59 protein-coding genes and 5 tRNA genes (1 of these 64 running past the window's edge) are annotated in these 55,088 nt (G+C 60.0%); 15 read left to right on the top strand and 49 right to left on the bottom strand.

Annotated features, from left to right (window positions below):
- Positions 1-111: 111 nt before the first annotated feature.
- The 5 genes from EDE09_RS23650 to EDE09_RS23670 form a co-directional block, all read right to left on the bottom strand.
- Positions 112-188, bottom strand: a tRNA-Arg gene (locus tag EDE09_RS23650).
- Positions 189-232: 44 nt separating this feature from the next.
- Entirely contained in the window at positions 233-538 is a 306-nt protein-coding gene (locus tag EDE09_RS23655; protein ID WP_105372486.1) for an ETC complex I subunit, read from the bottom strand.
- A 51-nt stretch (positions 539-589) separates the two neighbouring features.
- A tRNA-Pro gene (locus EDE09_RS23660) sits at positions 590-666 on the bottom strand.
- A gap of 97 nt (positions 667-763) precedes the next feature.
- Positions 764-1,240 carry a DUF192 domain-containing protein gene (locus tag EDE09_RS23665; protein ID WP_112800304.1) on the bottom strand — a complete coding sequence of 159 codons (477 nt, stop codon included), beginning with the start codon at positions 1,238-1,240 and terminating at the stop codon, positions 764-766.
- Complete coding sequence (locus EDE09_RS23670) at positions 1,240-1,818, bottom strand: cold-shock protein (RefSeq protein WP_105372484.1); 579 nt, start codon at positions 1,816-1,818, stop codon at positions 1,240-1,242. The genes EDE09_RS23665 and EDE09_RS23670 overlap by 1 nt, the downstream gene beginning before the upstream one ends.
- Positions 1,819-2,016: 198 nt before the next feature.
- On the opposite strand from EDE09_RS23670, the gene gloA reads away from it, so the two are divergent.
- The 4 genes from gloA (at position 2,017) to EDE09_RS23690 (ending at position 3,615) form a co-directional block, all read left to right on the top strand.
- Positions 2,017-2,457 (top strand): lactoylglutathione lyase, encoded by a 441-nt coding sequence (gene gloA / locus EDE09_RS23675; RefSeq protein WP_112800301.1) that lies wholly within the window; start codon positions 2,017-2,019, stop codon positions 2,455-2,457.
- 139 nt (positions 2,458-2,596) lie between these two features.
- Positions 2,597-3,181, top strand: a complete 585-nt coding sequence (locus tag EDE09_RS23680) for a hypothetical protein (RefSeq protein WP_132413057.1) — start codon at positions 2,597-2,599, stop codon at positions 3,179-3,181.
- A gap of 124 nt (positions 3,182-3,305) precedes the next feature.
- Positions 3,306-3,380 (top strand) — tRNA-Glu (locus tag EDE09_RS23685).
- 160 nt (positions 3,381-3,540) lie between these two features.
- Positions 3,541-3,615 (top strand) — tRNA-Glu (locus EDE09_RS23690).
- Between the two features lie 33 nt (positions 3,616-3,648).
- On the opposite strand, the gene recJ is transcribed toward EDE09_RS23690, so the two are convergent.
- The 4 genes from recJ to EDE09_RS23710 form a co-directional block, all read right to left on the bottom strand.
- The gene (recJ, locus tag EDE09_RS23695) at positions 3,649-5,481 is read right to left on the bottom strand and encodes a single-stranded-DNA-specific exonuclease RecJ (protein WP_112800296.1); all 1,833 of its coding nucleotides are present in this window, start codon (positions 5,479-5,481) and stop codon (positions 3,649-3,651) included.
- A 180-nt stretch (positions 5,482-5,661) separates the two neighbouring features.
- Entirely contained in the window at positions 5,662-6,984 is a 1,323-nt protein-coding gene (locus tag EDE09_RS23700) for a homoserine dehydrogenase (RefSeq protein ID WP_105372480.1), read from the bottom strand.
- A gap of 63 nt (positions 6,985-7,047) precedes the next feature.
- Positions 7,048-8,265, bottom strand: coding sequence for an LL-diaminopimelate aminotransferase (locus tag EDE09_RS23705; protein ID WP_105372479.1), 1,218 nt, complete (start codon positions 8,263-8,265; stop codon positions 7,048-7,050).
- Positions 8,266-8,366: 101 nt separating this feature from the next.
- Positions 8,367-8,771 carry a hypothetical protein gene (locus EDE09_RS23710; protein ID WP_112800294.1) on the bottom strand — a complete coding sequence of 135 codons (405 nt, stop codon included), beginning with the start codon at positions 8,769-8,771 and terminating at the stop codon, positions 8,367-8,369.
- 79 nt (positions 8,772-8,850) lie between these two features.
- On the opposite strand from EDE09_RS23710, the gene phaC reads away from it, so the two are divergent.
- From phaC to radC, 4 genes are read left to right on the top strand one after another with little or no spacing between them, the layout of a single operon-like run.
- Positions 8,851-10,734 carry a class I poly(R)-hydroxyalkanoic acid synthase gene (gene phaC / locus EDE09_RS23715; protein WP_105372477.1) on the top strand — a complete coding sequence of 628 codons (1,884 nt, stop codon included), beginning with the start codon at positions 8,851-8,853 and terminating at the stop codon, positions 10,732-10,734.
- Between the two features lie 12 nt (positions 10,735-10,746).
- A complete protein-coding gene (gene sfsA / locus EDE09_RS23720) occupies positions 10,747-11,466 on the top strand; it encodes a DNA/RNA nuclease SfsA (RefSeq protein WP_112800292.1) in 720 nt (239 codons plus the stop codon).
- A 25-nt stretch (positions 11,467-11,491) separates the two neighbouring features.
- Positions 11,492-12,328, top strand: coding sequence for a type I methionyl aminopeptidase (gene map / locus EDE09_RS23725; RefSeq protein WP_105372475.1), 837 nt, complete (start codon positions 11,492-11,494; stop codon positions 12,326-12,328).
- Between the two features lie 2 nt (positions 12,329-12,330).
- Complete coding sequence (gene radC, locus EDE09_RS23730) at positions 12,331-13,131, top strand: DNA repair protein RadC (protein WP_112800290.1); 801 nt, start codon at positions 12,331-12,333, stop codon at positions 13,129-13,131.
- Positions 13,132-13,142: 11 nt separating this feature from the next.
- On the opposite strand, the gene EDE09_RS23735 is transcribed toward radC, so the two are convergent.
- From EDE09_RS23735 to EDE09_RS23765, 7 genes are all read right to left on the bottom strand, one after another.
- The gene (locus tag EDE09_RS23735) at positions 13,143-14,954 is read right to left on the bottom strand and encodes an ABC transporter ATP-binding protein (RefSeq protein ID WP_112800361.1); all 1,812 of its coding nucleotides are present in this window, start codon (positions 14,952-14,954) and stop codon (positions 13,143-13,145) included.
- An 11-nt stretch (positions 14,955-14,965) separates the two neighbouring features.
- The gene (locus EDE09_RS23740; protein ID WP_132413060.1) at positions 14,966-15,730 is read right to left on the bottom strand and encodes a DUF1028 domain-containing protein; all 765 of its coding nucleotides are present in this window, start codon (positions 15,728-15,730) and stop codon (positions 14,966-14,968) included.
- A 4-nt stretch (positions 15,731-15,734) separates the two neighbouring features.
- Entirely contained in the window at positions 15,735-17,519 is a 1,785-nt protein-coding gene (locus tag EDE09_RS23745) for a gamma-glutamyltransferase family protein (protein WP_112800286.1), read from the bottom strand.
- 19 nt (positions 17,520-17,538) lie between these two features.
- A complete protein-coding gene (locus tag EDE09_RS23750) occupies positions 17,539-18,414 on the bottom strand; it encodes an ABC transporter permease (protein WP_112800283.1) in 876 nt (291 codons plus the stop codon).
- Positions 18,411-19,358 carry an ABC transporter permease gene (locus EDE09_RS23755; protein WP_112800281.1) on the bottom strand — a complete coding sequence of 316 codons (948 nt, stop codon included), beginning with the start codon at positions 19,356-19,358 and terminating at the stop codon, positions 18,411-18,413. The genes EDE09_RS23750 and EDE09_RS23755 overlap by 4 nt, the downstream gene beginning before the upstream one ends.
- 72 nt (positions 19,359-19,430) lie before the next feature.
- Positions 19,431-20,939: an ABC transporter substrate-binding protein gene (locus EDE09_RS23760; protein WP_132413062.1), complete on the bottom strand. Its 1,509-nt coding sequence runs from the start codon at positions 20,937-20,939 to the stop codon at positions 19,431-19,433.
- Positions 20,940-21,034: 95 nt separating this feature from the next.
- On the bottom strand, positions 21,035-21,766 hold the full coding sequence (locus tag EDE09_RS23765) for a FadR/GntR family transcriptional regulator (protein ID WP_112800277.1): 732 nt from the start codon (positions 21,764-21,766) through the stop codon (positions 21,035-21,037).
- A 217-nt stretch (positions 21,767-21,983) separates the two neighbouring features.
- Between EDE09_RS23765 and sthA the strand changes: the two genes are divergently transcribed.
- Positions 21,984-23,477: a Si-specific NAD(P)(+) transhydrogenase gene (sthA, locus tag EDE09_RS23770; protein ID WP_105372467.1), complete on the top strand. Its 1,494-nt coding sequence runs from the start codon at positions 21,984-21,986 to the stop codon at positions 23,475-23,477.
- Positions 23,478-23,536: 59 nt separating this feature from the next.
- On the opposite strand, the gene rpsD is transcribed toward sthA, so the two are convergent.
- Entirely contained in the window at positions 23,537-24,154 is a 618-nt protein-coding gene (gene rpsD / locus EDE09_RS23775) for a 30S ribosomal protein S4 (RefSeq protein ID WP_105372466.1), read from the bottom strand.
- A gap of 299 nt (positions 24,155-24,453) precedes the next feature.
- Between rpsD and EDE09_RS23780 the strand changes: the two genes are divergently transcribed.
- Positions 24,454-24,699: a DUF982 domain-containing protein gene (locus tag EDE09_RS23780; RefSeq protein WP_105372465.1), complete on the top strand. Its 246-nt coding sequence runs from the start codon at positions 24,454-24,456 to the stop codon at positions 24,697-24,699.
- Between the two features lie 4 nt (positions 24,700-24,703).
- On the opposite strand, the gene EDE09_RS23785 is transcribed toward EDE09_RS23780, so the two are convergent.
- The 9 genes from EDE09_RS23785 to EDE09_RS23825 form a co-directional block, all read right to left on the bottom strand.
- Positions 24,704-26,218, bottom strand: a complete 1,515-nt coding sequence (locus EDE09_RS23785; RefSeq protein WP_112800275.1) for an ATP-binding protein — start codon at positions 26,216-26,218, stop codon at positions 24,704-24,706.
- 111 nt (positions 26,219-26,329) lie between these two features.
- Positions 26,330-26,962 (bottom strand): LysE family translocator, encoded by a 633-nt coding sequence (locus EDE09_RS23790; RefSeq protein WP_112800273.1) that lies wholly within the window; start codon positions 26,960-26,962, stop codon positions 26,330-26,332.
- A gap of 9 nt (positions 26,963-26,971) precedes the next feature.
- On the bottom strand, positions 26,972-27,343 hold the full coding sequence (locus EDE09_RS23795; protein WP_105372462.1) for a GFA family protein: 372 nt from the start codon (positions 27,341-27,343) through the stop codon (positions 26,972-26,974).
- Positions 27,344-27,367: 24 nt separating this feature from the next.
- A complete protein-coding gene (locus tag EDE09_RS23800; protein WP_112800271.1) occupies positions 27,368-28,003 on the bottom strand; it encodes a LysE family translocator in 636 nt (211 codons plus the stop codon).
- A 62-nt stretch (positions 28,004-28,065) separates the two neighbouring features.
- On the bottom strand, positions 28,066-28,518 hold the full coding sequence (locus tag EDE09_RS23805; RefSeq protein ID WP_112800359.1) for a GNAT family N-acetyltransferase: 453 nt from the start codon (positions 28,516-28,518) through the stop codon (positions 28,066-28,068).
- Between the two features lie 80 nt (positions 28,519-28,598).
- Entirely contained in the window at positions 28,599-28,835 is a 237-nt protein-coding gene (locus tag EDE09_RS23810) for a DUF1127 domain-containing protein (RefSeq protein ID WP_112800269.1), read from the bottom strand.
- 384 nt (positions 28,836-29,219) lie between these two features.
- Entirely contained in the window at positions 29,220-30,017 is a 798-nt protein-coding gene (gene murI / locus EDE09_RS23815) for a glutamate racemase (protein WP_112800267.1), read from the bottom strand.
- Positions 30,001-30,837 (bottom strand): RNA methyltransferase, encoded by an 837-nt coding sequence (locus EDE09_RS23820; protein WP_112800265.1) that lies wholly within the window; start codon positions 30,835-30,837, stop codon positions 30,001-30,003. The genes murI and EDE09_RS23820 overlap by 17 nt, the downstream gene beginning before the upstream one ends.
- 166 nt (positions 30,838-31,003) lie before the next feature.
- Positions 31,004-31,534, bottom strand: coding sequence for a hypothetical protein (locus EDE09_RS23825; RefSeq protein ID WP_112800263.1), 531 nt, complete (start codon positions 31,532-31,534; stop codon positions 31,004-31,006).
- Between the two features lie 226 nt (positions 31,535-31,760).
- On the opposite strand from EDE09_RS23825, the gene EDE09_RS23830 reads away from it, so the two are divergent.
- The 3 genes from EDE09_RS23830 to EDE09_RS23840 all read left to right on the top strand — a co-directional run bounded on the left by EDE09_RS23830 (position 31,761) and on the right by EDE09_RS23840 (position 34,175).
- Entirely contained in the window at positions 31,761-32,975 is a 1,215-nt protein-coding gene (locus EDE09_RS23830) for an NADP-dependent isocitrate dehydrogenase (RefSeq protein ID WP_112800260.1), read from the top strand.
- 68 nt (positions 32,976-33,043) lie between these two features.
- Complete coding sequence (locus EDE09_RS23835; RefSeq protein WP_105372455.1) at positions 33,044-33,490, top strand: GNAT family N-acetyltransferase; 447 nt, start codon at positions 33,044-33,046, stop codon at positions 33,488-33,490.
- Between the two features lie 55 nt (positions 33,491-33,545).
- Positions 33,546-34,175, top strand: coding sequence for a glutathione S-transferase family protein (locus EDE09_RS23840; RefSeq protein ID WP_112800258.1), 630 nt, complete (start codon positions 33,546-33,548; stop codon positions 34,173-34,175).
- Positions 34,176-34,207: 32 nt separating this feature from the next.
- On the opposite strand, the gene EDE09_RS23845 is transcribed toward EDE09_RS23840, so the two are convergent.
- Together EDE09_RS23845 and EDE09_RS23850 are read right to left on the bottom strand one after the other, a co-directional pair.
- Positions 34,208-34,426 (bottom strand): hypothetical protein, encoded by a 219-nt coding sequence (locus tag EDE09_RS23845; RefSeq protein ID WP_105372453.1) that lies wholly within the window; start codon positions 34,424-34,426, stop codon positions 34,208-34,210.
- Between the two features lie 197 nt (positions 34,427-34,623).
- Positions 34,624-35,031 (bottom strand): OsmC family protein, encoded by a 408-nt coding sequence (locus EDE09_RS23850; RefSeq protein WP_112800256.1) that lies wholly within the window; start codon positions 35,029-35,031, stop codon positions 34,624-34,626.
- Positions 35,032-35,250: 219 nt separating this feature from the next.
- Here EDE09_RS23850 and EDE09_RS23855 point away from each other — a divergent pair, with 219 nt between their 5' ends.
- On the top strand, positions 35,251-35,430 hold the full coding sequence (locus tag EDE09_RS23855; RefSeq protein ID WP_105372451.1) for a hypothetical protein: 180 nt from the start codon (positions 35,251-35,253) through the stop codon (positions 35,428-35,430).
- Between the two features lie 45 nt (positions 35,431-35,475).
- On the opposite strand, the gene EDE09_RS23860 is transcribed toward EDE09_RS23855, so the two are convergent.
- The 14 genes from EDE09_RS23860 to EDE09_RS23915 all read right to left on the bottom strand — a co-directional run bounded on the left by EDE09_RS23860 (position 35,476) and on the right by EDE09_RS23915 (position 44,236).
- Positions 35,476-37,098 carry an ABC-F family ATP-binding cassette domain-containing protein gene (locus EDE09_RS23860; protein ID WP_112800254.1) on the bottom strand — a complete coding sequence of 541 codons (1,623 nt, stop codon included), beginning with the start codon at positions 37,096-37,098 and terminating at the stop codon, positions 35,476-35,478.
- A gap of 80 nt (positions 37,099-37,178) precedes the next feature.
- Positions 37,179-38,669 carry a trigger factor gene (gene tig / locus EDE09_RS23865; protein WP_112800252.1) on the bottom strand — a complete coding sequence of 497 codons (1,491 nt, stop codon included), beginning with the start codon at positions 38,667-38,669 and terminating at the stop codon, positions 37,179-37,181.
- A 230-nt stretch (positions 38,670-38,899) separates the two neighbouring features.
- A tRNA-Leu gene (locus tag EDE09_RS23870) sits at positions 38,900-38,984 on the bottom strand.
- 40 nt (positions 38,985-39,024) lie between these two features.
- Positions 39,025-40,068: a site-specific integrase gene (locus EDE09_RS23875; protein WP_132413064.1), complete on the bottom strand. Its 1,044-nt coding sequence runs from the start codon at positions 40,066-40,068 to the stop codon at positions 39,025-39,027.
- A gap of 1 nt (position 40,069) precedes the next feature.
- Positions 40,070-40,417 carry a MarR family winged helix-turn-helix transcriptional regulator gene (locus EDE09_RS23880; protein WP_132413066.1) on the bottom strand — a complete coding sequence of 116 codons (348 nt, stop codon included), beginning with the start codon at positions 40,415-40,417 and terminating at the stop codon, positions 40,070-40,072.
- Positions 40,418-40,496: 79 nt separating this feature from the next.
- Positions 40,497-40,895: a hypothetical protein gene (locus tag EDE09_RS23885; protein ID WP_132413068.1), complete on the bottom strand. Its 399-nt coding sequence runs from the start codon at positions 40,893-40,895 to the stop codon at positions 40,497-40,499.
- 210 nt (positions 40,896-41,105) lie between these two features.
- On the bottom strand, positions 41,106-41,843 hold the full coding sequence (locus tag EDE09_RS23890) for a helix-turn-helix domain-containing protein (protein ID WP_132413070.1): 738 nt from the start codon (positions 41,841-41,843) through the stop codon (positions 41,106-41,108).
- Positions 41,844-41,865: 22 nt separating this feature from the next.
- Entirely contained in the window at positions 41,866-42,048 is a 183-nt protein-coding gene (locus EDE09_RS23895) for a hypothetical protein (protein WP_132413072.1), read from the bottom strand.
- A 112-nt stretch (positions 42,049-42,160) separates the two neighbouring features.
- A complete protein-coding gene (locus tag EDE09_RS28885) occupies positions 42,161-42,292 on the bottom strand; it encodes a hypothetical protein (RefSeq protein WP_281033680.1) in 132 nt (43 codons plus the stop codon).
- A gap of 99 nt (positions 42,293-42,391) precedes the next feature.
- Positions 42,392-42,625, bottom strand: coding sequence for a hypothetical protein (locus tag EDE09_RS23900; protein WP_132413074.1), 234 nt, complete (start codon positions 42,623-42,625; stop codon positions 42,392-42,394).
- Complete coding sequence (locus EDE09_RS28340; RefSeq protein ID WP_165924261.1) at positions 42,622-42,792, bottom strand: hypothetical protein; 171 nt, start codon at positions 42,790-42,792, stop codon at positions 42,622-42,624. The genes EDE09_RS23900 and EDE09_RS28340 overlap by 4 nt, the downstream gene beginning before the upstream one ends.
- 198 nt (positions 42,793-42,990) lie before the next feature.
- Positions 42,991-43,371, bottom strand: coding sequence for a hypothetical protein (locus tag EDE09_RS23905; protein ID WP_132413076.1), 381 nt, complete (start codon positions 43,369-43,371; stop codon positions 42,991-42,993).
- An 89-nt stretch (positions 43,372-43,460) separates the two neighbouring features.
- Positions 43,461-43,961: a hypothetical protein gene (locus EDE09_RS23910; RefSeq protein ID WP_132413078.1), complete on the bottom strand. Its 501-nt coding sequence runs from the start codon at positions 43,959-43,961 to the stop codon at positions 43,461-43,463.
- Positions 43,961-44,236: a hypothetical protein gene (locus EDE09_RS23915; RefSeq protein ID WP_132413080.1), complete on the bottom strand. Its 276-nt coding sequence runs from the start codon at positions 44,234-44,236 to the stop codon at positions 43,961-43,963. The genes EDE09_RS23910 and EDE09_RS23915 overlap by 1 nt, the downstream gene beginning before the upstream one ends.
- A 1,686-nt stretch (positions 44,237-45,922) precedes the next feature.
- Here EDE09_RS23915 and EDE09_RS23920 point away from each other — a divergent pair.
- The gene (locus EDE09_RS23920) at positions 45,923-46,111 is read left to right on the top strand and encodes a hypothetical protein (RefSeq protein ID WP_245505225.1); all 189 of its coding nucleotides are present in this window, start codon (positions 45,923-45,925) and stop codon (positions 46,109-46,111) included.
- Between the two features lie 233 nt (positions 46,112-46,344).
- On the opposite strand, the gene terL is transcribed toward EDE09_RS23920, so the two are convergent.
- From terL to EDE09_RS23955, 7 genes are all read right to left on the bottom strand, one after another.
- Positions 46,345-48,054, bottom strand: a complete 1,710-nt coding sequence (gene terL / locus EDE09_RS23925) for a phage terminase large subunit (protein WP_132413084.1) — start codon at positions 48,052-48,054, stop codon at positions 46,345-46,347.
- A gap of 125 nt (positions 48,055-48,179) precedes the next feature.
- Entirely contained in the window at positions 48,180-48,452 is a 273-nt protein-coding gene (locus EDE09_RS23930; RefSeq protein WP_132413086.1) for a hypothetical protein, read from the bottom strand.
- Positions 48,449-48,631 carry a hypothetical protein gene (locus tag EDE09_RS23935; protein WP_132413088.1) on the bottom strand — a complete coding sequence of 61 codons (183 nt, stop codon included), beginning with the start codon at positions 48,629-48,631 and terminating at the stop codon, positions 48,449-48,451. The genes EDE09_RS23930 and EDE09_RS23935 overlap by 4 nt, the downstream gene beginning before the upstream one ends.
- Positions 48,632-48,692: 61 nt before the next feature.
- Positions 48,693-49,154: a hypothetical protein gene (locus EDE09_RS23940; RefSeq protein WP_132413090.1), complete on the bottom strand. Its 462-nt coding sequence runs from the start codon at positions 49,152-49,154 to the stop codon at positions 48,693-48,695.
- Positions 49,155-49,164: 10 nt separating this feature from the next.
- Positions 49,165-50,805, bottom strand: a complete 1,641-nt coding sequence (locus tag EDE09_RS28890; protein ID WP_132413092.1) for a phage tail fiber protein — start codon at positions 50,803-50,805, stop codon at positions 49,165-49,167.
- Between the two features lie 46 nt (positions 50,806-50,851).
- Positions 50,852-54,673 carry a D-alanyl-D-alanine carboxypeptidase family protein gene (locus EDE09_RS23950; protein ID WP_132413094.1) on the bottom strand — a complete coding sequence of 1,274 codons (3,822 nt, stop codon included), beginning with the start codon at positions 54,671-54,673 and terminating at the stop codon, positions 50,852-50,854.
- 52 nt (positions 54,674-54,725) lie between these two features.
- Positions 54,726-55,088 carry the 3' end of a hypothetical protein gene (locus EDE09_RS23955; RefSeq protein WP_132413096.1) on the bottom strand. Its footprint extends 1,986 nt past the window's final position, so 363 of the gene's 2,349 nt are visible here — the last part of the coding sequence; its start codon lies off the right edge, out of view — the gene reads right to left on this strand; the stop codon is at positions 54,726-54,728.

Raw genomic sequence — 55,088 nt, forward strand, 5'->3', positions numbered from 1 at the left:
TTTGGACAGACCACGTTTTATCATCAGCTCGAAGCGCAGCACCTCCTGCATCACCGTGGAAGATGAGGCGAAAGCCGAATACCCCATCTCCGGTATGGAAAAAAAGATAGGTGGCGACCCCTGCAGGACTCGAACCTGCGACCTACTGCTTAGAAGGCAGTTGCTCTATCCAGTTGAGCTAAGGGGCCAATCGATGTCCTGGCTGCCGGCACTGGATCGACCAGCGGCAGGATCAATGGGTCCAGGGCTGGAGACGGTTGAAGCGGAAATTGTCCGTGTAGGAGACGATCTGCCTGGCGGCTTCCTTCGGCTTGATGATGCGGTAAGGAATGCCTTCACGCTTTGCATAAGCCTCAGCCTGTTCCTGGCTCTCGAAGGTCAGGCGCACCTGCTGCTTCATATCTCCGGAAGAGGTATAGCCCAGAATGGGGTCGATTCGGCGCGGCTGTTCCTGGTCGAATTCCAACACCCAGAGATGGGTCTTGGCCTTGCCGGATTGCATGGCGGTTTTTGCCGGGCGATAAATCTTGGCAGACATTCCTGAAACGCTCCATGGACCGGACCGGATGTGGAGCCTCGCCTGAAAGCGTGGTCGGAGTGGAGAGATTCGAACTCCCGACCCTCTGGTCCCAAACCAGATGCGCTACCAGACTGCGCTACACTCCGTTCTACGTTGGTTGCGAGATACACGGTTCCCATTTGTGCCGCAACACCAAAAATAGATAAGTTCGCCTAGCCAAACAGAAAAGATGCGGAGAAATCGCTAACGGTTGCCGATGCGCCGGCTGATGACCTTATCGCCGGCCTTGATGCCGAGAGATCGCGCACGGCCGCCATTCAGTTCCAGCACGAATTTTACCGAACCGCGCGAATCGATGACGTCCCGAGAATAGGGAACAGCGTTCTCCCGGATGTGAGAAATGGTGCCGTCGCCCTGAATGAACAGCATGTCGAGCGGCAGGATGGTATTCTCCATCCACATCGCAACCGGGCGGGCCTCGCCGAAATCGAACAACATGCCGTGGTCCGGAGGCATGGTCTTGCGGAACATCAGGCCCTGCGCGCGCTGTGCATCCGTTACGGCAAGCTCCACCGAGAATTCATGGGTCTTACCGGCGGCCGTTCTGATCGACAGTTCATCGCGAGAAAACGAGACTTCCTGCGCCATAACCATGGTCGCCAGGAGCAGAAAAAGCGCCCCAAGGGCGCTTTTGAACAGGATCGGCAACGGCGAACGCATCAGTGCGACCGGCTCACGGGATTAGGATTGTCGGGGTGGATCTCGGCCGCCATCAACCCCTTGTCGCCAGGTCCGAAGCGCACCAGCACCACCTGGCCTGGGCGCAGCTCCGTCAGGCCGAAGCGGCGGAGCGTTTCCATGTGCACGAAAATATCCTCTGTCCCCTCGCCCCGCGTCAAAAAGCCGAAACCCTTGGTGCGGTTGAACCATTTGACCAGTGCGCGTTCAAGGCCGCTGGTGGGCGTCACCTGCACATGGGTTCGGACCGGCGGAAGCTGGGAAGGGTGGACGGCCGTCGACTGATCCATGGAAAGGATACGGAAGGCCTGGTAGCCGCGATCCCGCTTCTGGATCATCGCCACAATCCGTGTACCCTCCAGGATCGTCTGGTATCCGTCACGCCTCAGGCACGTGACATGCAAGAGAACGTCCTGCATGCCATTGTCCGGAACGATGAAGCCGAACCCCTTGGCCACGTCGAACCATTTGACGACACCGGTGATCTCGATCAGCTCAACCGGCTCACCCGAAAGCTCCTCGAAACCGGCAACGCCCTTCGATGACATCCTGTCTGCCATATCCTTCCGGCCCCTCAGATTACGCGTTACGACATGACGGTTTTAACTGATTCTTAGCGAGTAGATTAACATCCCGCTAACCCTACAGCGCAAGCCCCCGTCTCGGCTTTATCCACCCTGATGTCTATTGAAGGTGGCTTGCTCCAGGCTGGCGTCTGCGCCATATCCCTTCGGTGTTTACCCGAGGGAGACGTCTTAATGCGCTATCTTCATACCATGGTTCGGGTCAAAGACCTGGATGCTTCGCTTCATTTCTACAAAACCGTATTCGGACTGGATGAAATCCGCCGCATCGAAAACGAGAAGGGCCGCTTCACGCTGGTCTTCCTCGCAGCCCGCGACGACGTTGACGCCGCCAAACAGAACCAGGCCCCTTGTCTCGAGCTCACCTACAACTGGGACACGGAGGATTATACAGGCGGACGCAATTTCGGTCACCTTGCCTATGAGGTCGACAATATCTACGACCTCTGCAAACATCTGCAGGACAGCGGCATCACCATCAACCGTCCCCCGCGTGAAGGCCGCATGGCCTTTATCCGTTCGCCCGACGGCATATCGATCGAACTTCTTCAGAAGGGCGAGAGCCTGCCCGTCGCCGAACCCTGGGCATCGATGCCGAATACCGGCGCCTGGTAACAATCGTGGCGCGGCGCTCATGCCGCCGCGCCAGCCGAAATGCAAGCTTGTCCCAAGCTGACCTCGCGACGGCAACATGCCGTCGCGCCGCTTGCCCCCGTCCTGATTCGCAGAGATGCTCGAACATATGATTCGCGGCATGATGCGCGCGAAAGAGCCGATGGGGCAACCTTTGCCGACAACCAAATTTGCTTCAAACATCCGCTGGGCGATGCTGGCGGCAGCCACGTGCCTGGGTGCGCTGACGCTGGCCGGCTGCAACACGATGAAGAAAACCGCCGATGCCGATGGGCCGCAGGTTCAACCTGCCAGCCCGGCCAGCGCCAAGGGAATTCTTGCCAAGGGCGGCGCCACGGCCTCGAACCTTTATGTCGATCCGGCGATCTCCAAGGCCGCCGGTCAAGAGGCGCAAGCCGCCCAATCCGCGCCAGAGGCTGCCACGGTCCTCCCCGGGGCCGAGGGCGCCTTTCCGCCGGCGCCCAGTCAACCAACCTCCATAGCAGGCCTCGTCACGCAGCCGACCGGGGTACGCGCCGGCAGCGGCACGATCTTTTCCACCAATCCGCCGGCACCCTCGACCGAACCATCTGCAAGCGGTCCCGTCCCAGCAGAACTGCCAAGGCGCAACTTCAACGCCGTGGCTTCCAGCGTCTACAGCCTGCAGCAGACGGCACCGGCGGCAGCTTGCAGCGCCGACGAACAAGGAAATTCGGTAAGCTGCTGATTCTTACGGTTTTTCGGAGAAGGACCGAATCCACAAGCAGCTGTCATTTTTTTGCAAAAAAGATGATTTTGGCGCTTGCGGGAAAGAAATCCCCTCTCTATAAGGGCGCCACCACGAAGCGCAGGCGCCCTTCGTCTATCGGTTAGGACACCAGATTTTCATTCTGGGAAGAGGGGTTCGACTCCCCTAGGGCGTGCCATTTCTTTTTCCCTAAGTCATTGTTCTTTATGTATTCTGACCCATCTCGCGGGTGCATTTTGCACACCATGGTTTTTCGCGTTTGCGATGTGCAAAAACATGAAATTTGCGCTTGCGGGAAAGAAAACACCTCTCTATAAGGGCGCCACCACGAAGCGCAGGCGCCCTTCGTCTATCGGTTAGGACACCAGATTTTCATTCTGGGAAGAGGGGTTCGACTCCCCTAGGGCGTGCCACTTCCTTCTCTCCACAATCCGGAAGAGTGCCTCTCAAGCAGCCTTCACTGCATCGAGAAGACGGAGCTGGATTCGACGATTGCCCTGCCAGTGATCCGCGCTAAGGCAACCGGCGGCGTGTATCTGCGATCCGCGGGAATTGAGGAGCATATTGCCAAGCGGCGTTTCGGCCGCGCGGAAGGCGATACCCTCCAGACGCGTCCCATCCGCCGCTTCCAGCGTCACCTTGATATGCGCCGTACCAACGAGACGCGCGTCCTTCAGTCTATGCGCCGGGATTGCGAAGATCGGCTGGGGATGGCCTGATCCATAGGGGCCTGCCTGTTCGAGAAGATCGAAGAGCTCCAATGTCGCCCCTGAGGCCGACAAGGCCCCGTCGATCTTCAGCACATGATTGGCAACCAACGAAGGCACGGCTTCACCGGCCGTCTCCTCGAAGAACGCCCGCAGGCGGCCGAGATTGACCCGCTCGACCGTCAGGCCTGCGGCCATGGCGTGACCGCCGCCCTTCATCAAGAGCCCGGCTTCGACTGCGGCCCGCACCATCCGGCCCATGTCGAAACCGTTGATCGAGCGGCCGGAACCCGTACCCTTGCCGGAGGGATCAAAGGCAATCGCGAAGGCTGGCCGCTTGAACTTTTCCTTCAGCCGCGCGGCGATCAGGCCGACGATACCGGGATGCCAGTTCTCACGCGCGGTGACGATGACGCAGGCGCCCTCGCCTGTCCCGTATTCCGCTAGTACCTCCGCTTCCGCTTCGGCCAGCATGGCCGCTTCCATGGCTTGCCGCTCGCGGTTCAGGTCGTCCAGCCTACCGGCGATCTCTTCTGCCTCGATCGCATCGTCGAGCGTCAGAAGCCGGCTTCCAAGCGCTGCATCGCCGATGCGTCCGCCGGCATTGATGCGCGGGCCGATCAGGAAGCCAAAATGATAGGGCGTCACCGGCCCGCCGAGCCCCGCCTTGCGAAAAAGTGCGGCAAGCCCTGCATTGTCCATGTGGCGCGCTGCAATCAGGCCCTTGACCACATAGGCGCGATTGAGTCCCTTCAGCGGCACCACATCGCAGACAGTGGCAAGTGCCACGATGTCCAGCCAGCCGAGCAGATCAAGCGATTTGGCACGAGAATCACCCAGTTGCCGCAAATGCCGAGCCGCCGCGACAAGCACCATGAAGACGACGCCCGCGGCGCAGAGATGCCCTTGGCCCGACAGGTCATCCTCGCGATTGGGATTAACGAGCGCCAGACAGGGCGGCAACTCATGGCCGAGTTGATGGTGGTCGATGACGACCACGTCGCAGCCCTCTTCGCGCGCCGCGGCCAGTGCGTCGAAACTGGTGGATCCGCAATCGACCGTGACGATCAGTCCCGCGCCATTGGCGATCAGTTGGCGGATCGCTGCCGGATTCGGTCCGTAGCCCTCGAAAATACGATCAGGAATATAGATCTCGGCCTCGACGCCGAAATGCCGCAGAAAGCGGTAAAGCAGCGCGGAGGACGCCGCACCGTCGACGTCGTAGTCTCCGAAGATCGCGACCTTCTGGCGCTTCGCGATCGCCTCGGCAATACGGCCAACCGCCTTTTCGCAATCAGTCAGCGTGTAGGGCTCGGGCATCAGCGAGCGGATCGTCGGGTCCAGGAACGCCGGTGCATCGTCGAGGGAAACGCCGCGTCCCGCCAGTACGCGAGCGACGAGGTCGGGAATGCCGTGGATCTGTGCGATGGCGAGGGCGCGGTTTTGCGCTGCCTGGTCGAGACGCGACATCCAGCGCTGGTCGCTTGCGGAGCGTTCGACGCCAAGGAATGCGCGCGGCACGGGATCAACCGTTTCCGCCGCCGAGGAAAGCGCGGAGATAAATCTGGTCATTGACCGTTTCTACCGCATTCCAACCGAAATCGGAATCGATTTGCGAGGAGCGTGAACGGATTGCTGTTCGTGCGGGCGTCCCGGTCCTTCAGAACCGGGACAAGAGCGCCGCCGCTGTCGTGATCCCTGGCATGCGCCCGATCAGGCTACGCGACGCTTTGCTCCCGTCGTGCATCCATCTCAGAACGCTTTCGGCCGTTCGATCCGAATCACCTGCGGTTCCCCGGCCAGATAACTCTCGGCCTTGATCGCATCGACGGCCTTCCGGACAGAATCCTCCGTGGTCGCATGCGTGACGAGGATAATGGTCTTGGACGTGTCGTCGGACGCATCCGGCTTGGCGCGCTGCATGATCGATTCGAGCGAAATGTTGTTCTCCGCCATGCGTGCTGCGATGCTTGCAAAGACTCCAGTACGATCCGCAACGGTTAGGCGGATGAAATAGCCGCCTTCGTGGCTGCGCATCTGGGCGCGACGGTAGGGCGCCAATGCGGCCGCCGGCGTGCCAAGGACGGGAACCCGCTGGGCGCCCGGCTGGCTTTTGGCGATATCGGCAATATCGCCAAGGACTGAAGAGGCCGTTGCGTTGCCGCCAGCGCCGGGGCCGACCATCAGCAATTCGCCGAGAATGTCGGACTCGATCGCCACCGCGTTGGTTACGCCGTCCACCTGGGCAATCACGGTATCATACGGCACCATGGTGGGATGCACCCGCTGCTCAATGCCGCTATCGGTTTTCTGGGCGACGCCGAGAAGCTTGATCCGGTATCCAAGATCGGCCGCAGCGTGAATGTCCTCGGTCGAGATATTGGTGATACCCTCCAGATAGATCTCATCGGCTGCGATCTTCGTCCCGAAGGCGAGCGTCGTCAGGATCGCCAGCTTGTGAGCGGTATCGTTGCCTTCAATGTCGAAGGAAGGATCGGCCTCCGCATATCCCAGCCGCTGCGCCTCCTTCAGGCAATCGGCAAAAGAAAGCCCCTCCTTCTCCATCCGGGTGAGGATGTAGTTGCAGGTGCCGTTCATGATGCCGTAGACGCGCGAGACGGTGTTGCCCGTCAAGGACTCGCGAAGCGCCTTGATAACCGGGATGCCGCCGGCGACAGCCGCCTCGAAATTCAGGAGAACGCTCTTTTCCTCCGCAATCGCCGCGAGCTCGACACCGGAGGCCGCCAAAAGCGCCTTGTTGGCCGTCACCACATGGAGACCCCGCTCCAGCGCCGTGCGAACCGAATTTGCGGCTGCACCTTGCGCCCCACCTATCAGTTCTACAAAGACGTCGATATCCGCTTCGGCGGCCAGCATTTCCGGCGTATCGAACCAGGCGATGCCCGAGATGTCGATGCCGCGATCCCGCGACCTGTCGCGAGCCGTTACCGCTGTGATCTCAATTGCACGGCCGCACGTGACGGCGAGTTCGTTCGCACGGTTCTGGATGATCCGGACGAGCGAGGCACCCACGGTGCCGAGGCCCGCAATGCCGACTTTAAGGGCATCTGCCATGGCTTTTCTTCCTGACTGCTTGGGAATAAGTGGCCCGCCTGGGCCACTGGAAATTCAATTGGATCAGCGGCGCGTGTTGAGCGAAATCACGTTATGCATCGTGTCGTCGGCCGTCGAAAGGAATTTCTTGATGCTACGCGCCGCCTGTCGAATGCGGTGCTCGTTTTCGACGAGCGCCAGGCGGACGTAATCATCGCCCTGCTCGCCGAAACCAATTCCCGGCGCTACGGCCACGTCCGCCTTTTCGACGAGAAGCTTCGAAAACTCCAGCGAACCGAGATGGCGGAACTTCTCCGGGATCTTCGCCCAGGCAAACATGGTCGCCGCAGGCGGCGGCACTTCGAAACCGGCCTTGCCGAAGCTGTCGACCATGACGTCGCGGCGCCGCTTGTAGATATTGCGGACCTCTGCGATATCCGAGCCGTCGCCATTCAGCGCATGGGTCGCGGCCACCTGGATCGGCGTGAAGGCACCGTAGTCGAGATAGGACTTCACGCGGGTCAGCGCAGCGATCAGGCGCTCGTTGCCGACGGCGAAGCCCATGCGCCAGCCCGGCATCGAGAACGTCTTCGACATCGACGTGAATTCGACGGCGATATCGATTGCACCTGGCACCTGCAGCACGGACGGCGGCGGTTCACCTTCGAAATAGATTTCCGAATAGGCAAGATCGGAAAGCACGATGATATCGTGCTTCTTCGCAAAGCTGATCACATCCTTGTAGAAATCCAGGGAAGCGACATGAGCCGTCGGATTGGACGGATAATTGAGGATCAGCGCCAGCGGCTTCGGGATCGAATGCCGTACTGCACGTTCGAGCGGCGGAAAAAATGTCTCGTCCGGTTCCACCGACATCGAGCGGATCACGCCGCCGGCCATCAGGAAGCCGAAGGCGTGGATCGGATAAGTCGGGTTCGGGCAGAGAATCACGTCGCCGGGCGCGGTGATCGCCTGCGCCATGTTGGCAAAGCCTTCCTTCGAGCCGAGCGTCGCCACGACCTGCGTATCCGGGTTCAGCTTGACCCCGAAACGGCGCGCATAATAGGCGGCCTGTGCGCGGCGCAGACCGGGAATACCCTTGGACGACGAATACCGATGGGTGCGAGGGTCCTGGACCACTTCGCAGAGCTTGTCGACGATCGCCTTCGGCGTCGGGAGGTCGGGGTTGCCCATGCCGAGATCGATAATGTCCGCCCCGCCCGCTCGCGCGCTCGCCTTCAAACGGTTGACCTGTTCGAAAACGTATGGCGGCAGGCGCCGGACTTTATGAAACTCTTCCATGTGTCTCCCCAAGGTAGATGCGAAACAGGCGTCTTTATCCCGCTTCATGGCGCATCTTAGGCGATTTGTGCTTTGCGGCCAAACGGCCCGAAACGCAAGCGCTAATTGGCGATATTTGCCAGCGCGTCCTTGCCGTGCTCGGCAGCCAGCTTGCGGTATTCGGCAACACGCCGCTGATACTCGGCCTCGGAAATCGCGCCTGCCTTGCGGGCGCGGGCAAGGGCGGCCAGACGGGGCTCCGCCTTCTGATAGTCCTCATCTTCGATCTGCTCGGCCGCGGCCGTCAGCGTCGGGTCGAAGGTCGGATAGGTGCCGGTATTCCTCTTGGTCAAGGGACCGGGCGGCGGCGACGTCTTTGATTGCGCTATGACGGCTGGCGGCGGAGTATTCGGAATGCCGTCGTCAAGAGCAAAGGTGTTGCTGTTGCAGCCGGCAAGCACGAAAGGCAACGCGCCAAGACCCAGAAAAAGCGGTAAGCCTATAACCCGATGCCTCAGTTTTTCCATTTCCCTAACCCAGTTTCCGCGCCGGCAACATCTGCCCGATAGCAGCGATCGCTGGCACTTGTATTCGCTTTCAGGCACAATGTACAAACGAAAACAAACGACAACCAGTGGGAGGCCGCACGTGGGGGAGAAGATCGAGGACAAGGCCGAGACCAGCCGCGATTTCCCGGGTTTCGATCCCAAATCGGTCGAGGCCTACATGGTCAAGGATCCGCAGGCGCTCGCAATGAATGTTGCCCGCGCGTTGGAAAATCTCGGCAAGGCGGCTTCCGAATGGCTCGCTCCCCGCGAACGGGGAGAAATCGTCGATTCGGTCGCCGATCCGATGACCGACCTCGTGAAGACGCTCTCCAAGGTGATCGAGTACTGGATCTCAGACCCGAAGCGGACGCTGGAGGCCCAGACGCTTCTTTTCTCCAGTTACATGGGCATATGGATGCGCACCCTGAGCCAGTTTTCAGGCCAGCCGATGGAACCGGAGACGCTGCCGAAAGACAAGCGCTTCTCCGACCCGGACTGGGTGAAAAACCCCTTTTTCGCTTTCCTTCGGCAGGTCTATCTCCTCACTGCGTCCTGGGCGGAAAAACTGGTCGATGAGGCGGATGGGCTGGACGACTTCACCAGACACAAGGCTGCCTTTTATGTGAAGCAGATCACGGCTGCGCTTTCGCCCGTCAATTTCGCTCTCACCAATCCGGAAGTCTACCGGGAGACCGTGGCAACCAGCGGCGCCAATCTGGTCGCCGGCATGAAGATGCTTGCCGAAGATATCGCCGCCGGGCGTGGCGAACTGCGGCTACGCCACACCGACGCCACCCAGTTTGCGATCGGTCGCAATCTTGCGCTCACACCCGGCAAGGTGATCGCCCAGAGCGAGGTCTGTGAGATCATTCAGTACGAGCCGACCACAGACACGGTGTTAAAGCGGCCGCTGCTCATCTGCCCGCCGTGGATCAACAAGTTCTACATCCTCGACCTCAATCCGCAGAAGAGCTTCATCAAGTGGTGCGTCGAGCAAGGGCACACCGTCTTCGTGATCTCCTGGGTCAACCCGGACGAGCGGCACGCCACGAAGGACTGGGAGTCCTATATGCGCGAAGGGATCGATTTCGCGCTTGAAACGGTCGAGAAAGCGACGGGCGAACGCCAGGTCAACGCGATCGGCTATTGCGTCGGCGGCACCCTGCTTGCGGCGACCCTCGCCTACCACGCCAAGGAAAAGAACCGCCGGATTGCCTCGGCGACCTTCCTCACCACCCAGGTCGACTTCACCCATGCGGGCGACCTCAAAGTATTCGTGGACGAAGAGCAGCTTGCGGCGATCGAAAAGCAGATGAAGGCCGACGGCTACCTCGAAGGGTCGAGGATGGCGAGCGCCTTCAACATGCTGCGCGCTTCGGAACTCATCTGGCCCTATGTCGTCAACAATTACCTCAAGGGCCAGGAACCGGCGCCTTTCGACCTGCTCTACTGGAACTCCGACTCCACCCGCATGGCGGCGGCCAATCACGCCTATTATCTGCGAAACTGCTACCTGAACAACACTCTCAGCAAAGGCGAAATGACGCTTGGCGGCAAGGTGATCTCGCTGAAGGATGTCAAGGTTCCGGTCTATAATCTGGCTACCCGCGAGGATCATATCGCACCGCCGAAATCCGTTTTCCTGGGCTCATCGCTGTTCGGCGGGCCTGTTGATTTCGTGTTGAGCGGTTCCGGTCATATCGCCGGTGTCGTGAACCCGCCGGACAAACAGAAGTATCAGTATTGGACGGGCGGCAAGGCGAAGGGAAATTACGAGGACTGGGCCGCCGAGGCCAAAGAGACCAAGGGCTCCTGGTGGCCGCACTGGCACGCATGGATCGAGGCCAAGGACGACAAACGGGTTCCGGCACGCAAGCCCGGCGGCTCTGCCCTGAATGCGATCGCCGATGCTCCCGGCACCTACGTGCTCGCCCGCGTCTGAACAATCCTGGCGATGCGTTTTGATCCCCCGCTTGTTCCCGCGACGCTGTCGCAGCGCTACAAACGCTTCCTCTTCGACGCCATTTCCGAGGACGGCATCCCCTTCACCGGCTCCTGCCCGAATACGGGCTCAATGAGGGGACTGACGGCGCCCGGCTCGACGATCTGGGTCTCTTTGCACGACAGCCCGACGCGCAAATACCGCCACATGTTCGAGATGATCGAGGTGGAAGGCGAAATGGTCGGCATCAATACCGGACTGCCGAACCGGCTCGCCGAGGAAGCGATCCGCGGCGGCCTGGTGCCAAGCCTTTTGCCTTACGAGACGATCCAGCGCGAACAGCGCTACGGGCGAAACTCGCGCATCGATTTCCTGCTTTCCGGCTCTGGCCTTCCGAATGCCTACGTCGAGGTAAAGAACGTTCATTTCAGTCGCGTGGCCGGACTGGCCGAGTTTCCGGATACCGTCACGCAACGCGGCGCCAAGCATCTCGAAGAGCTCGGCGACATGGCGGAAGCCGGTCACCGGGCGGTGATGATCTACCTTATCCAGCGAAACGACTGCCTGCGTTTTCGCATCTGCTCAGATCTCGACCCGCTTTATGCGCTTGCCTTCGAACGCGCCAAAGCCCGGGGTGTCGAGGCCTATGCCCTCCGATGCAGCGTTTCGCCCGAAGAAATCGTGCCTGTTGGGCTGGTTCCGATAGACGAACCGGGTGCGGCTGCTTTATGAACGGAGAAATTGCGAGAGAAGAACAATGGTCAACTACATCGAGGCGGTTTCCGCCCCTTTGAAGAATACGGGCGCGATCCGGCTCTACTCACCGGAAGACTTTGCCGGCATGCGCAAAGCCTGCCTGCTCACGGCGCGCTGCCTGGACGAGCTTGCGGCGATTGTCCAACCCGGCGTCACCACCCAGGCGATCGACCGCTTCGTCTTCGAGTTCGGCATGGATCACGGCGCGCTTCCGGCGACCCTGAATTATCGCGGCTATAAATATTCCGTCTGTACCTCGATCAACCATGTCGTCTGCCACGGCATGCCGGACGACAAGCCGCTGCGGGAAGGCGACATCGTCAATATCGACGTCACCTATATCCTTGACGGCTGGCACGGGGATTCGAGCCGCATGTATCCGGTGGGCCAGATCAAACGCGCTGCGGAACGGCTCTTGGAAGTCACCTACGAATGCCTGTTGCGCGGCATCGCGGCCGTCCGCCCCGGCGCCCGCACCGGCGCCATCGGCGAAGCGATCCAGACCTATGCGGAAGCGGAGCGCTGCTCGGTGGTGCGCGATTTCTGCGGCCATGGTGTCGGCCGGCTTTTCCATGACTCGCCGAATATCCTTCATTATGGACGGGCCGATGAAGGTCCGGAGATGAAGGAAGGGATGATCTTCACCATCGAACCGATGATCAACCTCGGGAAGCCGCATGTGAAGGTGCTTTCCGACGGCTGGACGGCGGTCACGCGGGACCGGTCGCTGTCAGCGCAATACGAACACGCCGTCGGCGTGACGGCGACGGGATGCGAGATATTCACCCTCTCGCCCGGCGGGCTGGACCGACCGGGCCTGCCACCACTATCGAGGTAGTCATGGCAAACCGCTCGGCTCCTCCGGACGATCAGCAGTCCCTTCTTGAAGACGAGCGTGGTTTTTTTGCCGAGCAGCTTTCCAAACCAAAGGCGCTTAAGAAATCCTCACCCGCCCTGAAGGACGAGCCGGCTGCCCATTACCATGGCCATCGCGAGCGGCTCCGAACAAAATACCGGGACCATGGCGACACGGCGCTGGCCGACTACGAAATCCTTGAACTGCTGCTCTTCCGGCTGATCCCCCGGCGCGACACCAAGCCGATCGCCAAGGCTCTGCTCGACCGCTTCGGCACCCTCGCAGGCGTCTTCGGCGCTCCGGCGGCGCTGCTGCAGGAGGTCAAAGGCGTCGGCGAAGCGGTGGCGCTCGACCTCAAGCTCGTCGCGACCGTCGGCCAGCGCATGCTGAAAAGCGAGTTGCGCGGAAAGCAGGTGCTTTCCTCCTGGTCATCGGTCATCGACTATTGCCACGCCGCGATGGCCTACGAGTCCCGCGAGCAGTTCCGCATCCTGTTCCTCGACAAGCGCAATGCGCTGATTGCAGACGAGGTGCAGGGCCAGGGGACGGTCGACCATACGCCGGTCTATCCACGTGAGGTGGTGCGGCGTGCGCTGGAGCTTTCCGCCACCGCAATCATCCTCGTCCACAACCATCCGAGCGGCGACCCGACGCCGTCGCGCGCCGATATCGACATGACGAAAACGATCATCGATACCGCAAAACCACTCGGCATCACGGTGCATGACCACATCATCGTCGGCAAGGACGGGCATGTCAGCCTCAAGGGCCTCAGGCTGATCTAGCTCTGCAGCCGTCACGCAACCTGCACGAGATGCCCATCGGAAACCTCGCGATACTGCCTTTTCGGTGGTTGATAACCGATCGACCTGACGGGGCTTTTCAGCTCGTCGTTTGAAATTCCGCGCCGGATGCCACGGCGTGAAGGATCGGGCACCGGCACCGCCGCCATCAGCTTTTTCGTATAGGGATGCTGCGGGTTGTCGAAGACAGCAGCACGCGGGCCGATCTCGACGATCTCGCCAAGATACATGACCGCCACCCGGTGGCTTACACGCTCGACCACCGCCATGTCGTGGCTGATGAAGAGGAAAGCCAGGTTCAGGCTCTGCTGCAGGTCGAGGAGCAGGTTGCAGACCTGCGCCTTGATCGACACGTCGAGCGCCGAAACGCTCTCGTCGGCGACGATCACCTTCGGGTCGAGCGACAGAGCACGAGCGATGGCAATACGTTGCCGCTGGCCACCGGAGAACTCATGCGGGTAGCGGCCTGCCATATCGGGCGACAGGCCGACCTTCCGCAACAGGTCGGCGGTCTTTTCCTTGGCCTCCTTTGCATTGCCGAGCTTGTGCTTGACGAAGGGCTCGGAAATTGCGGCGCCGACCGTCATGCGCGGGTTGAGCGACGAGAACGGATCCTGGAAGATCATCTGGATGGTCTTGCGCATATTGCGCAGGCCGGTCTGATCGAGGCGCAGGACGTCATAACCGTCGAGTGCCACGTCGCCGCCGGTCGGCTCGATCAACCGCATGATCGAACGGCCGGTCGTCGACTTACCGCAGCCGGATTCACCGACCAGTGACAAGGTCTCACCCTGAAACAGATCGAAAGAAATGTTCTCGACCGCATGCACCGCGCCAGTCTGGCGGGCGAACAGTCCTGAACGGACGGGGAAGCGTGTGACGAGATTCTTCACCGCAAGAACCGGCGTCCTGCCCTTGGCGACCGTGCCGGCAATTTCTGAAGGCTCTGCCACCTCGCCTGTCTTCACATCCACAACCGGAAACCGTGTCGGCCACCTGCGGTTCTGCATGGAACCGAGCCGGGGCACGGCGGAGAGAAGCGCTCGCGTATAGGGATGATTGCCGCGATGGAAGATCTCTTCCGTCGGGCCGCTCTCGACCGCCTCCCCGCGATACATGACGATGGTGCGATCGGCGATCTCGGCGACCACACCCATGTCATGGGTCACGAAGAGCACCGACATGCCCTCCTCCTCCTGCAACAGCTTGATCAGATCCAGGATCTGTCCCTGGATGGTGACATCGAGCGCGGTGGTCGGTTCGTCGGCGATCAGCAGCTTCGGCTTCGACGCCAGCGCCATGGCGATCATGACGCGCTGGCGCATGCCCCCGGAGAACTGGTGCGGATAGTCGTCGAACCGGGCGCCGGCATTCGGGATGCGGACTTTTTCAAGCAGCCGCACGGTTTCAGCACGCGCTTGCGCTTTCGACAATCCCTTGTGGCGGGTCAGCACCTCGGAGATTTGCCTTCCGATTGTGAAGATCGGGTTGAGCGAGGTCATTGGCTCCTGAAAGATCATCGATGCATCGTTACCGCGTATACCGCGCATCTCCTTTTCCGATATCGACAGGAGGTTTCTGCCGGAGAGCATGATCCTGCCTTCGATATGGCTGGTGTTGGCAGCCAACAGACGCATGATCGACAGCGATGTGACGCTCTTGCCGGAGCCGCTCTCGCCGACAATTGCGACCGTCTCGCCGGGATATACGTCGAAGGAGACGTCGCGCACGACGTTCTTCCATTCGCCATCGACCAGGAAGGACGTGTTGAGATTCTTGACTGAAAGGACTGGTGCTTCGCTCATGACCGCCTCCCTCATTGGGGTTTCCAGGGTGTTGCAAAGGAGGCGGATGGACGGCCTTCCGCCTCACGGGCGGCTTCCAGCGCGGCTATCTTCTGATCGATGACACGCCGGTCGATCATGCCATGCGGGTTTTCGCGGGTCGGCATCGTTTCGGCGACATGCAGGAACCGCTCCTGCGCGACGGCATAAAGCCGGCGCAATTCTTTGAGCGGATCGGAATGGTCATCGGCGTTGATGCGCAGCCAGGGATAATCCTGGTCGCGGTAGATCACCATGGCGGCGGACTGCCTGCCGCGCTTGTCGCCGCCGGCGGCCTCTCCGGCATCCATGGCCGCGAGCAGACGTTCGGTAAGCGGCGCGCTCTCGGCCGACTTTTCCTTGTAGACGCGCAACGTCTCGGCGATTACCTCTGGCCCGGTCAGCATGTTGCCGGCAACGGAGACGTTGTCCTCCACCAGGTGGCCGGCCCAGTCGATGCAGAACTCGCCGGTATAGGCCGCGTTACGACCGGCGGCGTCGATCAGGTGGAACTGGCGCTGACGGCGACCATCATCTCGGGCAGTCAGCGTCTCGATGATTTCCTGCGGGCTTCTGCCCTCTTCCAGAAGTTTCAAGCCATCCGTGCCGTAGAGCGGGCTGACGAAGGCCTGGGTTGCGACGGCACCCACTCTGCCCTTGATATGCGGCACCGCGCAGCCGACAGCAAAGAAGCGGCTGGCGACGGCTATTCCCAGATGACCGGTTTGCGTGTCACGCGCGACGATCGACCATGTCATAGACCTATCTCCCCACCGCATAAGCCTGCATGAGGCGCGGTGTTGCCGCCGCCCGCATGAGGCCGCCCGCATCGCGGCGCGCCGCCGTCAGGCGACCGACGCTCCACGGATCGGCAACGGCGACCTGATGGCCGCGGCGGCGCAACTCCTCGAGAACCTCGGCACCGATATTGCTTTCCACCATGATGTTGCCCGGCTCGCTGGTACGCGGATAGAACGATCCCGGAAAATGCGTGGTGTGGAAAAGCGGCATGTCGATCGCCGCCTGCAGGTTCGGCTTGTGGTGGACATAACGCAGGAAGAACGGCAGCTGCCACTGGTCCTGCTGATCACCGCCCGGCGTGCCGAAGACCAGCGTCGGTCGGCCCTGATGCAGCGCCAGAGACGGGGTGAGCGTGGTGCGAGGACGCTTGCCCGGTGCCAGCGACGTTGGCAGCCCTTCCTTGAGCCAGAACATCTGGGCGCGCGAGTTCAGGGCAAAACCGAGACCCGGCACGATCGGCGACGATTGCAGCCAGCCGCCGGACGGCGTGGTCGAGACCATGTTGCCCCAGCGGTCGATGACGTCGATATGCACCGTGTCGCCGCGCTTCTCGGTCAGGTGCGACATGGTGGGTTCATAGACCGCACCCTTGCCGCTCACGTCCGCCAGCATCGCCATGGTAAGGTCGAACTGGTTGTCGTAACCCGGCACACGGCCCGGCCGCAGTTCAAGCGAAGCCTGCCCGCCGATCAGCTTGCGACGCTCGGCATTATAGCTTTCCGAGAGCAGGTATTCCGTCGGAATCTGCGCGAATTCCGGGTCGCCGTAATAGACTTCACGATCGGCATAGGCGAGCTTCATCGCTTCGACGACCACATGCACAAAATCAGGACCGGCCGGATCCATCGCCGAAAGATCGAAGCCCTTCAACAGCGCCAAGGACTGCAGAAGCACCGGCCCCTGCCCCCAGGCGGGCGTTTTGGCGACGGTCCAGTCGTGGTAGTCGTAGGTCTGCGGTGCCTCGACAGTAGCGCGCCAATTCGCCATGTCGTCCGCGGTCAGCACGCCTTTGTGCCGCGCGCCGCTCGCATCCATCACCTCGGCTGTGCGGACGTAAGCGTCGATCGCCTCCGCCACAAAGCCGCGGTAGAAGGCATCTCGCGCCGCCTCGATCTGGTTCTCGCGCCCGGTTTTCGCTTCGGCCTCCGCGACGACGCGCTTCCAGGTATCGGCAAGCACCGGGTTCCTGAAATTGCTCTGCGGTTCCGGCGCTGCGCCGCCCGGCAGCCAGGTGGCATAGGATGTCGGCCATTCCTTCTCGAAGAAGCCCGCAAGTCCCTTGATGGTGGCGGATACGCGGGCAAGCACCGGATGGCCCTGCTCGGCATAATAGATCGCCGGTTCCAGGACCTCTCGGATGCTCATCGTGCCATAGTCGCGCAACATCAGCATCCAGCCGTCGAAGGCACCGGGGATGACGGTTGCCAGCAGACCATCGCCGGGAATGAGCTTCAGTCCCTCGGACGTATAATGCTCGATCGTCGCGCCGGCAGGCGCAGTTCCTTGCGCACAGATGACTTCGACCTTGTCCTTCTTCTTCGAGTAGAAGACGGCTGGCATATCGCCGCCCGGCCCGCAGAGATGCGGTTCGACGATCTGCAGCACGAAACCGGTTGCAACCGCCGCATCGAAGGCGTTGCCGCCCTTTTCGAGGATCGCCATGCCGACGGCCGACGCTATCCAATGGGTGGAGGTGACGACACCGAACGTGCCAAGGATTTCGGGTCTGGTGGTGAATTCGGTCATTCTCGGAATTCCTTCTAGATTAGGCTTCGCGCGGGTCGAGCGCGTCACGCAGGCCATCGCCCAGCAGGTTGAAGCCGATGACGACGAGGAAGATCGCGGCACCCGGCCACATGGCCATCCAGGGAGCCTGGTTCAGGAAATTCTTGGCAACGTTCAGCATCGAGCCCCACGAAGGAGCCGGTGGCTGCTGACCGAGGCCAAGGAAAGAAAGGCTCGCCTCGGCGATAATCGCCGTAGCGATCGTCAACGTCGCCTGCACGATGATGGGGGCCATGACGTTCGGCAGGATGTAACGAAGCATGATTTCCAGATGGTTCAAACCGACCGCACGGGCGCCTTCAACGTAGTCCTCGGTCTTCACCGCCAGTACCTGCCCGCGCGTCAACCGGACGAAAATCGGCATGGCGGAAAGCCCGATCGCGATCATGGCATTCATCAAGCTCGGGCCGAGGAAGGCGGCCAGCGCGATCGCCATGATCAGGAAGGGCATGGCGAGCAGCGCCTCGGTGACGCGTGAGATCACCATATCCACCCAGCCGCCGAAATATCCCGCGACCAGTCCGAACGGTACGCCGATACAGACCGAAATCGCGACCGAAAAGACGCCCGCCATCAGGGAAGCCTGGGCGCCCCAGATCATGCGGGAGAGGATATCGCGGCCAAGGTCGTCGGTGCCGAGCCAGTACATGGCAGACGGTGCCTTGCGGATCGCCGACCAACTCGTCGCCAGTGGATCGATGATCGGCAGGATCGGGGCGGTCACGGCAAGGGCGGTGAAGAAGAGAATGATCACCGCGCCGACGAGCGCGCTCTTGTTTTTCTTCATCTTCCGCCAGGCGCGGCTGTGTTCACGCTTGGCCACCAGGACGGGCGGGGCTTGATCGATCGTCGTCATAGCGTTGCCCTCAAGCGCGGATTGAGCAGGACATAAAGCACATCGGCAATGAGATTCATCAGGATGAAGCCGACTGCCGTACACAGCACCACGCCCTGCACCACCGCATAGTCCCTGTTGAAGACGGCATCGACGATCAGCTTGCCGAAGCCGGGAATGGTGAAAATCTGTTCGGTCAGAACGGCACCCGCCAGCAGTTCGCCAAAAAGCAGCGCCGACAGCGTGACGACGGGCAGAAGCGCGTTGCGGAAGCTGTGGCTCAGCACCACCTCCCGCGGCGACAGGCCCTTTGCCCGCGCGGTGCGGATATAATCGGCGCTCATCACACCCACCATCGCCGAACGCGTATGCCGCATCAGCGTCGCGGCCAGCGCGCTGCCGAGCACGAAGGCCGGCATGACCATCGTCTGCAGCGACCGCACCGGATCAGCGAAGATCGATTCGTATCCGGAGGCCGGAAGCCAGCCGAGCTGGACTGAAATCAGCAGGATCAGCATGATACCAAGCCAGAAATTCGGGATCGACAAACCCGAGAGCGCGACGATGTTGGCGATGTAGTCGATGGTCGTGTTTTTCTTGACGGCCGCGAGGATTCCGATCGGAATGCCGATCAGGAAGGCGAAAAACATTGCCATGGTCGCAAGCTGGATCGTCACCGGCAGCTTCTGCAGGATGAGTTCGAGAACCGGCTGATTGGTGCGCAGCGAGATGCCGAAATCGCCACTTAGAATGCCCCCGAGCCAATAGAAATATTGCACGATCACGGGATCGTTCAGCCGATATTTCTCGCGCAGGAATTCGATCACGGCCGGATCGCGTTCCTCGCCTGCCATGGTCAGGATCGGGTCGCCGGGAAGAAGCTTCTGCAGCGAAAAGACGAAGATGGAGATGATCAGCAGGGTTGGGATCGCGACGAGGAGACGCTTTCCGATATAGACAGGCATGGTGCCGCCCCTCATGTTTCCAAAGGTGCGTTGAAAAAGTGCCGCGCAGAGCTTCCGCGCGGCACAAGCGGATCAGCTCTTCTTCACGCCCACAAGACGGATCATGCCGTCCGGGCTCGCGACGAAACCGGTGACGCTGTTCTTGTAGGCCCAGATCCATGATTGATGGCCGAGGTAGATGACCGGCAGTTCGTCGTTCAGGATCTTGGCCGCGGCGTCGTATTTCTGCTTGCGGACCGCGTCGTCCGTCGACGCGCGGGCTTCGTTGAGCAGCTTGTCGACTTCGGCATTGCAGTATTTGGTATCGTTGATGCCGCCCTTGCAGGTGATGAACTGGTGGATATTCCCATCGGGATCGACGCGGCCGGACCAGTCGGAACGGCTGAGCTGATAGTTACCGCGGGTCTGTTCATCCAGCAGCATCGCAAATTCCGTCGATTTCAAGCTGACGTCGAAACCGGCCTCCGCCACCATCGACTGGACGATCTGCATCATCTGCGCGGCCACCGGATTGTTCGGGATCTGCATCTCGATCGGTACCCGCTCGAAACCGGCTTCCTTGATCAAAGCCTTGGCCTTCTCCACATCGCGGGCAGGAACCGGCAATGCTTTGTTATACCACGGGCTGTTCGGCGGAAACGGCTGGTTGCCGCCGACGGCGGTGCCCTCATAAACGATCTGGTTCAGCGCATCGCGGTCGATCGCCAGCGAGAAGGCCTGGCGCAGGCGCTTGTCCTTGCCGAACGGGTTGTCGGCGCGCGGGCCGTTGGCGATGTTCGCGTAGAGCGCCATGTAGCCAATGTTGACCACGGAATCGACCTTGAAGCCAGAGGCGCCCTTGACGGCAGCGACATCGGTCGGCGCCAGCCGCTCGATCATGTCGAGGTCGCCCGACTGAAGGTTTGCAAGGCGCACGGTCGTATCCGGGATCGGCAGGTAGGTGACCTTGTCGACGAAAACCTTGTCCTTGTCCCAGTAATCGGCGAATTTTTCGAGGACAATACGGTCCTGCTGGACGCGCTCCACGAACTTGAATGGGCCGGCGCAGACGGGTTTCGAGCCGAAATTCGCGCCAAGCTCCTTGGCTGTCTTCGGGGAGACGATCATACCTGCGCGGTCGGAGAGCTGGGCGAGCAACGTAACGTCGGGCGCCTTCAGCGTAAACTTGACCTCCAGCGGACCAGCGGCTTCGACCTTGGCGACGGAGCTAAGCTCGCTCTTGCGGCGCGATTCCGGCAAGGTCATGTTGCGCTCGATCGTGGCAACAACGGCGGCGGCGTCCATCGCGGTACCGTCATGGAACTTCACCCCATCGCGGAGCTTCATCGTCAGCTCCTTGCCGTCGGCGGACCATTTCCACTCGGTCGCCAGCTGCGGAACGATCTTCAGATCCGGCGATACGTCGACCAGCTTGTCGCACATGGCCGTGTAGACGATGCGGCCGACGAAGGTGCGGGACTGGGCCGGATCGAGGACGTCGGCATCGTCCTGCAGGCCGATGCGCAGTTCGGCGGACAGTGCGGGAAAGGCGAAAAGCGCCCCAGCCAGCAGCGCTGCCGTTAGGTTTGTCAGTCGTTTCATTGCGATTATTCCTCTCTTTTTCTCTGTTCCTGTTTGCAGTCGCCCGGCTTTTCTGCCGGTTTCTCGTTGCTGGCCGTCTCGCGCCGACCTGAAATTCAACTTGCCTCTCCAAGAGGGTGCCCCTCCATCGAGGTCGCCCGGACGAGCCGCTCCTGAAGCATCAGGAGGTGCTGGCGCATCGCTTCGCCTGCGCGGACCGGGTCACGCGCCGCTATCGCGTCGATGATGCCGTCGTGCTGGGCGAAGGAGATATTGACCGCGTTGCCGCTCGAACGGGCGCGTTCGCGGATTGCCTGCCACGCCTCGTCCTGGCGAACCTGGTTGATGACGTCGAAGATCGACAGGAAAAGTCTGTTGCCGGCGCTCTGGGCGATCTGCCGGTGCAAGGCGCCGTCCCACAGTTCGCTTGCGTCGGCATCGTGGCTCTCGGTAATTTTTCGGGCGAGACTGCGCATCCGGTCAATCTCGCCAGGCTTGGCGCGCATTGCGGCAAGCTGGGCAAGCTGCGGCTCGATCCTCAGCCGGACCTCCATGATCTCCATGAAGTCCGTACCGGCGACGATCTCGCCGACATGATCGCTCCACCGGTCGGGCCGCTCGCCGATAAAGGTACCAGAGCCCTGGCGGCGCCAAATCAGCCCCTCCCCCTCCAGCACTTCCAGTGCCCGACGGACCGCGCGGCGGCTGATGCCGAGCATTTCGGCCAGCGCCCGCTCAGTGGGCAGGCGCCCCTCCGAGCCGAATTCTCCGGTGGCAAAATGCTCCCGCAACCGATCGAGCGCGTAACTCGAGGTGTCGTGAGCCACTTCTGATTTTTTTTGGACCATTACCGTACCAATTCACGATTGGTTCAAGAGGACGGCATTTGGCCCGCAACGTCAAGACATTTTTTCGGCAATTTTTGCATTGCACAAACTATAGGCATTACCGCCGGAATCCAGGCTTGGACGCCTCGCAATCAAACCTTTAGAATAAGTGGCTACAAAAGGATTCGTGATCGCTGCTGCATCGCGGCAGCTCCAGAGATTCTAAGACGGAGCACCCATGAACCAATACGACCTCATCGTCGTCGGCAGCGGACCGGCGGGGCGCCGCGCCGCCATTCAGGCCGCCAAACTCGACAAGAAAGTCCTTGTCATCGAACAGGGTCGACGTGTCGGGGGTGTTTCGGTCCACACCGGCACAATTCCTTCAAAGACCCTGCGGGAAACCGCACTTAACCTCTCCGGCTGGCGCGAGCGCGGATTTTATGGGCGCGCCTATCGCGTGAAACAGGAGATCAGCGCGGAAGACCTGCGCCGCCGCCTCCTCATCACCCTCGACCACGAGGTGGAAGTGCTCGAACACCAGTTTGCCCGCAACCGGGTACAGCACATTCGCGGCAAGGCGAGCTTCGCCGCGCCGGATACGTTGGAGGTGCTCAAGGACGACAACGAGACGGTCCACGTGAAGGGCAAAAGCATCCTGCTTGCCGTCGGAACCAGGCCGTTTCGCCCGGACAGCATCCCCTTCGACGGCAAGACGGTCCTCGACAGCGACGAACTTCTGGAAATCGGGGATCTGCCTCGCTCCATGGTCGTCATCGGTGCGGGTGTCATCGGCATCGAATATGCAACAATCTTCAGCGCACTCGATACGGCCGTCACTGTCATCGACCCGAAATCCACCATCCTTGACTTCATCGACAAGGAGATCGTCGAGGATTTCACCTATCAGCTCCGCGACCGCAACATGAAGCTGCTCCTCGGCCAGAAGGTCGACAAGGTTGAACGTCTAGACGACGGCAAGGTGCTGGTGACGGTCGATTCGGGCCGCAAGATCACCACCGACATGGTCCTTTATGCCGCCGGGCGCACCGGGGCTACCGACACGCTGAAGCTGGCTGCCGCCGGCCTCGAAGCCGATAGCCGCGGTCGCCTGAAGGTGAACCCGGAGACCTTCGAGACAGAGGTTCCCGGTATCTACGCGGCCGGCGACGTCGTCGGTTTTCCGAGCCTCGCCTCGACCTCGATGGAACAGGGGCGCGTCGCCGCCCGCGTCGCCGTCGGCGCGATTGCCAAGGAACCGCAGAAATACTTCCCGTACGGCATCTATGCCGTGCCGGAGATTTCCACCTGCGGCCTGACCGAAGAGGAGATGAAGGAACGGGGCATTCCCTATGAATGCGGCATCGCTCGCTTCCGCGAGACCTCGCGCGGCCACATCATGGGACTCGATACCGGCTTATTGAAACTGATCTTCTCGCTGAAGACGCGCCGCCTCCTGGGCGTTCATATCGTTGGCGAAGGTGCGACAGAGCTCGTCCACATCGGCCAGGCCGTGCTCAATCTCAAGGGCACGGTCGAATATTTCGTGGAGAATACGTTCAACTATCCGACGCTGGCGGAAGCCTACAAGATCGCCGGTCTGGACGCCTGGAATCGCATGGGAGAGCTGCCGAAGGAAGCTCCCGTGGCAACCGCCCAGCCGCTCGATACCACCGCGACCACGACCGCGGACACCGCGACACCGGAAAGAAAAAAAGCCGCCTCGAAATGAGACGGCTTTCTGCAGCTGAATATGAAAATGGCCCCTTCCGGGGCCATTTTCGCAAGTGATCAACGCGAATAAAATTCGACGACCAGCTGGGGTTCCATGACCACGGCGTAAGGTACGTCGGAGAGCGTCGGAACGCGAACGAAGGTCGCAACCATCTTGTTATGGTCGGCTTCGATGTAGTCCGGAACGTCGCGCTCAGCGAGCTGAACCGATTCCAGAACCGAAACGAGCTGCTTCGACTTCTGGCGAACTTCGATGACGTCGCCGGCCTTGCAGCGGTAGGAACCGATGTTGACGCGCACGCCGTTCACGGTCACGTGGCCGTGGTTGACGAACTGACGGGCAGCAAAGACCGTCGGAACGAACTTGGCGCGGTAGACGATCGCGTCGAGGCGCGATTCCAGGAGACCGATCAGGTTCTCCGAGGTATCGCCCTTGCGACGGTTGGCTTCGTCGTAGGTGGCGCGGAACTGCTTTTCGCGCAGGTCGCCGTAGTAACCCTTCAGCTTCTGCTTGGCGCGCAGCTGCACGCCGAAGTCGGAAAGTTTGCCCTTGCGGCGCTGGCCGTGCTGGCCCGGGCCGTATTCACGACGGTTGACCGGGGACTTCGGACGACCCCAGATGTTTTCGCCCATGCGGCGGTCGATTTTGTATTTGGATGCAGCGCGCTTGCTCATCGCATTTCCTTCTCAAACGGTTAGTCCGGTCTGTTGCCAAACCGGATCAAGGAAACACGCCCTCCTCTGAGCCCTGATTTAAGAGCTCTGACAGGTTTCTCACGACAGCGATCGGAGAGACCACGGGACATGTCAACAAAAACACCGGGCGTTGAACCCGGCGTTGGCGGGGTCTTTAGGCGTATGTCTTGGAAATGTCAACAGCGTCAGTGTCGTAACCTTTCGGTAAGGCTGTTTCCAAACTCCAATTGAATCCCGGTATATTCGGTCCATCTCATATAGAGAGGAGGTATCGTGTCATGAGCCCGAAGGCCTGGAACAACCCGATCAGACTAGAAGACCCAGAAACCGGCGTTACTCGAACAGTGAAAACGGTGCGTCAGGCAAAGACGGTGCTCGACTGTTTTTGGCCGTCTTATCACGGCAGCCAGTACAGCCGCGCCGAACAGGTCTGCGGTGATGCCCTTGACGGAAGATCGGAACCGACGGAAGCGCGGCAAGCCTTCATTGCCGCCGCCGTGGAAGCGCATTTCCACATCCATTAGCGGATTATTCGGCCGCCACCCTCGCCTCGCCCTCGTCCGGCGCGTCGGCGCTACCGGGAGCGGTCTCCGATTGCAGGTCCGGAAAGGCAACGACGCGCTTTCCGGAAAAATCCGTGTGAGTCACGATCAGGCCCTGCTCCTCGAAATAGCCGAGCAGACGCCGGGCGCGGCGGGCGGAATGGGTGCCATAGGCGCGGGCGATACGGGCATCCGATGGACACGGTTCGCCCGCTATCGCTGCTTTCGCCATCATCAGGAAAACCCCCTGAAGATCATCCGAGACCCCGCCGGATAGCGACAAGGCCGTCCGCCAGGCCTCGCCTGCCGCCGTTTCGGCGTCGACGCCCGAACGCGCAACGGCCACGCGGCGGCGGAATTCGGAGAGCGACAGTGGCGGTCCGGGCAGGCGCCGCATGCGGGCGCGCACCAGAAATTCCTGATAGAGAACCGCGTCCGTCCGATAGCCCGATTGCGGATCGTCGAGAATCTCGGAAAGCACCGCCGCAAGACGCTCCTCGCGCTCTTCGGGCGACAAATCCGGCTGGGCGGCGCGTAGCTCCTGGGGCGCTGGCGAGGCAGCCGGCATCGAACGAGAGAGCTCCGCCAATATGTCCGTCGTCGGGCGCGGCGCCGGCGGCGCCCTTCGAACGACGGGGCGGACGAATTCCTCCGGATCCGGCGTGAAGATCAGATCCTCGACATCCTGCGGCGCATCCGGCAGCGGCATCAGTTTCGGGCTCGAAGACCGGGCAGACGTCTCTACGGTGCCGATGACGATCGGCAGCGGTCGGCGGGACAAGGCCGGACCAAGGGCGACAAAATTACCGCGTTGGAGGTCGCGGAACATTTCCGCCTGGCGCCGATCCATGCCGAGCAAATCGGCGGCGCGCGCCATGTCGATGTCTAGAAAGGTTCGTCCCATCAGGAAGTTCGAGGCTTCCGCGGCAACATTCTTGGCGAGTTTTGCGAGGCGCTGGGTAGCGATGACGCCCGCCAGACCGCGCTTGCGACCGCGGCACATCAGGTTGGTCATCGCACCGAGGGACAGCTTTCGGGCATCTTCGGAGACGTCGCCGCCGACCGAAGGCGCAAACATCTGGGCCTCGTCGACGACGACCAAGACCGGATACCAGTACTCGCGGTCAGCATCGAACATGCCGTTGAGGAAGGCTGCGGCGGCCCGCATCTGCTCTTCCAGATCAAGGCCCTCAAGCGTCAGTACACAAGACACCCGGTGCTGGCGAATGCGGTTGGCAATGCCGGCGAGTTCCGCTTCGGTGCGCTCGCCGTCGACCACCACATGGCCAAACTTATCCGAGAGCGTGACGAAATCACCTTCCGGATCGATCACCACCTGCTGCACCCAGGGGGCGGATTGCTCCAGCAACCGCCGCAGAAGATGCGATTTGCCGGAGCCGGAATTACCCTGCACAAGCAAGCGGGTGGCCAGAAGCTCCTCGATATCGAGCTTGGCCGGAGCGCCGCCGGCCACAATTCCCATATCGATGCCAACCTGCAATGCACTCACCCCGTATGCCGTCTCTGTGCGGTGACCCAGCGGCCCGCGACTCCCCAGCCTTAACAGAGATCGGGATTCGTTTCGCCGGACAAGTGCAAAAATGCACAGGGTTTAAGAGGCGGCCCTCCGATAGAGCGCGAGCGATCCCGCGAGCGCTAAAAGCGCGCCGCCGCAAGCCCGGTCGAGCCAGAGAGCGCCCTTCTTCTTGAGAAGATGCACCGCTTTCGAACCGAGCAGTGCGTAGACAAACATTACGGCGAAATCGATCAACGCGAAGACGACGGCGAGCAAGGCATATTGCGGCACCTGCGGCGCATCGGAGACGATGAATTGCGGCAGGAAGGCCGAAAAGAACAGGTAGCCCTTGGGGTTCGTCACTGCGACGAGAAAGCTCTTGAGGAAAATGGAGGCGGAGGAGCCGGAGCCTGACGCCGCAGCAGCTTCCGTAACGTCAAGAGATCCCTTGGAGCGGAGAAGCATGATGCCCAGAAAAGCCAGATAACACGCACCCAGCCACTTGACCACCGTAAACCAGAATTCGGAGGCTGCAAGCAGCGCGCCCAGGCCCAATGCTACGGCGCCGATCAGAACGAAGTCGGAAAGCATGGCGCCCGCCATGCCCGGCAAAGCCCGGCGCAATCCATAACGGGAGCCGTTGGTCAGCGCCAGAAGCACTGTCGGCCCCGGCGTCGCAATGCCTATGAAGGCGACGATCGCAAAGGCTAGAATGGTCATCTCGCTCATGTCGCTCTCCTACCAGAGATTCCTGCCGTCGATCACGGTGTGAGGCCATTCCTCGGCGTCGAAATCATCGAACAGCCTGGCATTCACGCCAATGCGGCGCGTCTTGCCGTCCCAGGTGCCGTCGAGTTGGAAATCGGGGCTGTCGCTATAGGTTCCGCAGCCGCAGGTGCCGCAAAAATGATGCGCCACCAGCTTCGAGTTCCAGCGATAGATTCTGTCGCTCTCGGAATCGGCCGTGACGCGCACCTGCTTCGGCTCGTAATAGGCATAGAGCGTGCCGCGACGGGAGCAGAAAGTGCAGGTGCAGCGCGTCAGCGCCTGAGGCAATTCTCCGTTGATCTCGAAGACGGTCTCGCCGCAATGGCAACGTCCGGTCAGCATGCGTTATCCTCCCTTAAAATATCCTCACGCCGCGCGCTTGAAGCTGGCCGAAAGCAGACCGGCGCCGATCATCAGTGAGCCGCCGGTGCGATTGACGATACGCTGGACCTTGGGCTTGCGGATCGTGTTCCGGGCCATGGCAGCGAGCAGGCCGTAGAGCGCGGCGTTGAGCGTTGCGAGAACCAGGAAGGTCACCTCGAAGACCGCCATCTGGAAGAAGAGCGGCCGGTTGAGGTCAAGGAACTGCGGCAGGAAAGCGACGAAGAAGACGATGCTCTTCGGGTTCAACGCCGTCACGACATAGGTATGAAGGAAAATCCTGATCGGCTTTGCGGATGCCGCATCCGTCTCATCGACCTCCGCCGCACGTTCGGAAACCGGCGCGCGCCAGAGCTTGATGCCGAGATAGATGAGATAGGCGGCGCCCACCCACTTCAGTACGGTGAAGAGCGTTGCAGAGGTCGCAAGCACGGCGCCGAGACCCAGCATGGAAGCGGTCATGGCGGTGAAATCACCAAGCGCGACACCTGCGACCGTCGCGCTCGCAACTTTGCGGCCGTGGCTCAGCGCATAGGAGATGACAAGCAGGATCGTCGGCCCGGGAATAGCAAGCAGAATGGACGAAGCGGCAACGAAAGCGAGCCAGTGTTCAAGCGACATGCGAAACTCCTCCATGGAACAGGGCGAGCAAGCCACCGATTTTTTCGCTTTGCAAGCGGTGTTTATCGAGTTTCGCGACGCCAATGATAGAGAATGTCCGGCTCCTTTTCCTCATTGGCCGTGCCATCGGTCTGTTCGACCGCCACAAAGCCGCGCGCTTCGTAAAAGCGGCGGGCCGTAGCATTGCGCTGGAAGGTCCAGAGGAAAAGTTGCGGATGGGCTTCTTTGGCGATGTCCAGCAGCCGGGAACCCATCCCCTGCCCCTGCGCACTCGGCAGGATGTAGAGCTGGTCGACCCAGTCCTTGCGGAAGGCGATAACGCCGAGCAAGGCGCTCCCCCTTTCGGCGCCCCAAATGTCGCAGGTCGCGAAAAGATGCCCGCGCCAGTATCCACGATCCTCCTCCAAAGTATGAAGGCCGGCCAGCCAGGGCAGCCGCTCGTCGAAGGAAACACGGTGGAGGCTCGCGGCAGCCGCCATATCGTCATGGTCAAGTTTGCGGAAGACGATTGTCATTTCAGCCCCCAGCCTGGCATCTCCGTAAGAGATGCTCGAGATCTCCGGCGGAAAGCCGCCGGAGATCTGTGTCAGCCCTTTCACAGCCGGATATCCCAAAGGATGAACCGGACATTCCCGCGTTCGTCCTCCAGTTCCGGGAAACCAATATCGCGGCGCATCCGATTGGAAAGATCGGAGATCTGGTTTTCCGTCTGGCGACGGCTCCAGGCTGCCAGAAGCAGTGCACGGGCAGTCTTCCAGACGCCGTGTTCCCGGCACAGATCATGAACCGCAGCCGAAAGGGTATCAGCAACTAAAAATTGTGATTCACGCATGATTTTTCGTCCCGGCGCATGACGCGACCAGGTCCTCTTCGATGAAAGAAGACGTGCGGATGCGGACACGGAAACGCGATAAATCGCTCCGTCAATCAGTCACGTCAGATCAATGGGAAAAATGCCAAAAACGGCGGAGATACAGGCCTATACGGCCTGATGGCACATGCCGGCCGGCGTCGATGTATAATACACCGAGGCCACGATAGCCGTTCCGCCAGAAAGGCGCATAAACATGGTAATGGATGTCATCTCACGCCTCCTGTGTTCGCTTTGCGGAATGAATAGATCATACACGAGATCGGCCGGCAATCAAGCACACAATCGCGAATTGCAATCATAAGGAAAAATTCGTGACAAAAAAGCCACATTGCTCGATGGCGCTCAGGCCTTCAGGCCAAATCCCTGCATCAGCCGCCTGGTGGCGAAATCGGGATTGCCTGACGTGAAGACCGCGAAATCATAGCTGTCGGGATGTTCGGCGCCATCGACCAGGGGCACTTTCCGGCGAGCCTGTCTTGCAATCGCTTCAGCGGGATCGAGCCAATCGACCGGCCAGGGCGCCAGCCGCCGGAAGACATTGGCCATGAAAGGGTAATGGGTACAGGCGAGAACGACGATATCGGTCTTGCTGTTGTCCTTCTCGACGAAGCATGGAGCGATCTCCGCCATAACCGCCTCGTCGGAAATGTTCTCGCCCCTGATATAGGCTTCCGCCATGCGCGCCAGATTCTGGGAACCTACCAGACGCACATGGCATTGCGTGGCAAACGACTGGATGAGATCGCGGGTATAGGCGCGCTTGACCGTGCCGGGGGTCGCGAGAACCGAGACCAGACCGGAGCGCGTGCGTTCCGCCGCAGGCTTGATCGCCGGCACGGTGCCGACAAAGGTCATCTTCGGAAAGGTCGAGCGGAGATCCGCACCAACCAGGGTAAAGGCGGTGTTGCAGGAGATCACGCAAACTTCAGGATCGTATTCCTTAAGAAGCTTGGCAAAGAGCGCGATAACCCGCTCCTTCAGCGCAGCCTCCCCCCAATCGCCGTAGGGAAACCCGGCATCATCGGCCACATAGATAAAGCCGCGCTCCGGCATCAGCACGCGCGCCTCGCGCAGCACCGTCAGTCCACCAATGCCCGAATCGAACATCAGCACAGGCTTCAACTCATTCGTCTGCGTCATTCCCTGCCGCCTCCCCCAGGGCCGCTCCCGGCTCGCCTGCCCGATTTTGTTTCGACCATCGGCGCGGAAAACGGTCGAGCGAGTTGATGACGCCCCGGAACACACTGATCTCCTGTTCCGTAAACCCCCGCCGCGAGATGACGGCGCGCAGATTGTCGATCATTTTGGGCTTTTTCGCGGGCGGATGAAAATATCCGCGGGCATCGAGGGCCTCCTCCAGATGCTCGAACAGACCGAAGACCTGTTCCTTGGTTGAAGGCCGCTGCTCGACCGGTTGAAAGATCGTCTCGCTCAGATCGTTCAGCCCGGATTTCATCCATTCATACGACATTAGCAGCACCGCCTGGGCGATATTAAGAGAGGCAAAAGCCGGATTGACGGGAAAGGTGACAATCTCATCGGCCAACGCGACTTCCTCATTGGTCAAGCCCCAGCGCTCGCGGCCGAAGAGGATGCCGGTCTTTTCCCCTGCCCTGAACCTGGTGCGCAATGTCTCAGCCGCCACGACAGGAGAACGTACGGGCTTGAAACCGTATCGCTCCCGGGCCGTCGTGGCATAGACGAAATTGAGATCCTTGATCGCCTCCTCCAGAGTCTCGTAAACCTTGGTTCCGTCGATCACGTGATCGGCCTTGGCGGCTGCGGAGCGTGCCTTGTCGCTCGGCCAGCCGTCGCGCGGATTAACGATGCGCAGTTCCGCGAGGCCAAAATTCGCCATGGCGCGGGCAACCATGCCGATGTTCTCGCCGAGTTGGGGTTCCACCAGCACGATTGCCGGTCCTTCGGCAATCAGTTTGCGCTCGCTATTGGTACCTGACATGATGCCCTTCCGATGATCGTTGGCGGGAAATAACCAGCTGAAATGCAATCGGCAAGGGCGTTATGGCTGCGCCTGCGGCATCGAGCAGCGACCACCGGTGCAGGACACGCAGCTTCACAGCAGGCTCTGAAACAAATCAGTTGCGTCCGGTTCTTCGGTTGCGAGACTATTCGCCCTTGGCGATCGACTGCATTTCCTCGACGACGGAATCCTTTTCGCCGTCCGCCACCCGGTGGATGTCATCGATGACCGACCTACCATCCTCGCCGATTACGTCGAAGTGGACTTCGCTGATGCTGTCCTTGATCTGGGCGTCATCGACACAGGTCCATTGCTTGAACGTCACCGTCACATCGGTAACGCCGTTGGCGCCCGGCGCCGCCGTCATGTTGATATCCTGTAGCGGACAGCCATCCTGCGAGGCGGTCACAACGTCATAACCAAAAGGGTCGCCCGGCTGGTTGTTTTCCGTCTCGTAGGCCGGATGCTTCGCCGCCTCCGCATAAGCTGTCTGGAACTTCTTGCTGAATAGGCGCTTCAGCGAATCTGCGTCGAAAATATACTTCCACTCGCTGTCGACCGTATTCCAATTGTCCTCCGTGACTTTCATGACCTCCTTGACCGGATCGGTGGCGTCAGCCGCCATGGCCAAAATGGAGGTCAGCGAAAAAGCGATAGCGAGCGGCAAGATCCGCATGGGAGGAATCCGGTTGTTCGAGTGGGATTTTTCCGGACATTAAACGCGGTTTGTGGTTTGGCAAGAACAATCCTGCACCAGCCGGAGTGCGGGACGATTTCTGGCGCGAAAAGCCACATGACACTGGCTGAATGCCTTTGCGTTCCAGTCGGGCGGTGCTATAGCGCACACCACTGGTGTCCACCTTTGGGGATGAAATATCCCTCCTACGTCCGAGAGGAATTCCATGCAAAAGATCAAGGTAGCAAACCCGGTCGTCGATCTCGACGGCGACGAGATGACCCGCATCATCTGGCAGCTCATCAAGGACAAGCTGATCCTTCCCTATCTCGATCTCGACATCGAATATTATGACCTCTCGGTCGAAAACCGCGACGCGACGAATGACCAGGTCACCGTTGACGCCGCAAACGCCATCAAGAAGCACGGCGTCGGCATCAAGTGCGCCACCATCACGCCGGACGAAGCGCGCGTGAAGGAATTCGGCCTCAAGCAGATGTGGAAGAGCCCGAACGGCACGATCCGCAACATTCTGGGCGGCGTCATCTTCCGTGAGCCGATCATCTGCAAGAACGTCCCGCGCCTCGTTCCCGGCTGGACCCAGCCGATCGTCGTCGGGCGCCACGCCTTCGGCGACCAGTACCGCGCCACCGACTTCAAGTTCCCCGGCAAGGGCAAACTGACGATCAAGTTCGTCGGCGAAGACGGGCAGGTCATCGAAAAGGAAGTTTTCGATGCACCGGGCGCCGGCGTGGCGATGGCCATGTACAATCTGGACGAGTCGATCCGGGAATTCGCCCGCGCGTCGATGATGTACGGCCTGATGCGCAAGTGGCCGGTCTACCTGTCGACCAAGAACACCATTCTCAAGGCGTATGACGGTCGCTTCAAGGATATATTCGAAGAAGTCTACCAGAACGAATTCAAGGCGCAGTTCGACGAAATCGGCATCACCTATGAGCACCGCCTGATCGACGACATGGTTGCGTCCGCTCTGAAATGGTCTGGCGGCTATGTCTGGGCCTGCAAGAACTATGACGGCGACGTCCAGTCCGACACGGTTGCCCAGGGCTTCGGCTCGCTTGGCCTGATGACCTCGGTGCTGCTCACTCCGGATGGCAAGACGGTGGAAGCCGAAGCCGCGCACGGCACGGTCACCCGCCATTACCGCCAGCATCAGAAGGGCCAGGAAACCTCGACGAACTCGATCGCATCGATCTTCGCCTGGACCCGCGGCCTCGCGCACCGCGCCAAGCTGGACGACAATGCCGAACTCGCCAAATTCGCCTCGACGCTCGAGAAGGTCTGCGTCGATACCGTCGAATCCGGCTTCATGACCAAGGACCTCGCGCTGCTGATCGGTCCGGATCAGCCGTGGCTCTCCACCACCGCCTTCCTCGACAAGATCGACGAGAATCTCAAGAAGGCCATGGCTGCGTAAGTCGGCGAGATCGGCTAGAAATCAGACGGCAGGACGCAAGTTCTGCCGTTTTTTTTGGGGAGCCAGCCATGACAACCACCGTCCGTCCGCTCGAACCTTCCGACCGGGTCCAATGGGAGCCGCTCTGGGAAGCCTACCTCCGTTTCTATGAAACCGTGCTGTCGAAGGACCAGTACGAGCTCACTTGGACTCGCCTTCTCGACCCGGGCGAGCCAATGCATGGCTTCGGCGCCTTCGACGAAACCGGCAAGATGGTCGGCATCGCACATGCGATCCTCCACCGGTCCTGCTGGCTTCCGGACTGGACCTGTTATCTTCAGGATCTCTACGTCGCGATGAGCGGGCGCGGCCGGGGCACCGGCGAAGCGCTGATCGAGGCCGTGGCCGAGCTGGCACGGCAGAAAAAGGCCGGACGTCTTTATTGGCTGACCCACGAGAGCAATGCGACCGCCCGGCGGCTCTATGATCGGATAGCCCAGGCTTCCGGCTTCATCCAGTACCGCAAACCGCTGTGACTTGATTCCGCAAAACAGTCGCCGTAGCACTGGCGGAAACCAAGAGGAGGACGTCATGACGGAAGAACTGGTACTCTATACCAACCCGATGTCTCGGGGGCGCATTGCCCGCTGGATGCTGGAAGAAGTGGGCGTACCCTATCGGGCCGAAATCCTTCACTTCGGCACGACGATGAAGGGGGAGGCCTACAAGGCGGTCAATCCCATGGGCAAGGTGCCGGCGGTCGTGCACGGAAAAACCGTCGTGACGGAATGCGCCGCGATTTGCGCTTATCTTGCCGATGCCTTCCCACAGGCAGGCTTGGCGCCCTCGCCGGCCGCCCGCGGCGATTATTACCGCTGGATGTTCTTCGCAGCCGGCCCGCTGGAAGCCGCCGTCAGCAATAGGGTGCTTGGCTTTGAAGTGCCGCCGGGCCGAGAGCGAATGGTCGGCTACGGCAGCTTCCGGGATGTGATGGACACGCTCGAAACGGCTGTCGGCGCCCATACCTATATCGCCGGCGAGACCTTTACGGCTGCCGATGTCTATGTCGGCGCGCAGATCGGTTGGGGGCTGCAGTTCGGTTCGATTGAAAAACGACCGGCGTTCGAGCAATATTTTGAAAGACTTGCGACGCGGCAGGCCTATCAGCGCGCATCGGAAAAGGACAATGCCGCGGCCGCTGAACTGCAGCAGGCCGGTTAGTGCTGGATCCGGCCGGATGGCGGGGTAGCCGCTCAGGCTCCGTCGTCGTCGGCATCCAACGCCAGAGATGTCGCGAGATAGCCGAGCCCGAAAACGGAGCCGAACCCGTAGATCACCAGCCACATCTCAAGCGCAGCAAGAGTCGTGGGGCCAGTTACAAACCACTGGAGAAGGATCGCCAATGCCGTGGCAGCGCCCAGGGCAAAACCGATCGACACGCGAATAATGATATAGCTGATCAGCAGCGGCATCTTCTGGCCTCCTGCATGCCCTGGCGCAATAACTGGATTGCAAGGCAAGAAGTTCCGTCGCTTGCCGTCAGACCGTCCTACACCTTTTGGGCGACGCGATTACGGAGGCGTGGCAAGGATCAAGCGGGGAGTGCCCTTCGGGAGCAAGGGAGTGGCGCCGATGTCGGTTCTGGTGTCGCGGCGGGCGCCGTCCAGAGTTATAGCGAGGAGATAATGCTGACCGGGATGCCGAGCCGAAGGGAATTGGCGACGGTACAGACCTGCCACGCCCTGTCGATGACAAGGCGAACGTCCGATCCATCCCTGGTTTCGCAACGGACGGCGACCTCGGCACCTGTTGCCAACAGTGGCGAGCCATCCAGGGCGACGGTTACCGTCACTTCGATCTCACCCAGTTCGACATCCATTTCGTGTGCCGCATACCGGAGGTCGTTGCAGTAACAGCCGCCGATCGCCAGGCCGAGAAGCTGGGCGCCATTAAAGCCCAGCCCCTTGCCACCAGCCTTTCCATCGGGCCGATCGACGACCACCGTATGCCCGCCTGCCCATCCCAATGCTGCTTCCGTCCCGGCTACATTGCGCAATTCAACGGTAGAGGTCGCCATCCTGTCCTCCCAAGGGGCGGTGACCAGCGGCCGGGCGCATCAACAGTTGCACCGCTCCTCCACACTGAGCCGCCTCCGCACAGCATGTAGGTACCGGGGCCGGTTATCAAGAAAGATCGTCAGGAAGGTTGGGGCATCTCGTATGGCTGCAACCCATGGAGCGGGATCGGGAACATTTTTCCATGGTGCGCGTAAGTAACTTCATTAGGAGTTGCGACCATGGCCAATCGGTTCGGAATGCCTCGTTATGAAATCATCGGCTCCCTCATCCTGGCGACGATCGTGGGATTCGGTGCCCTGCTGAAGATCAGCAGCCAGGATAGCGAGACGGCGCAAAATCAACCCCGGCAACAGCTGGAAGTCAGCCCGGCGCTAAGGCCGAACGGCAGTCGCGGTTAACTGGCCCGCAAGCCCCCGCGCCGCACGTCTTGCATATTGCTCACCTCAGCTTCTCAGGCCCGGCGCCTCGTAACCGGTCCGTTCGACATACTCCGTATATCCGCCGTCATAACGGTGGATGCCCTCGGGCGTGAGTTCGAGAACACGGTTTGAAAGCTCGGCGAGGAAATGCCGGTCGTGGGAAACGAAAAGCATCGTGCCTTCGTAATCCGAAAGCGCCTTGATCAGCATTTCCTTGGTATCGAGGTCGAGATGGTTGGTCGGCTCGTCGAGGACCAGGAAGTTCGGCGGATCGAAAAGCATGGCCGCCATCACCAGCCGCGCCTTTTCACCGCCCGAAAGCACCCGGCACTTCTTTTCCACGTCGTCGCCGGAAAACCCGAAGCAACCGGCGAGCGTCCGCAGCGCCCCCTGCCCGGCCCGCGGAAATTCCGCCTCCAGCCATTCGAAGACCGTCAGGTCTCCGTCGAGCACATCCATCGCATGCTGGGCGAAATAACCCATCTTGACGCTGGCGCCGACGGTGACGTTGCCCTCGTCAGGCTCCGCCGAACCGGCCACAAGCTTCAGAAGGGTCGACTTGCCTGCGCCGTTGATGCCCATGATGCACCAGCGTTCCTTGCGGCGCACCATGAAATCCAGCCCCTCGTAGATCGACCGGCTGCCGTATCTCTTATGCACGTTCTTGAGATTGACCACATCCTCGCCGGAACGTGGCGCCGGTTGGAATTCGAACGCCACCGCCTGGCGGCGCTTTGGCGGCTCGACCCGCTCGATCTTGTCGAGCTTCTTGACCCGGCTCTGCACCTGTGCCGCGTGCGAGGCGCGCGCTTTGAAGCGCTCGATGAATTTGATTTCCTTGGCCAGCATGGCCTGCTGGCGTTCGAACTGGGCCTGCTGCTGCTTTTCGTTTTGCGCCCGCTGCTGCTCATAAAAGGCATAGTCGCCGGAATAGGTGGTCAGCGATCCGGCATCGATCTCGATGATCTTGGTAACGATGCGGTTCATAAACTCCCTGTCGTGCGAGGTCATCAGCAACGCGCCATCATAGCCCTTGAGGAAGGATTCGAGCCAGATCAGGCTCTCGAGATCAAGATGGTTGCTCGGTTCGTCGAGCAGCATGACATCCGGGCGCATCAGCAGGATGCGGGCAAGCGCCACGCGCATCTTCCAACCCCCCGAAAGCTTGCCGACATCGCCGTCCATCATCTCCTGCGTAAAGCTCAAGCCGGCCAGCACCTCGCGGGCGCGCCCCTCGAGCCCGTAACCATCGAGTTCCTCGTAGCGCGCCTGAACCTCGCCATAACGCTCGATAATCTGATCCATCTCGTCCATCCGGTCCGGATCGACCATCGCCGTTTCGAGTTCGCGCAGCTCGGCAGCGACCTCGCTCACAGGCCCTGCCCCGTCCATCACCTCGGTCACAGCGCTGCGTCCGGACATTTCGCCGACATCCTGGCTGAAATAGCCGATGGTGACGTGTTTTTCGACCGTGACCTGCCCCTCGTCCGGGATCTCCTGGCCGGTGATCATCCGGAAGAGCGTGGTCTTGCCGGCGCCGTTCGGGCCGACGAGTCCGATCTTTTCGCCGCGGTTCAACGCCGCCGACGCTTCGATAAAGAGAATGCGGTGACTATTCGACTTGCTGATGTTTTCGATGCGGATCATGGCGAAGAACTTTGGAGGTTGTCACAACAAAAAAGCCGGATCGTTGCCGACCCGGCTTTTCTACAGATTCAATGCGAAGCTTATTCGGCGCTGTCCTCAGCGGCCTTCTTCTTCGGAGCAGCCTTCTTCTTCGGAGCGGCAGCTTCTTCGCCTTCGGCAGCATCAGCAGCCTCGGCCTTGGCGGCAGCCTTCTTCGGAGCGGCCTTCTTCTTGGCCGGCTTTTCAGCAGATTCGGCCTCGTCTTCGGCCATCAGCTCTTCCTTCGTCACGGTCTTGTCGGTGACCTTGATTTCAGAAAGCAGCTTGTCCACGACCTTCTCTTCGAAGATAGGAGCGCGGAGCGAAGCGGAAGCGCCGGGGGTGTTGCGGAAGAAATCGAGGATTTCCTTCTGCTGGCCCGGGAACTGCTGAAGCTGAGCGTAAAGGGCACGCTGCATCTCTTCTTCGGTTACTTCGACGCCGGCCTTTTCGCCGATTTCGGAAAGAACGAGACCGAGGCGAACGCGACGCTCTGCGAGCTTGCGGTATTCGACGCGCGCATCTTCCTCGGTGGTGTCTTCATCCTCGAAGGTCTTGCCCGACTGCTGAAGATCGGTGTTGATCTGACGCCAGATGTTTTCGAATTCGGCGTCGACGAGGCCCTGCGGGGTGTCGAACTTATAGAGTTCATCGAGCTGGTCGAGAATCTGGCGCTTCACCTTTTGGCGGGTAACGCTGCCGTACTGGCTTTCGATCTGGCCGCGGACGATCTCCTTGAGACGGTCGACGGATTCGATGCCGAGCTTGGAGGCAAGCTCATCGTTGATTTCGATCGCGGCCGGAGCGGCGACTTCCTTCACGGTGATATCGAAGGTGGCTTCCTTGCCGGCCAGATTGGCGGCCGGATAGTCAGCCGGGAAGGTCACGGAGATCTGCTTTTCGTCGCCGGCCTTGACACCGATCAGCTGGTCTTCGAAGCCGGGAATGAAACGGCCCGAACCGAGAACCAGTTCAGCGTCCTCGGCAGCGCCGCCATCAAAGGCTTCGCCGTCGACCTTGCCGAGATAGTTCATGGTGACGCGGTCGCCATTGGCGGCCTTGCCCTTCTTCGTCTCAAACGTGCGCGCGCTCTCGGCGATCTTTTCGATCTGCTCGGTGACTTCCTCTTCGGTGACTTCCACCACTTCGCGAACGACGGACAGGCCGCTGGTCGGCTTCAGCTCGATCGGCGGAATGACTTCATAGGAGAGCGTGAATTCGAAATCGGCCTGAGCATTCAGGATCTTTTCGGCTTCAGCTTCGTCCTCGGTCATGGCGACCGACGGCTGCGTCGCCGACTTTTCGCCGCGCTCGGACAGGATCTTGGTCGGGCGTTCACGGACAATCTCGTTGACGAGGTCGGCCATGATCGACTTGCCGTACATCTTCTTGAGATGTGCAACGGGCACCTTGCCCGGACGGAAACCGTTGATGCGGACCTTGTCCTTGGCGTCGGCGAGGCGAACGTTCAGTTCGGCCTCCATATCCTTCTTCGGGATAACGACCTTGATTTCGCGCTTCAGCCCTTCAGCGAGCGTTTCGGTAACCTGCATTTTTAAACCTTCATATCGTGGCGGCGGTGCCCAGACAGCCATTGTTTCAGTGAGCACATCGCCGGAACTTCAAAGAGACCAGCCGCAGCTTCGTGGAGCGCTTGTCTTCGGCCATTCCTGACCCGACCGCACTCCTGGCGGTGCTGGTGCGGGTAGAGAGACTTGAACTCCCACGCCTTGCGGCACCAGAACCTAAATCCCGTAAACACCTCTCCGTGTCAATGTCTTTGTGGTGCGGGTGAAGGGACTCGAACCCCCACGCCGTAAGGCGATGGAACCTAAATCCATTGCGTCTACCAATTCCGCCACACCCGCTCCTTGTTGTCACAACTGTCACCAGTTGTCACAGGCATTGTCACACGGCTTGAACCGCTTGTTGCTGCGTATGCTGCTCCAGAACACCGGCCATCCCAAGAAGGTCTGACGGAGCCAGATGAGCATAGCGCAGCGTAGTCTGAATGCTGCGGTGTCCCATCCACTGCTGGACACGACGAAGATCAACACTCCGTTGTACCAAGCGGCTGGCGCAGGTGTGCCTTAGTGTATGGATGACCACGTCGTCAAGCTTTAGATGGGTCATGGCCCGATCCCAGTGTGTACGAAGCACACCGTTCTTCGACCGGAACATTCGGAACGGCCCGGGCTCATCCGGGTAGCGTTCTTTGAGCTTTCGCAGCTCGTCCTTCGACCGCTCGGTCAGCGGGAGGGTGCGCGGTGGGGACTTCTTGTCCTTCCAGTAGGTCACCGTCGAGAGCTTCTCCCCGAAGTCTCCCCAACCAAGCCCCAGCATTGCCGATAGTCGGCCCCCGGTATCGAGCGCGAAGATCGTGAAGGCACGAACGTCGTCCATTCCCCACTTCTCGAATAGCTTGAGGAGCTTGGTCTCTTCATCCACGGTTAGGAACCGGGTACGACCGAGGCCTTCCTCTTGAAGCGGAACTTTGGGTGCCCGGTTGAGGGCTCCAATCTCAACAGCCGCACGGATCATGACTGACATGGCTGCCAGTTTCCGATTGATGGTGGCGTTCGAGAGTTCCTGCTCGGAGAGTTCAGCGATGATCAGGTCGTACTGGAGGCGAGAGAACTCGCTGACTTCGAAGTTTGCGCCGAGGATGTCGACGCACTGCTTGCCAGACTGAATGAGGGTCTCGGAGGACCGCTTGAGTTTCCAGTGGGTCTTGCAGACGTGTTCGAAGAGTTGCTGGAGGGTCTTGATCTTGTGGCCGCTATCGGCCCGACCGTTGTTGACTGAGGGGATTGGCTTACCCGCCGCGAGGGCTTCCTTGGTGTCCATTTCCCAGCGCTTTGCTGCATTCTCGGTATCAAAGGTCTCGCGATATCGTTTACCCTTGATCATAAAGTCGGCTTGAAACGTGTTGCCACGTCTTCTTACGGCCATTCTAGTCTCCTGTTAGTGCAAGGATGCGCTTGTAAAGAGCCACACCCTTCTCCTTGAGATAAATCTGCTTGTTTCGTGCGTCGGTTGGGTTCTCCTTTCGTGTGAGCAGGTCGAGACCCGGCTGCCCGTTGCGATGAGTTTCGCTCAAGGCGGCTAAGGTTCGGCTGAGAGTGTATTCGGTGATCCCAGAAGTTTGGGACAGTTCCCGAGCAGTTGCGCCCGGGCGACTGGCGGCGGCCATGAAGACAACTATCGAGGTTGCCTGTATATTCGGATCAAGTTCTCTGAACTGCTCTATCGCGGTGATGAAGCGTCGAGTGGACTTGTTGTCCGTGGTCGCGGTAATCATGGATTTCCCCTGAGTAAACGGTCTTACAAATCAGACCTTGCCATCATGCAAGTGACTGAGTAGCCGTGACAAAGTCAAGCTAGAGGAAGTGCGCCTCCAAGATTTCAACCGGGAAGGCGAACGTCCTGTTGAACCCGCGCTCTCTAAGGGCTGAAGGCGCGGTTGTCTCCGCACAAGGGAGACCTTTTTTTGAGCAAAGCGTTAGAAGAGCCTCATACTCTTCGAGGATCGCTGTGATCGGGTCATCGAGAAAGTCGAGGCTCTCTGGATTGTTCTTTGCAAGGAAGCCGAAGGCGGTGTCGTACCCCTTTAGCGAGGGGACATCAGCGAACCCAGCATACTCGGCGGGGGTCGGCGGTACGGTCGATGGTCTGACCAGTTCGAGAAGCGCCCCAACCTTCTGTCTTACATGCAGAAAGGGAAGCATTGGGCACACGACAGGCCCTACGCCGTCATGCGTATCAGGTTCGAGTTTCATGATGTTCCTGTTTGCTGTTCCGTGGTCGTTCGCCCGGTGGCCGGGCATATACGCCTAGTGACTTCTATTAGCATCTACTAAAAATGATTCACTAGAAGCTGTCCTCTACCTCTGATAGACAATGGCCACAGAGATAGAGAACAAAGTTAGAACAGGCAAGGACTTTTTTCCTATCACCCACAACCACCCCCGAGGCTGTGGATTATATTCCTAAGCCGCCTGAGGGATGAGGTGATAGCGAGCGTAACGCTGGCCAGTGTGATCGAATTTGGTCTCGGCCTCGATCTCGACACCTGCCTCCTTCAGTTCGCTGATGCGCTTTGAGAGCGACCGAGCGCGGATTACGCCACCGGCTTCAATCGCCGTGAGAGAACCCTTGGCTTTGAGCAGGGAAAGAACCTCGGCAGTCTGCTTCGGGAGACGATCAAGGGTGATCTTCTTGCGCTTCCGATGAATGCCCATGTGGCTGGTGTGGATGTAGCGGATCGTCGGGTGATGGTCGAAGACGACGCTCGGGGTTTCCACTCCAGTCTGGAGCATCGTGCCCTTCATGCCGACCGTCAGTACACCCTCCATCCCTTCCGGCAAGGACATCAGCGAGAACCGGCGACCAATGAGCGAGGTGGCTACGCGCTTTGCTCTGGTCTTCTTCACGGTCGGGTCGTTGGTCCAGACACTCAGGCCGCTGTTGTTGTCGAGGTACCAGCCGAAGAAGCCACTGCCGTTGGCCTTGACGCCCGTCAGGTCGACATCAGACTTGATCTCGCGGCGCGGCAGGTACCAACCCGCCTCCCCGTTGACGATGAGAGCGATGCGATCCGTGATCTTGAGGGCTTCGACCGGCTTCTGGCCAAGGTTCAAACCAGTAGCGCTGTCACGGAACCAGAACTTAGAGCCGACCGAGAGAGCTGCGAAGATTGCCATAGCTGATGCTGGGTTGTTGGTCATGTGTCTTTCTCCAGATGTTGGGTTATGCGGTTTGGAAGCGATGGCCGGTCACCGACCAGTGACGGGACAGGCGGTCGAAGCGGAGGCGGATGTTCGTCCCCCACTTGGAGCCGGGGAACTTGCGGCGGTACTGCGAGAGGAAACGGATGGCTCCGTCCTTGGTGAAGAACTCCTCGTCGACGTGGATCATGTTCTTGGGGGTCATGAGAGGGCTCCGTGGATGCAGCCGATGGTGATGAGCAGGAAGGCGATGGCGATCCCCGCAGTGAAGAAGTTGGACCGCGTTCTGCGGTGACCGTGGTAAGGATGGCAGCCCATCAGAGAGCCCCAATCAGTGCGCAGATGCCGAAGATGAAGAGGCCCAGGGCGATTGCTGACGCGCAGTTCTGCCAAGTGTCGGCCCGATACTCGCGCTGGTACCAGTCGGATTGACGGTCGTAGTTATTCATCAGGAAGTCCTTTGACGAACCACCAAGCGGTGAAGCCGGAGATCAGGGTGAGCCCCACGGCGATGAGCATGAGGGCGTGAGCGAAGGTTTCGACTGGGGTCATTGGTCGGCCTTGGGCAGCTTGCAGTGGTCGAAGAGCCAAGTCGGGCCGAACTCGTTGCGGAGGCCATGGAGGACCGAGCCAACCCGATTGCCCGAGCTGTCGCTCCAGAGACGGGCGTTGTACCAGTAGACCTCGCTGAGGATGGCCTTCCAGCGTCGACCGTGGGCCGCAGCAAAGGCGACTAGGGCGTCGGTCTCTTCCTGAGTGAGCGGACGATATTTGCGGCTCATGCGACCACCACCTTCCCCCGGCGACCGGCGAAGACCCGGGCACGGAGGATCGCTTCCTTGCGCTTCTTGAACTTGCCCATCGGGGTCATCCAGCCCATCCCGATGTGGGTCAGGAGCCAGTGTCCAAGCTTCTCGTTCTTGCGAACTTCGTAATATCCCTTGGTCATGCGTGATCTCCTGACCGGGTCACAGCGCGTCGGGCCAAGTCAATGATGTCGTGCAGACGGTCGATGGCGTATCTGCCGCACTCATCCGTCCATGATTGTTCGTATCGGGGATCATCGGGACATGGCTCACCCTGTTTCGGGGTCTCGGCTATGTCCTTGAGAGCAGCTAACAGCGTGGCGGTGGTCGTGGTCATTGTCTCACCATTGGTCTGCTGGAACCGACGAGAGCTTCGTGGCCCGGGATTTAAGGAAAGCGACTTGGGTTTTGCCCTTGGCGACGGCATCGTCGGGGACTTCGTAGGTGACCATGACGCCACCAGCTTTCGCCATGGCCCGACGCCCGGGTCTGGACCCGAACCAAGACCGCAGTTGTGTCTTGCTTTGACAGGCGAAGAGGTAGTCGTAGTAGCCGTAGCCATCGAATAGGGACTTGAGCGGCGTCCCATACTCACTACGCGGCCCAGGATGGTCATATGCAGCCCGGCGATAGGTATCGTGGCAGTTGCGGTCGTGGATGCGGGCAAGTCCAGCGCCGAAAGCGCCCTCGCCGTTCGTATGTTCGATGCGATAGACAAGCATGGTTAAATCCGAAGGAAGGCCCCACGGCTGGCCCGACTGGAGGTCCAGAGCCGAGCCGCAGGGTGAAATCGTTTGCAGATTGGCAAGTATTAGGACGCAGGTTTGCCATTGAGGTCGGCGGTTATCCGCTCCATGACGTTATCCATATAGATGGCCTGGCCCGTTGTGGTCCTCGCCCAGACGGTCATTCCGCCGAAATCCTTGTCAACCTTCTCGCCCTTGGCGATGAGCTTGTCTGCTAGCCAGTCCGAGACGATCCAGTGCTCGTAGACTTCCCACTGGTATGGCTCGATGTCGTTAGCTTCACAGGCATCTTGAGCCGTTGCGCAATAAACGGGTGTCAATTTGTCAGACTTCCAGCAGGGTTTCCCACCATTGATAAAGCCATCCACGTGCTCGCTATAACCAGCTTCCCGCGCGGCTTCCTCCCAATCGTCAATCGGGCTGGAAAGCTCGAAGGCCTGTTCCGCGAGGGTTTCAAGGTCCCGGTTGAGGTGTGGTGCGCCATAGCCCTGCGCCAAGGTATGAACGAGGGAAGAGACGCAGTAGTGAACTTCTCGCTGGACGAGTTCTTGAACGGTGATGGCCATTACGCGGCTTCCTTTCGGGCTTCATCGACAATCTTGATGGCTGCGGGTACAGAGGTCGTCTCGACATAGGCGCAGTATTCGCCGCCACGTATCCAGACAGCATAAACCCGAGAGTGACCCCAGTAGGCCCCGCCTCGGTCATAGTAACCATCTCCACCGCAATGACGGGCATAGAGCTTCCCAGTTTCGGGAAATGCTTCGGGGTTGTCACCATGGCGACCCATCGGTGCGCCGTACCGGCAGTTCACTTTGGTGAACGGATTGAACCGAGCCATCGAATTGTTCCTTGAGGCCAGATTGGGGTTGAGCTAGACTGTGGGAACCGAGTGGATCGCTCCACCCGGCCCCCTTGCGCTAGAGGGTGAAGATGAGGGCCACGGTGAGTGAGACCGTGGCCCCTTTCTTTTTCCAGCGAAGGGTGATTGACCATGTGACCATGGATCTATCTCCCAACAGTCTTGAAGCTGTCTCGTCGCCCCTTCCGGGTCCGGGCTGTGGTCTAGCCGTTCAGCACGGCCAGCAAGCGGACCAATCAAGTCACCGTGGCGTGACCTCATTGGACGGCTTGTATTGTTTGCCAAAGTGCAACCATATGAACCCACTGATAGAGCGTGAGCGATTGCCCTTGGATCATTACGCATGGTCGAGCCGTGGTCTTGATCCAAGGGCAGTCCCCTTTCGAGGTTGGTCCCGTTGTTCAGGGCACGGTTTCCTTGCCCCACAGTCGGTGGCTTGCTGGTTAAGACGGACGGTCTCTGTGCTGCTGTCCAGTTCCGTAGTCACCATGGTCTAGGCCCGTGGTAACCACCTGAGAGGATGCTTTCCGTTGATTGTTCCGTCGTCTTGTCGCATACAGCGGACGACTGTCGTTTGTTTCTGTCCACTGTCGAGCCGTGGTTAGGATCGAGGATGGATCGTCTAGCGATGAGAAAGAACCAAGCGCCCCTAGAGGCCTCTTGCACCGAGCCGCTCTGACCGGCCCCACCAGATCGTTTGTTGTTCGTCTGGTGTGATTTAGTTCTACCAATCGCTTGCACTTTGGCAAACATATTTTTTCGAACCGATTGCATATTTCTTCTAACCTAATGATATTCAAGAGTTATTTCTTTAGGTGTCGACAGGCGCTTGGTTGCCATATTGCAAGGAAATACCCTATTTCGGCATGGTGCGCCAGCAAGAAATTACGAGTCCTGTCAATGGCTTAGCGTAGGTCCAGCCCCTGATTTGGCCATGGTTTCGGCTATGGTCCCCTTTTGGCAGACCAATGAACGCGCCGTGTGAGCACCTTCGCCCTGGCCTCGGTTTCGGCTATAGTCACGACCATGGAAAGCATCTCCCGCTATCACCTGAGCCAGCACGAGGACGGACTATGGCACGTCATAGATTCGGTTACTGGCGGTCCTGCCGAGATAGAGCACGACGGGACGTTCTATGTGCTGTGGAAGCTACCCCGGACTGAGGCTGAGGAATGGTCTCTCCGGTTGAACGCCGTAGAGCGCAAAGCGAGGGTCAAGCACCCACGCCTGTAACCATGGTTTAATCCTTGGTCTCATCCTTGGCCCTAGTGTGTCCCCCATTCGCCGTGAGCCTGTCCCCGGTCATGTCCCGTGTTTGGGCCATGGTTCCGGCTATGGGCAAAAGGCACCGATAGACGAACACACGACCAAATATGTTCAGCCTTGAACAATCATTGGTCTATCCCCTGTCCATCCACAGCCTAACCACAAGCAAAACGGATCTAACATCTGGTATAGCCCCTTGATTTCATTGGGCTTTCCAGCTGGCCGTGACAATCGAGGTGACAATGGGTGGCTCAGGACTTGACCGCGCACCCGCATCGCGCAGGGGGTACCCGGGGGGACGCGAGTTGTGCCTTTGATCTGATGGGTCGTTCGTAAATTTCTACCAAAACATTCCCGGGTTGAACTATGGTCTGGACCATGGACCGACACGAAGACACCATGACAGCCTTGGTCAACCTCCTGAGGGAACTCGGGACGGAGACCATCGACATGTTCGATATCGGTGTGCCCTTGGTCGACCGAGGCTTCACCCAGAACGAGATCGTTGATGCCATCATGATGCTGGAGCATAGGCGGTTCGTCGAGCTAATACCGGGGAACAGGCTCAGGGTCTTGAAGCTTCTGTAGGGGGAGGATCACTCCTCACTCCCCTTTTGCCTTGGTCAGACCCATGGCCTTGACCTAAGTCTCTCATGTGGAGCTATGGTCTGAACCAAGGTCCTAGCCTTGACCTAATCCTATCATGTGGAGCCATGGTTAGGAACCATAGCTATAACTAGGGTTTGAACCCCCAGCGTACCTATTGTGGTCCCTATTCAAACAGAGGTCTCAGACCCCGGGATTAACCGAGGTCTGGTGTCTTAGAACCACCGAGGGAGGTCTCCAGACCGACCGAGGACGTTGTCCATGAACCGCGCTAGCTCAGCGTCGAGGAGATCCTGCTTCCGCTCTTCCACGGCCTTGTTGTTGTTCCGGCTCATGTACTCGACCCAGTGAGCTACAGCTCCCGCCACGGCATCGAGACGGTCATCGTGCGAGAGAGCGCCACGAGCCCGGGTGACACGGGTCATCTGGTAGAACAGCCTCATGCGCTGGATGTCGTCGGGATTGTAGCTGGCCGTCGAGTTGTAGTCCCAGTCGATGACCGAGGAGCAGACCACGAGCCTGTGCTGGTTCATGATAGGCTCTAGCGTGTCGATGATCCGGGCCTCCTTTTGGGCCTTCGACCAAGCAGCGTCCTCGACCATGCAAGGATACTGGATCTGACCCTTGGCTCGGAGGAGCTGGGCGAACATACCGTCACCGAAGTTCGGTTCGACGAGGATGAGGTTTACCTTCTGGTCCTTGGCGTCCGATAGGATGCGCGACAGCGTGGCATCCGAATAGCCCTCGCCCTTCACGGCTCCAACCTTGGTCAGGAACAGGAAGCCATGCAGCAGCTTGACCACAGCCCACGAGGTTTCGTCCTTACCGCGACCGGAGGGGTCGACGAACATGACCGAGCCTTCCCAATCGAGCCAGTCCTTGGACAGATACATGGGCCGGTAGTAGCGATCGCCGGGGAGACCGACCATCGGCAGTTCCTCGTAGATCAGATCCGGGGCCGAGGACCACACGACCTCTGATGGACCCTTCGACGGGTTGAGTCCCATGATGATCAGGTCCGATAGCTTGAGCGGGAACTTGTCCTCATCGGACAGGCTGGTGTCGAGCATGAACTGCAGGGCGAAGCCAGAGCGGCCATAGGACAGCTCACGTTCGTCCAGATCGACCTCTGTGAAGCGTTCGGGATCTGTCGAGCGTCCTACTAGCTCCGGATCAGCATCAAGCTCACGGGCGATCAGAGGGGCAAGGCGGGGGCCGTAGCGAGCCTGTCGCTCAGGGTCGGGGTACCGGGACGGCCAGACACGGGTCTGATAGCCACGGGCTGGCAGGAGGTTGTAGATCGACTGTTCGGTCTGGGGGGTGCCGAGGTAGATGATACGGCCACCGGGTTTCAAGACAGCATCGAACTCCTTGATCTTCTCGGAGAGGCCATCGCGCTTGAGCTGGGTGTCTGAGTTATTCACGACCTCAATGTCGTCCGCGATCAGAACGTCAGCACGGGAACCGGCGATCTGTGAGTTGATACCGAGGGACTTGACCGAGGGGGCATGGGAGGCTCGGGCCGGACCCACGTCGAACGAGACCTTGGAGAAGCGCTGGCCGGGGCCAGGCCGTAGGTGAGCCAGTAGCTCCATCTCGAAGATCAGGCGCAGGGTAAAGGTCGAGAAGTCGTCTGCGCGTTGCTTGGATGCCGAGATGACGAGGATGTTGAGCTGCGGGTTGCAGTAGAGAAGCCAGCAGACGAATGCCGAGGTGACCCAGCTCTTGCCGACACCACGGAATGCCTGAATGATTAGACGCTTCGGCCCGTGCTGTAGGTAGCGGGCCATGTCGTACTGGACTTTGGTAGGCTTCGAGAGATTGAGGTGCTGCCAGACCACGAAGAGGAAGTTGCGGAAGTCGCGTAGCGGGTCGGCTGCAGAAAGGGTCGTACCTGCAAGCAGGCCGTTCGTTGTCTTGGTCATTATCCTTGGAATGGCCGTAGAATGCCCACAGGCTCCTGCGGTGCAGGGCTTTCAGAGCATTCTCGGGATTGGATGGGGGACAGGGCCGGAAGCGACAAACGCCTCTCTACGGCCCTGTGGTCGGGTCAGTGGTAGTGTTCTTCCTCATGCTCCTCACCGCTGAACGGCAGGGCATTGGCGATCTTATCAACGGCTGGGCTATGCGTTCCCGGCTGGAGTACCGTTCCGGTATCCTTTAGGAACTGACGGACGACATTGAGGGTCGCAGCATCGGGGGTGACGCGAACGATCTCGCCGGTATCCTTGTCGACTACGGCCTTACCCTGATCGAGGGTTTCGGACAGCAGTTCAGCGAACTTGTCAAAGAGGCCGTCCATAGCGGACTTGTCGGTCTTCATACCTTTGGCTTGTCCTTGAAGAATGTGTCATAGACCTTGGTCGTGATCTGGACGATGAGCCAGACGAGACCGAGGATTGGTGCGATGGTGGCTGCGACTTCGGAAGCAGTCTGTAGCCAAGGAAGCCAGAACGGCGATGCTACAGCTCCCGCAGCAACTGCCGTGGTGGTGTGTTCCACAAACTTGGTTCCTGTGTGAGATAATGGGGTGAACCCCGGGCCGGAGCCCGAGGCGTTGGAGTTAAAGCTGAAGAGCCCAGTTCCAAAGGCCATCGACCTGTTCCTGAGGTAGGCCGAGATTGTCGGCCACTTCGTTCAGCAGAGGGTTGAGACGCTCGAAGGTCGAGGCGTTCTTCCACTCGATCAAATCCACGGTATCGGTAATGGTCGAAGCGACGGCCTCTTCCATCACGCCGATGGTGGCCAGAGCAAGCATGAGCTGACGACGGGTGAGCTTGGGCATGAGAGCCCGAGTCTGTTCCACGGTCGGAGGCGAGTATGGAGCTACCGGATGACCGTAGTTGATCCACTCGACGACGGCAGCTCTCACCTCAGGGGCTATCCCCTCTTGGTCGCCCGGGGTGATCCCGTAGACGACCTCGTGGCTTGTCCCGTCACCGAGGATATCGGCCATGATCGTCACCGAGTAGTGGTCAGGGATCGGCTGTTCAGCCACGGACAGTAGCTGGTGGAATTGTGTCATTGATTGTTCCTTATGCGATCCGCTGCATCAGTGTGATCTGGTCGTTACCTGCGGTGTAACCACGGGCCAGCCAAGTTCCTGCCAACTGGGCTCCGCCAGCGGCGAAGGTGTAGGCGTTGGCTGCGGAGGTGTAGAGGTAGATGGCTGCGGAGGAGTTACGGTTCTTGATGCCCCCTGCGACAGCGATAATGTGTCCAATGGGGAAGTTGGTCTCGTTAGCGTTGGTGCTGGAGTAGACGTCGAACCCACCGGCAGGACCCTGAGGACCCTGAGGTCCAGTTGCGCCGGCAGCACCCTGAGGTCCAGTTGCGCCGGTAGCACCCTGAGGTCCTGTAGCACCCTGAGGTCCCGTCGCGCCGGTCGGACCCTGCGGTCCCTGAGCCCCGGTATCACCCTTGGCGGCAACCACCGACCAGTACGAAGGCTGACCGCTCGGGGTTCGGTTCGTCCCTGCGGCGATACAGATGTATGAAGCACCGGCATAGGAGACCACATCGTCGACCACGTAGGCGGTGGCCGAAGAGTACGCGCCTTTCCAGTTCATACCTTCAGCACCCTTGGGGCCGGTCGGACCAATCGATCCTTGAGGGCCGGTAGGACCCATAGGACCCTGCGGACCCGTACCCCCGGTTTCACCCTTCGGTCCAATCGGGCCAGTCTCGCCGGTAATACCCTGAGGTCCCTGAATGCCCTGAGGCCCCTGAGGACCAGTGTCGCCCTTCGGACCAACAACGCCCTGAGGTCCCTGAGGACCTTGGAGACCCTGAGGGCCACGACCAAAGGTGACCCCGGTAGACCACGCGCCAATGTCGTTGGAGAGCTTCCAGTAGACGATCCCCAGTTCGGTATCGATGAACGAGAAGTTCTTCGGCTCAGCGTCATAGGCCGAGCGATCTGCAGTCAGGCCCGAGGCGTCGGGATCGAAGGTTTTGCCAACAGGACCCTCCGGACCCTGAGGACCCTGCGGTCCCATGATACCCTGAGAGCCCTGCGGTCCCATGATACCAGCGATGCCTTGAGGCCCCTGCGGACCAGCGATACCCTGAGGTCCCTGAGGACCTTCAGCACCCCGAGGACCTACCGGGCCAATCGGCCCCTGAGGACCAGTTGCACCAATGGGACCGAGAGGACCCTGATCCCCAACTGGACCCTTGTCACCCGGAGGTCCCTTCGGCATGTCAGCCGAGGTGAAGGGGCGGAATTGTCCATTCTCGTCGAAGCCGAGGACCGTGTTGGCTCGGGCTTCAATCGTGGGGAATGCGAGACTGACACGTCCTGCGTCGGACTTGGGGGCAGCCAGCGTTCCTGTGGTGGCTAGGGTTGCTTCGTCGGCTGCCTCCTGAGCCACATACATGGCTTGCATAGCCTGACGGTTGAGGTCGTCAGCGCGGAGGGTCGAGCCATCAGAGATCTCGGATAGGAGCGAAGCGTTCGGTGTCTTGCGTTTGATCGTAATGAACTTCTTGCCCTGCGATGCGGGAGCCGTGTTCATCGTGATCTGGTTCTTTGCGGTCCAGCTATAGGACCCTACTTCTACTTCATCGAGCAGTACCTTGATGTGATCGCGGGACAGATACGGGAAGCTAAAGGTATACGTCTTCTGTGTCCCTGTGGCCGGGTAGACCACGAAGGACCGAATTTCTGCGGCCATTGTTCCTTTGAGTGTTAGGGGAGACCGAAGCCTCCCCGGGTTTAGTTTAGTCGCGATCCCGAGGTGCGTAGTCGGGAAGGTCGGAGATCATGCCATTGAGGAGCATCATGATCGGGACAGAGTTTCCGAACGGGAGAACCCGCTGGATTTGTCGAGCTTCCTCCTGAGACCAGTCGCGGTTCTCGAAGAGGCCAGTCAAAGCACGGGTTGCCGCGACCACGTCATCGACACCGCCAGTGGTGGGGTTACCGAAGAGCATGTTCGAAGCCTGTCCGGTCGTTCTGGTGTGGGAGAACAGAGCGTCCTGTCCCATGGCGTAGAGACCAGTGTCGACCAGCATAGGAACCACGGACGATGCACCAGCTCGGGCGAAGGATGCCGTACCAATGCTAGACCAAGAGAGGCGCTTGTCCTCCCATTCCTTCCGGTCAGATCGGCCCACGGCTTGGATCTTGGTCTGAGCTACGTAAGCAGCCCCGGCCATTGCCATGGTCCCGATAGCGGAGCCCACGGCAGTACCGTCGCGGAAGTGGAGCGATTTGAGCGTCTGCTTCGTGTAGGCACCAACCATGAAAGTTCGGAACTGCATGAGCATCTTGGCAGCCGGGTGGCTCATCCAAGGGATCATGTTGCCGATGTCGTTGCGCTGGATGATCTGGCGAGACAGGCGGTCGGCTGCGGATAGGAACGCCTCACGCGCTTCTTTGTCAGCCCAGTTGCCGAAGTGAGCCCGGGTTACCTTGCGCCCAGTGATCGAGCCCTTGGCATACTCCATGTTACCCGGTTCATTGAACATCTTGAAGATGCGGTCGGTCATCTCCGGATCGAGGCCCAGGTCGGCCAATCGTTCCTTCGACATGCCCTTTCCAGTCGCAGCCATGTTGGCGAACTTCTGGATGATGGACGCGGAGGTCCAGCGTTCGAGCATGATGTTGGCCTGACGCATACCCGAGATTTCGGCCGTCACGTTGTTGGCCTTGTTCAGGGCACCATCCACCCGCTCACGCCAGCGGCCAGCATTGACTTCCGCCAAGCCAGTCACTTCGTCGAGCTGGTAGTTGTTCCGGTGAAGGAGCCTTTCGGTTCCCGTACCAAGCCAGACTTCGAGATCATCCGCGAGACCGGACTTGAGGATCGTCTCTCCGCTCTGGCTCATCATCCGCCTCACAGCCGGGACCTGAGAAGCCGCCGCCTTAAACCCAAGCGTACCTATTGTGGCCCCGATTTCCGAGACCTGTGCGAAGCCCACTTGGTTCATGATCCGGGTGAAGTTTACCTTCCGGATAGCCCGAGACCACCAGCCAAAGTCCGTATTCTCGGCCTTGTTGATGGGTCGGCCACGGATCGAGCTGTAGGCCATGTCGAGGTTGTCGATGTCCTTGTCGACCTGTTCCCGCGTCATCTTCCCCTCCCCGATCAGCTCAGCGCCACGACGACGGACGAGCTGCTTGTAATGCTCGAAGTCTCCATCGCTCTTGAAGCCATTGACCAGCAGTTCGCCGGAAGACGGGTCCTTGAAGCGGTAGCGTGACAAGGCGATGATTCCCGACATGTGACGGGCGTAGGACAGGAAGTTCGACGACGCATCCATGTTGATGAGGTCAGTGATGCTGAGCCCCTCTTCATCCACGGTCCCGTCCTTGCGAAGCGGGCGTTCCAGCTTGTGCTTCTCAGCGAGGAGGAGCCTGTGCTTTGCCCGGGCATCATCCCCAGCGTCGGCGGTCTTCTTGAACCTTTGCAGGACAGCGTCCGCATCAGCCCGAGACAGGCCGCCTTCGAGCGTCAGGACCTCCATGAGGGTCTCAACGTCTTCACCACCCATTGCTCGTACCGCAGCATCGTCGAGGCCGTGGGCACGGTTCGTGATTGCTCTGGTGAAGCCCTTGGCCAACCTTCCGATGAGAGCCTCGTCCATGTCGGCCTGAGCCTTCCGGATTGCCCCCGCGATCAGCTCCTCGACCGTGCCATCGACGTAGTCCTTGGTCACCTCGACGATCCGGTTCGCATCCCATTGGCGCATCATGTAGTGCGGGTTGCGTTCCCACCGTTCGAAGCCCTTGACACTATCACCGACCATTCCTTCACGGATGTATGGGTTGAAGCCCATTTCCCCGACCTCGGCGTAGAGAGCGGCCTGACGGTTGCCCATCTTCACCACTGCCGGATCGAAGTTGTCGGCACGGCTCGGGTTCCGGTCGAGGATGTACTCGGAGACCTCCCGGTTGAACTTGGCCTCGATCTTGGCCCCGTCCATCCACCCACCCGAGTTCCGGCTGCGGTATTCCTCCAGAGCCGGTCGGTAAGTCCGCATGTAGTTTGTCGCCCAGCCGGTCCAGTAACGCTGCTGCTCCTCCGAAGCTGCGATGCCATTGATGGCCCCGTTCTTCTTCCCAACGCCGTCATTGACCAGCCCTGCTGCCACTCGGGTGAGCGGGTTCGGGGACTTGTCCATCTGAGCAAAGAGATCGAGCCGAGCGTTGAGGAAAGCGGACTTCTCGATGTCGCTGTCCATGGTGAACTCCAGAGCCTCGTCATTGAGGAAGCTCTTGGCAATAGGAGCCCTAGCGGCACCAGCAGACCCAGCCATGCTGATCGCCGGCAATTCACCATCAAGCTGCTGACGGGCGACAGTGGCTGCGCGTTGGAAGTTAACTGCCTCTGTCAGGGTCGAGGGGTTGCGAGTGAGAGCGCCGACGACACCGCCCACGCCAAAGCCAAAGACTGAGCCGTAGAGCATGTCCGAGGCGTCCTTGTGGGGATTGACGGCATAACCGACAGCCTCGGTAGCGAGACCCCCTGCTGCACCGCCCACGCCAGCACTGAGGATGCGGTGGAGACGTTCAGCACGTCGAGCGCCCACCAGCTCAGGGGCAACGGTAGAGGCCGCAGCATCGACCGCAAGAGCGGTAGGATCGAGCATGGCATTGGCAATACGGAGGGCCGTCCCTGTGACTCCAGCCTCGGTCAGGCGACGGTTCCGTTCCATGTCGGTGCGGACAGCGTCCATGGTCTCCTGATAGTTCTCCTCGGAATGAGCTTTGGACAGCCAAGTGCCGTAGGTCTTAGCGTCGGCCCCGAGAGACTTCAGATCGCTCTCCAGTCGGCTCGTGGTGAGGCTCCAGTTGTTGTCCGGATCGGTCTCGGAGGGAGACTGAAATAGCCATGCGGAGGTGGTCTCGGTATTCCATGCGTCCGACTGAAGCTGCCCGAGGGTGAACTCCTCACGATCTTCCGGAGGAACGTTGTTCGGGTTGCCCTGGCTGAATGGAATGTTGCCACCAGACAAGGGGTTGTTTCGAGCGTCATACCCCTTCTGACCTGCTGCCAGCACCTCGTCGAGGATCGGCGGCATGTCCTTGAGTTTGACTGAGGTATCGGCTCCGGCATTCTGCTCCCGTGCGAGATCGACCGTTGTTGGGGCACTGGTCTGTTCCCCACCCCGGGTGCTGCTGTCCTCTACGTGCCAGTTCTCGTTGCCCAGTGGGAACTTTAGGCCGTACCTCTCGGAGTTGCTGTGAACCCACGAGACAACTTCCTTGGGGGCGTGTTTGAGGCTCTGACCGTTGAACGCGAGGTCGGCAGCCTTCCCATGGTTATGCTGCGAATTACCCGGCGGAGCGACCCACTTCCGGGCAGCTTCGGGCGATCCATACTTTGCCAGTGCCCCCTTCCATAGCTCAGCCTGACGCTCGACCGAACGATAGCCAGAGTAGATGCCGAGGCCTTTGGGGGCTGTCGGGTCTTGTAGCATGGCCGCTAGCTTAGCTGCGAACCCGCTGTCCATCCCGTCGATGTGACTTTTGTCCTTGTTCGTCCGTCCGTAGAGGATCGCCCTCACATCCGCGTCTCGGCTATTCTGTTCAGCCATTCAATGCTCCTAAAGAAAAAGGCCCCGGGATGAACCGAGGCCGATGAGTTGGTTAATCGTTGAGGACCTTGTCCCCGATCTTGATGCTCGGGAGGATGCTCCCCCAGAACTTGCGTCTCTCTGCCGCCTTGGCGTCGTGATCGTCTCCCATCTTCTTCATGCGCTCACGGTGAGCCTTGAGATCGGAGCCACGGAGGCGACCCCAGTTCTCCCCAGCTTCGAAGCCCTTGAAGATCGTGCCGCCATTGTCATCGACAACAACAGCTCGGCTGTAACGCTTGCCGGTCTTCTTCCAGATCGGTGCGTCATCCTTCTCGGTGTACTGGAACTCATAGACCTCGCGGCTCTTCGGATCGATCCAACCCTTGGAACCGTCAGTGTCGACGGCATACACGAAGCCCTTCTGTTGGACGGA

The organism is Neorhizobium sp. S3-V5DH, from assembly GCF_004343065.1.
Classification (GTDB): domain Bacteria; phylum Pseudomonadota; class Alphaproteobacteria; order Rhizobiales; family Rhizobiaceae; genus Neorhizobium; species Neorhizobium huautlense.

Bases quoted from the DNA above. Each gene is read 5' to 3' on its own strand.
- EDE09_RS23655 (WP_105372486.1), bottom strand. From the start codon at position 538: ATGTCTGCCAAGATTTATCGCCCGGCAAAAACCGCCATGCAATCCGGC.
- EDE09_RS23665 (WP_112800304.1), bottom strand. From the start codon at position 1,240: ATGCGTTCGCCGTTGCCGATCCTGTTCAAAAGCGCCCTTGGGGCGCTT.
- EDE09_RS23670 (WP_105372484.1), bottom strand. From the start codon at position 1,818: ATGGCAGACAGGATGTCATCGAAGGGCGTTGCCGGTTTCGAGGAGCTT.
- gloA (WP_112800301.1), top strand. From the start codon at position 2,017: ATGCGCTATCTTCATACCATGGTTCGGGTCAAAGACCTGGATGCTTCG.
- EDE09_RS23680 (WP_132413057.1), top strand. From the start codon at position 2,597: ATGATGCGCGCGAAAGAGCCGATGGGGCAACCTTTGCCGACAACCAAA.
- recJ (WP_112800296.1), bottom strand. From the start codon at position 5,481: ATGACCAGATTTATCTCCGCGCTTTCCTCGGCGGCGGAAACGGTTGAT.
- EDE09_RS23700 (WP_105372480.1), bottom strand. From the start codon at position 6,984: ATGGCAGATGCCCTTAAAGTCGGCATTGCGGGCCTCGGCACCGTGGGT.
- EDE09_RS23705 (WP_105372479.1), bottom strand. From the start codon at position 8,265: ATGGAAGAGTTTCATAAAGTCCGGCGCCTGCCGCCATACGTTTTCGAA.
- EDE09_RS23710 (WP_112800294.1), bottom strand. From the start codon at position 8,771: ATGGAAAAACTGAGGCATCGGGTTATAGGCTTACCGCTTTTTCTGGGT.
- phaC (WP_105372477.1), top strand. From the start codon at position 8,851: ATGTACAAACGAAAACAAACGACAACCAGTGGGAGGCCGCACGTGGGG.
- sfsA (WP_112800292.1), top strand. From the start codon at position 10,747: ATGCGTTTTGATCCCCCGCTTGTTCCCGCGACGCTGTCGCAGCGCTAC.
- map (WP_105372475.1), top strand. From the start codon at position 11,492: ATGGTCAACTACATCGAGGCGGTTTCCGCCCCTTTGAAGAATACGGGC.
- radC (WP_112800290.1), top strand. From the start codon at position 12,331: ATGGCAAACCGCTCGGCTCCTCCGGACGATCAGCAGTCCCTTCTTGAA.
- EDE09_RS23735 (WP_112800361.1), bottom strand. From the start codon at position 14,954: ATGAGCGAAGCACCAGTCCTTTCAGTCAAGAATCTCAACACGTCCTTC.
- EDE09_RS23740 (WP_132413060.1), bottom strand. From the start codon at position 15,730: ATGACATGGTCGATCGTCGCGCGTGACACGCAAACCGGTCATCTGGGA.
- EDE09_RS23745 (WP_112800286.1), bottom strand. From the start codon at position 17,519: ATGACCGAATTCACCACCAGACCCGAAATCCTTGGCACGTTCGGTGTC.
- EDE09_RS23750 (WP_112800283.1), bottom strand. From the start codon at position 18,414: ATGACGACGATCGATCAAGCCCCGCCCGTCCTGGTGGCCAAGCGTGAA.
- EDE09_RS23755 (WP_112800281.1), bottom strand. From the start codon at position 19,358: ATGCCTGTCTATATCGGAAAGCGTCTCCTCGTCGCGATCCCAACCCTG.
- EDE09_RS23760 (WP_132413062.1), bottom strand. From the start codon at position 20,939: ATGAAACGACTGACAAACCTAACGGCAGCGCTGCTGGCTGGGGCGCTT.
- EDE09_RS23765 (WP_112800277.1), bottom strand. From the start codon at position 21,766: ATGGTCCAAAAAAAATCAGAAGTGGCTCACGACACCTCGAGTTACGCG.
- sthA (WP_105372467.1), top strand. From the start codon at position 21,984: ATGAACCAATACGACCTCATCGTCGTCGGCAGCGGACCGGCGGGGCGC.
- rpsD (WP_105372466.1), bottom strand. From the start codon at position 24,154: ATGAGCAAGCGCGCTGCATCCAAATACAAAATCGACCGCCGCATGGGC.
- EDE09_RS23780 (WP_105372465.1), top strand. From the start codon at position 24,454: ATGAGCCCGAAGGCCTGGAACAACCCGATCAGACTAGAAGACCCAGAA.
- EDE09_RS23790 (WP_112800273.1), bottom strand. From the start codon at position 26,962: ATGAGCGAGATGACCATTCTAGCCTTTGCGATCGTCGCCTTCATAGGC.
- EDE09_RS23795 (WP_105372462.1), bottom strand. From the start codon at position 27,343: ATGCTGACCGGACGTTGCCATTGCGGCGAGACCGTCTTCGAGATCAAC.
- EDE09_RS23800 (WP_112800271.1), bottom strand. From the start codon at position 28,003: ATGTCGCTTGAACACTGGCTCGCTTTCGTTGCCGCTTCGTCCATTCTG.
- EDE09_RS23805 (WP_112800359.1), bottom strand. From the start codon at position 28,518: ATGACAATCGTCTTCCGCAAACTTGACCATGACGATATGGCGGCTGCC.
- EDE09_RS23810 (WP_112800269.1), bottom strand. From the start codon at position 28,835: ATGCGTGAATCACAATTTTTAGTTGCTGATACCCTTTCGGCTGCGGTT.
- murI (WP_112800267.1), bottom strand. From the start codon at position 30,017: ATGACGCAGACGAATGAGTTGAAGCCTGTGCTGATGTTCGATTCGGGC.
- EDE09_RS23820 (WP_112800265.1), bottom strand. From the start codon at position 30,837: ATGTCAGGTACCAATAGCGAGCGCAAACTGATTGCCGAAGGACCGGCA.
- EDE09_RS23825 (WP_112800263.1), bottom strand. From the start codon at position 31,534: ATGCGGATCTTGCCGCTCGCTATCGCTTTTTCGCTGACCTCCATTTTG.
- EDE09_RS23830 (WP_112800260.1), top strand. From the start codon at position 31,761: ATGCAAAAGATCAAGGTAGCAAACCCGGTCGTCGATCTCGACGGCGAC.
- EDE09_RS23835 (WP_105372455.1), top strand. From the start codon at position 33,044: ATGACAACCACCGTCCGTCCGCTCGAACCTTCCGACCGGGTCCAATGG.
- EDE09_RS23840 (WP_112800258.1), top strand. From the start codon at position 33,546: ATGACGGAAGAACTGGTACTCTATACCAACCCGATGTCTCGGGGGCGC.
- EDE09_RS23845 (WP_105372453.1), bottom strand. From the start codon at position 34,426: ATGCCGCTGCTGATCAGCTATATCATTATTCGCGTGTCGATCGGTTTT.
- EDE09_RS23850 (WP_112800256.1), bottom strand. From the start codon at position 35,031: ATGGCGACCTCTACCGTTGAATTGCGCAATGTAGCCGGGACGGAAGCA.
- EDE09_RS23855 (WP_105372451.1), top strand. From the start codon at position 35,251: ATGGCCAATCGGTTCGGAATGCCTCGTTATGAAATCATCGGCTCCCTC.
- EDE09_RS23860 (WP_112800254.1), bottom strand. From the start codon at position 37,098: ATGATCCGCATCGAAAACATCAGCAAGTCGAATAGTCACCGCATTCTC.
- tig (WP_112800252.1), bottom strand. From the start codon at position 38,669: ATGCAGGTTACCGAAACGCTCGCTGAAGGGCTGAAGCGCGAAATCAAG.
- EDE09_RS23875 (WP_132413064.1), bottom strand. From the start codon at position 40,068: ATGGCCGTAAGAAGACGTGGCAACACGTTTCAAGCCGACTTTATGATC.
- EDE09_RS23880 (WP_132413066.1), bottom strand. From the start codon at position 40,417: ATGATTACCGCGACCACGGACAACAAGTCCACTCGACGCTTCATCACC.
- EDE09_RS23885 (WP_132413068.1), bottom strand. From the start codon at position 40,895: ATGAAACTCGAACCTGATACGCATGACGGCGTAGGGCCTGTCGTGTGC.
- EDE09_RS23890 (WP_132413070.1), bottom strand. From the start codon at position 41,843: ATGACCAACAACCCAGCATCAGCTATGGCAATCTTCGCAGCTCTCTCG.
- EDE09_RS23895 (WP_132413072.1), bottom strand. From the start codon at position 42,048: ATGACCCCCAAGAACATGATCCACGTCGACGAGGAGTTCTTCACCAAG.
- EDE09_RS28885 (WP_281033680.1), bottom strand. From the start codon at position 42,292: ATGAATAACTACGACCGTCAATCCGACTGGTACCAGCGCGAGTATCGG.
- EDE09_RS23900 (WP_132413074.1), bottom strand. From the start codon at position 42,625: ATGAGCCGCAAATATCGTCCGCTCACTCAGGAAGAGACCGACGCCCTA.
- EDE09_RS28340 (WP_165924261.1), bottom strand. From the start codon at position 42,792: ATGACCAAGGGATATTACGAAGTTCGCAAGAACGAGAAGCTTGGACAC.
- EDE09_RS23905 (WP_132413076.1), bottom strand. From the start codon at position 43,371: ATGCTTGTCTATCGCATCGAACATACGAACGGCGAGGGCGCTTTCGGC.
- EDE09_RS23910 (WP_132413078.1), bottom strand. From the start codon at position 43,961: ATGGCCATCACCGTTCAAGAACTCGTCCAGCGAGAAGTTCACTACTGC.
- EDE09_RS23915 (WP_132413080.1), bottom strand. From the start codon at position 44,236: ATGGCTCGGTTCAATCCGTTCACCAAAGTGAACTGCCGGTACGGCGCA.
- EDE09_RS23920 (WP_245505225.1), top strand. From the start codon at position 45,923: ATGACAGCCTTGGTCAACCTCCTGAGGGAACTCGGGACGGAGACCATC.
- terL (WP_132413084.1), bottom strand. From the start codon at position 48,054: ATGACCAAGACAACGAACGGCCTGCTTGCAGGTACGACCCTTTCTGCA.
- EDE09_RS23930 (WP_132413086.1), bottom strand. From the start codon at position 48,452: ATGAAGACCGACAAGTCCGCTATGGACGGCCTCTTTGACAAGTTCGCT.
- EDE09_RS23940 (WP_132413090.1), bottom strand. From the start codon at position 49,154: ATGACACAATTCCACCAGCTACTGTCCGTGGCTGAACAGCCGATCCCT.
- EDE09_RS28890 (WP_132413092.1), bottom strand. From the start codon at position 50,805: ATGGCCGCAGAAATTCGGTCCTTCGTGGTCTACCCGGCCACAGGGACA.
- EDE09_RS23950 (WP_132413094.1), bottom strand. From the start codon at position 54,673: ATGGCTGAACAGAATAGCCGAGACGCGGATGTGAGGGCGATCCTCTAC.